This window comes from Candidatus Babeliales bacterium, from assembly GCA_019749895.1.
In the GTDB taxonomy this organism is placed as follows: domain Bacteria; phylum Babelota; class Babeliae; order Babelales; family RVW-14; genus AaIE-18.
Genome location: JAIEPG010000002.1, coordinates 346,029 through 387,128, shown reverse-complemented (window position 1 = coordinate 387,128; position 41,100 = coordinate 346,029). Strand labels below are relative to the sequence as shown.

General features: G+C 41.3%; 53 protein-coding genes and 1 tRNA gene. 35 read left to right on the top strand and 19 right to left on the bottom strand.

Annotated features, from left to right (window positions below; translation table 11 throughout):
- Window position 1: 1 nt before the first annotated feature.
- From K2W90_02805 to K2W90_02785, 5 genes are all read left to right on the top strand, one after another.
- A tRNA-Asn gene (locus K2W90_02805) sits at window positions 2-77 on the top strand.
- A 125-nt stretch (window positions 78-202) separates the two neighbouring features.
- Window positions 203-394, top strand: coding sequence for a GIY-YIG nuclease family protein (locus K2W90_02800; GenBank protein ID MBY0353272.1), 192 nt, complete (start codon window positions 203-205; stop codon window positions 392-394).
- A 108-nt stretch (window positions 395-502) separates the two neighbouring features.
- On the top strand, window positions 503-1,138 hold the full coding sequence (locus K2W90_02795) for a LysE family transporter (GenBank protein MBY0353271.1): 636 nt from the start codon (window positions 503-505) through the stop codon (window positions 1,136-1,138).
- A 19-nt stretch (window positions 1,139-1,157) separates the two neighbouring features.
- Window positions 1,158-1,577: an SRPBCC family protein gene (locus K2W90_02790; GenBank protein MBY0353270.1), complete on the top strand. Its 420-nt coding sequence runs from the start codon at window positions 1,158-1,160 to the stop codon at window positions 1,575-1,577.
- A gap of 134 nt (window positions 1,578-1,711) precedes the next feature.
- The gene (locus K2W90_02785; protein MBY0353269.1) at window positions 1,712-2,890 is read left to right on the top strand and encodes a hypothetical protein; all 1,179 of its coding nucleotides are present in this window, start codon (window positions 1,712-1,714) and stop codon (window positions 2,888-2,890) included.
- On the opposite strand, the gene K2W90_02780 is transcribed toward K2W90_02785, so the two are convergent.
- Window positions 2,859-3,380 (bottom strand): peroxiredoxin, encoded by a 522-nt coding sequence (locus K2W90_02780; GenBank protein ID MBY0353268.1) that lies wholly within the window; start codon window positions 3,378-3,380, stop codon window positions 2,859-2,861. The two genes, K2W90_02785 and K2W90_02780, sit on opposite strands and share 32 nt — an antisense overlap.
- A gap of 107 nt (window positions 3,381-3,487) precedes the next feature.
- Between K2W90_02780 and K2W90_02775 the strand changes: the two genes are divergently transcribed.
- Window positions 3,488-3,865, top strand: a complete 378-nt coding sequence (locus tag K2W90_02775) for a TfoX/Sxy family protein (GenBank protein ID MBY0353267.1) — start codon at window positions 3,488-3,490, stop codon at window positions 3,863-3,865.
- A gap of 73 nt (window positions 3,866-3,938) precedes the next feature.
- Complete coding sequence (locus K2W90_02770) at window positions 3,939-4,976, top strand: hypothetical protein (protein MBY0353266.1); 1,038 nt, start codon at window positions 3,939-3,941, stop codon at window positions 4,974-4,976.
- On the opposite strand, the gene K2W90_02765 is transcribed toward K2W90_02770, so the two are convergent.
- Window positions 4,969-5,943, bottom strand: coding sequence for a nucleotidyltransferase domain-containing protein (locus tag K2W90_02765; protein MBY0353265.1), 975 nt, complete (start codon window positions 5,941-5,943; stop codon window positions 4,969-4,971). The two genes, K2W90_02770 and K2W90_02765, sit on opposite strands and share 8 nt — an antisense overlap.
- Window positions 5,944-6,092: 149 nt before the next feature.
- Between K2W90_02765 and K2W90_02760 the strand changes: the two genes are divergently transcribed.
- Both K2W90_02760 and K2W90_02755 read left to right on the top strand, forming a co-directional pair.
- On the top strand, window positions 6,093-7,175 hold the full coding sequence (locus tag K2W90_02760; GenBank protein MBY0353264.1) for a hypothetical protein: 1,083 nt from the start codon (window positions 6,093-6,095) through the stop codon (window positions 7,173-7,175).
- Between the two features lie 10 nt (window positions 7,176-7,185).
- Window positions 7,186-7,737: a hypothetical protein gene (locus tag K2W90_02755; GenBank protein ID MBY0353263.1), complete on the top strand. Its 552-nt coding sequence runs from the start codon at window positions 7,186-7,188 to the stop codon at window positions 7,735-7,737.
- Here the strand turns inward: K2W90_02755 and K2W90_02750 are convergent.
- The 3 genes from K2W90_02750 to K2W90_02740 form a co-directional block, all read right to left on the bottom strand.
- Window positions 7,726-8,187 carry a hypothetical protein gene (locus K2W90_02750; GenBank protein MBY0353262.1) on the bottom strand — a complete coding sequence of 154 codons (462 nt, stop codon included), beginning with the start codon at window positions 8,185-8,187 and terminating at the stop codon, window positions 7,726-7,728. The two genes, K2W90_02755 and K2W90_02750, sit on opposite strands and share 12 nt — an antisense overlap.
- An 89-nt stretch (window positions 8,188-8,276) precedes the next feature.
- Window positions 8,277-8,618 carry a hypothetical protein gene (locus tag K2W90_02745; GenBank protein MBY0353261.1) on the bottom strand — a complete coding sequence of 114 codons (342 nt, stop codon included), beginning with the start codon at window positions 8,616-8,618 and terminating at the stop codon, window positions 8,277-8,279.
- 136 nt (window positions 8,619-8,754) lie between these two features.
- Window positions 8,755-9,228 (bottom strand): NUDIX hydrolase, encoded by a 474-nt coding sequence (locus K2W90_02740; protein ID MBY0353260.1) that lies wholly within the window; start codon window positions 9,226-9,228, stop codon window positions 8,755-8,757.
- Window positions 9,229-9,310: 82 nt separating this feature from the next.
- Here K2W90_02740 and K2W90_02735 point away from each other — a divergent pair, with 82 nt between their 5' ends.
- Window positions 9,311-9,850, top strand: a complete 540-nt coding sequence (locus K2W90_02735; protein MBY0353259.1) for an alpha/beta hydrolase — start codon at window positions 9,311-9,313, stop codon at window positions 9,848-9,850.
- A gap of 556 nt (window positions 9,851-10,406) precedes the next feature.
- On the opposite strand, the gene K2W90_02730 is transcribed toward K2W90_02735, so the two are convergent.
- Window positions 10,407-11,033, bottom strand: a complete 627-nt coding sequence (locus tag K2W90_02730) for a TetR/AcrR family transcriptional regulator (protein MBY0353258.1) — start codon at window positions 11,031-11,033, stop codon at window positions 10,407-10,409.
- 131 nt (window positions 11,034-11,164) lie between these two features.
- On the opposite strand from K2W90_02730, the gene K2W90_02725 reads away from it, so the two are divergent.
- From K2W90_02725 to K2W90_02695, 7 genes are all read left to right on the top strand, one after another.
- Window positions 11,165-11,515, top strand: a complete 351-nt coding sequence (locus tag K2W90_02725; GenBank protein ID MBY0353257.1) for a nuclear transport factor 2 family protein — start codon at window positions 11,165-11,167, stop codon at window positions 11,513-11,515.
- 132 nt (window positions 11,516-11,647) lie between these two features.
- Window positions 11,648-12,631: an alpha/beta hydrolase gene (locus K2W90_02720; protein ID MBY0353256.1), complete on the top strand. Its 984-nt coding sequence runs from the start codon at window positions 11,648-11,650 to the stop codon at window positions 12,629-12,631.
- 449 nt (window positions 12,632-13,080) lie between these two features.
- Entirely contained in the window at window positions 13,081-13,548 is a 468-nt protein-coding gene (locus K2W90_02715) for a hypothetical protein (GenBank protein ID MBY0353255.1), read from the top strand.
- A 32-nt stretch (window positions 13,549-13,580) separates the two neighbouring features.
- Window positions 13,581-13,835, top strand: coding sequence for a hypothetical protein (locus K2W90_02710; protein ID MBY0353254.1), 255 nt, complete (start codon window positions 13,581-13,583; stop codon window positions 13,833-13,835).
- A 33-nt stretch (window positions 13,836-13,868) separates the two neighbouring features.
- On the top strand, window positions 13,869-14,273 hold the full coding sequence (locus K2W90_02705) for an HNH endonuclease (GenBank protein MBY0353253.1): 405 nt from the start codon (window positions 13,869-13,871) through the stop codon (window positions 14,271-14,273).
- Window positions 14,274-14,511: 238 nt separating this feature from the next.
- Window positions 14,512-15,045 carry a hypothetical protein gene (locus K2W90_02700; GenBank protein ID MBY0353252.1) on the top strand — a complete coding sequence of 178 codons (534 nt, stop codon included), beginning with the start codon at window positions 14,512-14,514 and terminating at the stop codon, window positions 15,043-15,045.
- Window positions 15,046-15,089: 44 nt separating this feature from the next.
- Window positions 15,090-15,911: a hypothetical protein gene (locus tag K2W90_02695; GenBank protein MBY0353251.1), complete on the top strand. Its 822-nt coding sequence runs from the start codon at window positions 15,090-15,092 to the stop codon at window positions 15,909-15,911.
- Between the two features lie 14 nt (window positions 15,912-15,925).
- On the opposite strand, the gene K2W90_02690 is transcribed toward K2W90_02695, so the two are convergent.
- On the bottom strand, window positions 15,926-16,462 hold the full coding sequence (locus K2W90_02690; protein MBY0353250.1) for a flavin reductase family protein: 537 nt from the start codon (window positions 16,460-16,462) through the stop codon (window positions 15,926-15,928).
- A 411-nt stretch (window positions 16,463-16,873) separates the two neighbouring features.
- Here K2W90_02690 and K2W90_02685 point away from each other — a divergent pair, with 411 nt between their 5' ends.
- The 4 genes from K2W90_02685 (at window position 16,874) to K2W90_02670 (ending at window position 20,039) form a co-directional block, all read left to right on the top strand.
- Complete coding sequence (locus K2W90_02685; protein ID MBY0353249.1) at window positions 16,874-17,620, top strand: ABC transporter ATP-binding protein; 747 nt, start codon at window positions 16,874-16,876, stop codon at window positions 17,618-17,620.
- 8 nt (window positions 17,621-17,628) lie between these two features.
- A complete protein-coding gene (locus K2W90_02680; GenBank protein ID MBY0353248.1) occupies window positions 17,629-18,423 on the top strand; it encodes an ABC transporter permease in 795 nt (264 codons plus the stop codon).
- Window positions 18,424-18,602: 179 nt separating this feature from the next.
- Window positions 18,603-19,199 carry a DNA starvation/stationary phase protection protein gene (locus K2W90_02675; GenBank protein MBY0353247.1) on the top strand — a complete coding sequence of 199 codons (597 nt, stop codon included), beginning with the start codon at window positions 18,603-18,605 and terminating at the stop codon, window positions 19,197-19,199.
- A gap of 6 nt (window positions 19,200-19,205) precedes the next feature.
- On the top strand, window positions 19,206-20,039 hold the full coding sequence (locus tag K2W90_02670; protein ID MBY0353246.1) for a restriction endonuclease: 834 nt from the start codon (window positions 19,206-19,208) through the stop codon (window positions 20,037-20,039).
- Window position 20,040: 1 nt separating this feature from the next.
- On the opposite strand, the gene K2W90_02665 is transcribed toward K2W90_02670, so the two are convergent.
- Together K2W90_02665 and K2W90_02660 are read right to left on the bottom strand one after the other, a co-directional pair.
- Entirely contained in the window at window positions 20,041-20,478 is a 438-nt protein-coding gene (locus tag K2W90_02665; GenBank protein MBY0353245.1) for a hypothetical protein, read from the bottom strand.
- Window positions 20,468-20,731 (bottom strand): hypothetical protein, encoded by a 264-nt coding sequence (locus K2W90_02660; protein MBY0353244.1) that lies wholly within the window; start codon window positions 20,729-20,731, stop codon window positions 20,468-20,470. The genes K2W90_02665 and K2W90_02660 overlap by 11 nt, the downstream gene beginning before the upstream one ends.
- Before the next feature lie 168 nt (window positions 20,732-20,899).
- Between K2W90_02660 and K2W90_02655 the strand changes: the two genes are divergently transcribed.
- From K2W90_02655 to K2W90_02640, 4 genes are all read left to right on the top strand, one after another.
- Entirely contained in the window at window positions 20,900-21,634 is a 735-nt protein-coding gene (locus K2W90_02655; protein ID MBY0353243.1) for a deoxynucleoside kinase, read from the top strand.
- A gap of 120 nt (window positions 21,635-21,754) precedes the next feature.
- Window positions 21,755-22,345: a hypothetical protein gene (locus tag K2W90_02650; protein MBY0353242.1), complete on the top strand. Its 591-nt coding sequence runs from the start codon at window positions 21,755-21,757 to the stop codon at window positions 22,343-22,345.
- Window positions 22,342-23,043, top strand: a complete 702-nt coding sequence (locus K2W90_02645; protein ID MBY0353241.1) for a nucleotidyl transferase AbiEii/AbiGii toxin family protein — start codon at window positions 22,342-22,344, stop codon at window positions 23,041-23,043. Before K2W90_02650 ends, K2W90_02645 begins: the two co-directional genes overlap by 4 nt.
- A 15-nt stretch (window positions 23,044-23,058) precedes the next feature.
- Complete coding sequence (locus tag K2W90_02640; protein ID MBY0353240.1) at window positions 23,059-23,661, top strand: GNAT family N-acetyltransferase; 603 nt, start codon at window positions 23,059-23,061, stop codon at window positions 23,659-23,661.
- Between the two features lie 4 nt (window positions 23,662-23,665).
- Here K2W90_02640 and K2W90_02635 read toward each other — a convergent pair whose 3' ends face one another.
- From K2W90_02635 to K2W90_02625, 3 genes are all read right to left on the bottom strand, one after another.
- The gene (locus K2W90_02635; protein MBY0353239.1) at window positions 23,666-24,472 is read right to left on the bottom strand and encodes a GNAT family N-acetyltransferase; all 807 of its coding nucleotides are present in this window, start codon (window positions 24,470-24,472) and stop codon (window positions 23,666-23,668) included.
- Window positions 24,473-24,640: 168 nt separating this feature from the next.
- Window positions 24,641-25,537, bottom strand: coding sequence for a GNAT family N-acetyltransferase (locus K2W90_02630; GenBank protein MBY0353238.1), 897 nt, complete (start codon window positions 25,535-25,537; stop codon window positions 24,641-24,643).
- Window positions 25,538-25,558: 21 nt separating this feature from the next.
- On the bottom strand, window positions 25,559-26,332 hold the full coding sequence (locus K2W90_02625) for a GNAT family N-acetyltransferase (protein MBY0353237.1): 774 nt from the start codon (window positions 26,330-26,332) through the stop codon (window positions 25,559-25,561).
- Window positions 26,333-26,880: 548 nt separating this feature from the next.
- Between K2W90_02625 and K2W90_02620 the strand changes: the two genes are divergently transcribed.
- The 3 genes from K2W90_02620 (at window position 26,881) to K2W90_02610 (ending at window position 28,627) form a co-directional block, all read left to right on the top strand.
- Window positions 26,881-27,216 carry a type II toxin-antitoxin system RelE/ParE family toxin gene (locus tag K2W90_02620; GenBank protein ID MBY0353236.1) on the top strand — a complete coding sequence of 112 codons (336 nt, stop codon included), beginning with the start codon at window positions 26,881-26,883 and terminating at the stop codon, window positions 27,214-27,216.
- Entirely contained in the window at window positions 27,209-27,526 is a 318-nt protein-coding gene (locus K2W90_02615) for a hypothetical protein (protein MBY0353235.1), read from the top strand. Before K2W90_02620 ends, K2W90_02615 begins: the two co-directional genes overlap by 8 nt.
- A 261-nt stretch (window positions 27,527-27,787) precedes the next feature.
- Window positions 27,788-28,627 carry a hypothetical protein gene (locus K2W90_02610; GenBank protein ID MBY0353234.1) on the top strand — a complete coding sequence of 280 codons (840 nt, stop codon included), beginning with the start codon at window positions 27,788-27,790 and terminating at the stop codon, window positions 28,625-28,627.
- Window positions 28,628-28,650: 23 nt separating this feature from the next.
- Here K2W90_02610 and K2W90_02605 read toward each other — a convergent pair whose 3' ends face one another.
- From K2W90_02605 to K2W90_02590, 4 genes are read right to left on the bottom strand one after another with little or no spacing between them, the layout of a single operon-like run.
- Entirely contained in the window at window positions 28,651-29,013 is a 363-nt protein-coding gene (locus K2W90_02605; GenBank protein ID MBY0353233.1) for a hypothetical protein, read from the bottom strand.
- Between the two features lie 10 nt (window positions 29,014-29,023).
- Window positions 29,024-29,917: a homocysteine S-methyltransferase family protein gene (locus K2W90_02600; protein MBY0353232.1), complete on the bottom strand. Its 894-nt coding sequence runs from the start codon at window positions 29,915-29,917 to the stop codon at window positions 29,024-29,026.
- Window positions 29,918-29,946: 29 nt separating this feature from the next.
- A complete protein-coding gene (locus K2W90_02595) occupies window positions 29,947-30,588 on the bottom strand; it encodes an ankyrin repeat domain-containing protein (protein MBY0353231.1) in 642 nt (213 codons plus the stop codon).
- Between the two features lie 15 nt (window positions 30,589-30,603).
- Complete coding sequence (locus K2W90_02590) at window positions 30,604-31,884, bottom strand: AAA family ATPase (protein ID MBY0353230.1); 1,281 nt, start codon at window positions 31,882-31,884, stop codon at window positions 30,604-30,606.
- A 271-nt stretch (window positions 31,885-32,155) separates the two neighbouring features.
- Between K2W90_02590 and K2W90_02585 the strand changes: the two genes are divergently transcribed.
- Complete coding sequence (locus tag K2W90_02585) at window positions 32,156-32,656, top strand: hypothetical protein (GenBank protein ID MBY0353229.1); 501 nt, start codon at window positions 32,156-32,158, stop codon at window positions 32,654-32,656.
- 81 nt (window positions 32,657-32,737) lie between these two features.
- Here the strand turns inward: K2W90_02585 and K2W90_02580 are convergent, their stop codons facing one another.
- Window positions 32,738-33,286: a pentapeptide repeat-containing protein gene (locus tag K2W90_02580; protein ID MBY0353228.1), complete on the bottom strand. Its 549-nt coding sequence runs from the start codon at window positions 33,284-33,286 to the stop codon at window positions 32,738-32,740.
- 230 nt (window positions 33,287-33,516) lie between these two features.
- Window positions 33,517-34,692 (bottom strand): ATP-binding protein, encoded by a 1,176-nt coding sequence (locus tag K2W90_02575; GenBank protein ID MBY0353227.1) that lies wholly within the window; start codon window positions 34,690-34,692, stop codon window positions 33,517-33,519.
- A gap of 352 nt (window positions 34,693-35,044) precedes the next feature.
- Between K2W90_02575 and K2W90_02570 the strand changes: the two genes are divergently transcribed.
- A complete protein-coding gene (locus K2W90_02570) occupies window positions 35,045-36,508 on the top strand; it encodes a beta-lactamase family protein (protein MBY0353226.1) in 1,464 nt (487 codons plus the stop codon).
- 52 nt (window positions 36,509-36,560) lie between these two features.
- On the opposite strand, the gene K2W90_02565 is transcribed toward K2W90_02570, so the two are convergent.
- Window positions 36,561-37,868, bottom strand: a complete 1,308-nt coding sequence (locus K2W90_02565) for a hypothetical protein (GenBank protein ID MBY0353225.1) — start codon at window positions 37,866-37,868, stop codon at window positions 36,561-36,563.
- Window positions 37,869-38,252: 384 nt separating this feature from the next.
- Here K2W90_02565 and K2W90_02560 point away from each other — a divergent pair, with 384 nt between their 5' ends.
- The 5 genes from K2W90_02560 (at window position 38,253) to K2W90_02540 (ending at window position 41,074) form a co-directional block, all read left to right on the top strand.
- A complete protein-coding gene (locus K2W90_02560) occupies window positions 38,253-39,008 on the top strand; it encodes a hypothetical protein (protein MBY0353224.1) in 756 nt (251 codons plus the stop codon).
- Between the two features lie 10 nt (window positions 39,009-39,018).
- The gene (locus tag K2W90_02555; GenBank protein MBY0353223.1) at window positions 39,019-39,540 is read left to right on the top strand and encodes a methylated-DNA--[protein]-cysteine S-methyltransferase; all 522 of its coding nucleotides are present in this window, start codon (window positions 39,019-39,021) and stop codon (window positions 39,538-39,540) included.
- Complete coding sequence (locus K2W90_02550; protein MBY0353222.1) at window positions 39,524-40,102, top strand: DNA-3-methyladenine glycosylase I; 579 nt, start codon at window positions 39,524-39,526, stop codon at window positions 40,100-40,102. Before K2W90_02555 ends, K2W90_02550 begins: the two co-directional genes overlap by 17 nt.
- Before the next feature lie 16 nt (window positions 40,103-40,118).
- Window positions 40,119-40,361 carry a hypothetical protein gene (locus tag K2W90_02545; protein MBY0353221.1) on the top strand — a complete coding sequence of 81 codons (243 nt, stop codon included), beginning with the start codon at window positions 40,119-40,121 and terminating at the stop codon, window positions 40,359-40,361.
- A 95-nt stretch (window positions 40,362-40,456) separates the two neighbouring features.
- On the top strand, window positions 40,457-41,074 hold the full coding sequence (locus K2W90_02540; GenBank protein MBY0353220.1) for an ankyrin repeat domain-containing protein: 618 nt from the start codon (window positions 40,457-40,459) through the stop codon (window positions 41,072-41,074).
- Window positions 41,075-41,100 lie beyond the last annotated feature (26 nt).

The window sequence follows — 41,100 nt, the reverse complement described above, 5'->3', positions numbered from 1 at the left end:
TTCCCCGATAGCTCAGTTGGTAGAGCACACGACTGTTAATCGTTAGGTCGCAGGTTCGAGTCCTGCTCGGGGAGCCAGTCTTCGCTACTTCGTAGCTACGACTGGCAGGCCATCTTCTTAAATGAAAATAAGTTACAATAGAACCGTGAAGCGAAGACTGCCCGTCGTAGTCTTGACGTAGACGGGCTTTCATTATAAAAATATGTATTACGTTTATCTTCTACGTTCCGAGTTATACCCCGAAATGATTTACACGGGCTACACAACAAATCTTAAGCAACGCCTTGCTGAACACAACTACGGCAAGTCGATTCACACAGCAAAATATAAACCTTGGCAATTAGAATTGTGCCTAGCTTTTAGAATAGAAGCAAAAGCAATCGCTTTTGAATAGTATTTAAAATCTTCGTCAGGCAGAGCTTTCGCAAAAAAGCGTTTCTGGTAGGCTAGTTAATTGGTCAAGTTCGAACTCATAAAAATCTTCTTAACGGAAAATTAGAATATGAATCCATTAATTATCGCCCTCTTCAAAGGCCTTGTTTTTGGCATAACCATGGCCATCATCCCCGGTCCAATTTTTTTTCTTATCATTCAACGAACACTCAATGATGGCGTTCTTACCGGACTACTGTGCGGCCTTGGAGCTATGACGGCCGATGTTTTCTATGCGCTGATTGCAGCAGTTGGGCTCACCGTTGTTGCTCATTACCTCCTAGCCTACCAGCCAATTATTGTGTTGCTTGGCGGCCTATTTCTTCTTTATCTGGGTATTACTACGTACACCAACCACGTCAAGCCCTTTACTGAAAAAGTAATTGCTAAGGGAAATGGGTTTAATGCCTGGTTTTCAACATTCTTACTCACCCTCACCAACCCAGTAACGATTATTTCCTACACCATGATGTTTGCGGGGCTTGATGTCGCTTCACAGTCACTTACATCTTCCCTTACCCTCATCTTTGGCGTCATTGTGGGAGCACTGCTTGTAGTGCTTGTGTTGATAGGACTTTTGACATACTTTCACCAAAAGATTTCTTTACGTACCTTATCACTGATTAATAAAACTGCCGGCGTATTGCTTACCGGTTTTGGTATTGCGGCAGTAGGACGTGGACTAGTATCTTTGCTATCTCGATAGGTTTTTTTAAGGAAAATGCATGCTCATCATCAAAAATACTATAGAAACAACAGCAACCCCTTCTCAAATCTGGCACATCTGGCAAGATATTGCCACCTGGAATACCTGGGACCATGACCTCGAGTTCAGCACGCTCAACGGCCCCTTCACAACGGGCACAACTGGCACGCTTAAATTCAAAACTGGCCCACTCTTACAAACCAAACTCGCCAAGGTTGAGCCCATGCACTTATTTGTTCAAGAAGCTAACGTCCCCCTTGCACGCTTTGTTATGTCACACTTTGTAACTGAAAGAAACGGCAAATCAACCGTCACCTTTAAAACTGAAATACGTGGACCCTTGGCGCTTTTTTGGGCATTATTGATGGGTAAAGGTATCAAAAAAAAGATACCTATCGAAATGGCTGCGATGATAAAAAAAGCCGAAAAACAAAGCTAACAATATTTTATGAGCGATAAATCTATGGAAACGGAAAAAGCACAAGACAGCGTAATTTGACACATCAACATTATGCTGTAATCTCCCACTTAACTGTTCGCATTATGCAAAGCAATTGGTTAAAGGAGATTTTAATGAGTAAGTTTTTTTCACGCATTTTCTTGGTTGCAACAGCCCTGTTGGCAACACACCAACATTTCATGACTCTTCACTCACTGGCCAGAGCATTTGTTAATGGCAAGTTTTTGATCGAAGGAGAAGTACGTCCATCAACTATATCCTTTTTAAAAAAATATGAACCCTTCAGACAATTTTTAGAAGGCGGCAAGTTTACCGCCGTTCCTTCAATATTTGAAAGGGCATCTGAAATTGAGATACTTATCACTTCTCAGGAACAAGCAGATGGCTGCTTTGATGCCGTAAAAAAATTCATACATGAGAAAAATTATCAACCCGCTACTGACGGACTCAACATACTTATACTCAGCATCGCTCACGGCACACTTCCTTATTCAGAAGCCAGATTTGCAGCATATAAAGAAGCTTTTTTATCTCTTATTTCTCGCAGCCAAGATCCAAGAGTTCCTTGGAATATGGAGCCAGATTTGCACTTTTCTGCAGGTAAAATTATTGAATTTATGAGCGAAACTCAAAACAATCCTGAAGCAGCAGAAGCATATGCCATGCGTCTCATTGAAGAAGCATGTAAATTTAGTGACGCTCGTGACGTTTTATCTTCACTTCTGGGCATATGGTGCAAATTTCACAAAAAGAGAGGCTCTTTGGGCAGAGGCATTGCGTATGTCGAAAAAATAGCTCGTTCTCTTGCCATGAAGCCAAATATCGAACTATTACTCGTCCCTTCGGCAACAGCTGTTCTTGAGATATTTTTTGATCGTAAAAAAGAACTTGGAGTACCATTTGTCATTGCAAAAGGCCGCGAAATAATCAACCTCTTATTTTCTCATACTTTTAGCGCAATGTCAGAGTACGCCCTCTCCCACCAACAAGAAATTATTGAATATGTAGAAACTCTTGTACACTTGTCTTTAAAAGATTGGACGCTCGATGCCGACCAAAACAAAGAGACAGAAATCATGATGTACTACAACGCACTGAAAAATGGTATCCAAGGAATCGTTGAATTGTCTGAACAAAATCTTGCAAAAGAAATTGCGGAATTTACCTGCAAAATAGGTTCGCTTATGAACCCAGATCAAGTACATGAGTTTTTGCAAGAAGTACAAGAAAAGTTAAGTGAGCATAATTTTTTTGTAAATTTCAAATTCCAAACGCCTTCAGAACTTCCTTAGCGTGATTTGAAACATCAACATCTTTAATCACTGCCACAATCACCCCCTTTTCATCAATCAAAAAGGTAATGCGTGAAGGAATTGGCGCGGTAAAAAAGAAGAGCCACGTTGAAGCAGCGCCATACGCTTTGGCCACTTTTTTCTTGCTATCGCTCAACAGCGGGAACGGCAGGTTATGTTTTTCTTTAAATTTTCTGTGTGAAGAAACTGAGTCATAACTTACGCCCAACAGCACAATGTCATTCTTTTTAAAATCATCGTAACTGTTTCTCAACGAACAAGCTTCTTTGGTACAACCAGGCGTGCTATCTTTTGGATAAAAATACAAAACAACCTTTTTACCCACAAAATCGTGCAACGAGCAATCAACACCCGCATCGTTTTTTAAGGTAAAGTCGGGCGCTTTGGCGCCAACAGCCAACGGCTTGGCAAGGCACATGCCAGAAAAAAGCGAGCTGGTAACAGCAAATAAACAAGCATAAAACTTCATGGTCTATCCCTTCAAACGTGATTTTTATAAGCGTTCGTGTTAAAAGTAAAAGTATAGAGTTATAGTGCGTTGTAAAGAAAAATTAAATTAGTCAAAAGGTCCGCGGTATGAATAATAACGGTTTTGTCGATTATGTTTTAGATGCCCTGTCGCCACACGGCAACATTAAAGCACGCAAAATGTTTGGCGGCTATGGAATTTATAAAAACGACCTCTGCTTTGCCCTAATTATCAACGATGTTTTATTTTTTAAAGTGGACAAGGGCGACGAAAAACGTTTTGAAGAATATGGTTCCCAGCCCTTTTCGTATGAAAACAAGCAGGGCAAGAAGGTTATTATGAGCTACTGGCAACTGCCCGTAGACATTCTAGAAAACCCAGCCAAACTTGCCATGTGGATTGATAAATCTTTTTATGCAGCACAGCAGACCAAAAAACCAAAGCGCACAGCTCCCGCTAAAAAATTAAACCAAAAGAAAAAATAATGGAAACTGCTGACAAAAATTATATAAAGTTTTTATCAAGAACGTTATTTTGTTTTTAAGTCAGAGAAAAAGCGTGAATAAAAAAATTGTGCTGTTTGTTTTGTGTTTTACCGGCACTGGACACCAGCTTATAGGCATGCAGGCCCTGCACGACTCTCTTGTAGTTCTCAAAACAAAACTGAGCACCTTGGCAATACGCTTGGCAAAGATAGGAGCAAGACTACCCATTCGATTCGATGGCGAGGATTTACGAACCAACCAAACCGCGCTGTATTCAACAAATCACCCAGCACCAGAAAATCAGCTCGATCCAAACAATTGCCAAACAGTTGGCGGCCCATTTACGTACTATAATGCACGCCCGCTTGAAGATGATGTCTTTTTGAAAATCTGTAAAGCTGGTGATTTTCATGAAGACATGGGCTGGGGCTGCGCCTGGCGCGCCTCACTTAACGTGCTCAATAAAGTACGAGAGTGGTTAGAAAAAAAACACGGGATCGTTGCCATCAAAATTAAAACTGATGCTATAAGAAAACGACAAACCAACATGTGCGATATTAACAAATGGGGCAACTATCCGTACGGAAAATGGATCGAGCCTTCGGACAATGCCGAGCTTTTTTTGTCATTTATTGAAAAATGGTACAAACCAGAAGACCAGACAAAAATTAAAGGTCTCTTAAATTTTCGCGGACGGCTTTATTTAACAGATCCAACACAAAAAGATGCGTACGTTTCATCACTGGTCGGCAAACAAGAAGCACGATCCACACTGCCTAAACTTAAAGAATATTTGGGACTTGCGCCGGAAAATGGCGTTAAAGAAACACTTAACGCATTTTACTCAGCCGTGTACCCAGCACAAAATGTTCCGGTAGCAGAATTCCCGGCATTTAACGAAGAAACTAACCCCTTCCCGCTCAACGTCGACGATGGCACACTCGCTCGCAATATTTATGGTTCTCATCAACAGGCAGGAGTAATTTCTCATCTGTTTATTGGCGAAGTTCACGTTTGGCCTGGCCAAACACCATGGCAAAGATCTGGCTGGGAACCAATTGGCGACATTTTTAATACCAACATCATGATTTTTGAAGTTTATCTTAGATGAAATGCTCTTTTTTAATTTGTTCCAGATAAAGCTGCTCAATAAAATCATCGATTATTTTTTGATCGAAAGTTTCTGGCAAAGTCGAATTTTGTGCGGCTACTTCAACGTCAGCCACCAGCTGCTCAATCTCTTGAACTACCTGCTCAAACGGCACCTTGCCTTGCTTAATTGCAACAATGTGCTCAGCCCGTTTCAATGGAAAGGTAATGGTATGGTCACGCAAAAACTCAAGCGCCTGCAGGCCAACACGCACCGCGTGTGAAAGCGCCTTCCAATCAGCCCCATCGCAATGTTCAGCCATTGCTGCCCGCGCACCATATTCCTCAATAATATTTTCAACCATTTGCCGAGCCGACTTGATGGAAGCATTGAGCAATGCGCGCTTGTTGGTCACTTCAAAATATTCAAGGTCAGGTCTATCGCCACCCAGTGCCAAAAAATCATTGTCAGCAACCAGGCTTTGCAAAATATCGCGAATCAACCGCAACGGCGCAGAAGAACCAAGTTTTTTTTCTTCGCACACAAGTACCTCAAGCACGCGACGGGCAGCACCAAGACGCACTCCTTTAACACAGTACTTGTTTGCCTGCTGGCGACAATAGCCAACAAATGATGCTGATTTTTTTGTTAGAATGCGTGGCGCTAATTTTTTTATTTCTAGCCAGGCTGGCAGTGGCTCCTGCAATAACGCACTGTCTGGCGCAAAGAGCATTTCAAGCGCAACCGACTGGCCTTGCGCTAGCAATGCTAAATATTTTTGTGGGCTGTACAGCTCATAATCCACATCGCTGGGTAAATTTTTCTCTCCAACTTTTTTTGCCCGCTGTTCAAGTACCACGGGTTTTATCTGCTGCAACAAAATGTCACGCGCAGTAGGCAGGTAAATGCCTTTAATGTCAATGTCTGAAGTTGGGGTGGCAGTACCAAAAAGATGCGAACCCCACTTCATTTTTACAATTATTTCCATGATTTTTCCTCACCCTTCGACAAGCTTACGCCTGCGCCCAGGTGGCTACGGCGCACAGGCAGGGCAAACTGGCTAAAAACTAAGCTCGCTTTATTGTAACTAATTTATCGCCGTTTGTATCTGCTCCTGCCCTGTGCTAAGCTGGTTTTATGAAGATTATACGCTTAATTACCAGCGCTTACGCGCTGCTTGTGTTGCTTTTTTTCGCCAGCTGTTTAAACAAACGGCCAAAGATTGCCATTGAAGCACCAAAAGCTTCTGATCAAAAAACCACCAGCACCCACGCCATGGTCGTTTTTGTGCACGGCACCATGCTGCCACTGCCAAACGTTAGCGCATCGTTTTCATCACTCAAACAGTCTCTTTCACGCGGCAGGCACACCAACAAATCATGGTACCAGCTGTATCTTGACCAGCTCAAAACAAAGTCAGTCTACCACTACCAACCACTCGGCGCAGAGGGCTTGCACCAAATTGTAGATCAACCAGCAGCCTGCATTGCGGCCAGCATGTTTACCGAACTTTTGCCAAACTCATGCTCGTGCTACACCTTCGGCTGGAACGGGCGACTAGACCAAACCAATCGCCAACAAGCAGCAGAAAAGCTGTACCTGCAACTGTTGGCAGAAGTTGAAAACTTACAAAAGAAATTCGAAAACGTTGAGCTTCTGCTCATTGGCCACAGCCACGGCGGCAACGTACTGCTCAACCTTGCACAGGCAGAAGAAACGCACAAAAAAAATTTAAGCATCGACAAGCTGGTGTTGCTCGGTACGCCAATTCAAACGGAAACAGCACACTACGTTGCAGCTCCCTGCTTTAAAAAAGTATATAACTTTTATTCAACCGGCGACAAAATACAAAAGCTGGACAGGCTTTCGACCAGCAAAAAATCACACCGCAAACTTCAGCATCATAATAAATTGATACAAATCAAACTGCTGTGCGGCAAGAAAAAACCAGGGCATGCCGACTTGTTTATGTTTGGCGCCAGCGGCAACTGGCTTTACAGCAACCGGCTTGCTATTGAGCCATTTCCGGTTTTTGTTTTCTTACCAATAATACTTCCCGTACTTGATACGCAGTACGCAACCGCACCGTCAATTTTGCTGACTATTGAAAAAGATGGGCATGGCTTGCGCTTCTTATTTTCAAACCAAAAACATTCTTATGCCACAACTCTCAACGCTTCGCTGCTAAAAAAATATCGAAAACAGATTCGGAATTTATAAGGAAATAATAGTGCAAACAATTATGATCTATCTTATCGGGCTTGGTGGGGTTGGAAAATACACCATTGCTCAGCATATTGCTCGCCACGGGTATAAAGTTATTGATAATCATTTAATCAATAACCCAATTCTGTCGCTCATCGATCTTGACGGAATAACCCCAATTCCCTCAACAGCATGGTTTGCTATTAGCCGCATCAGAAGAGCAGTATTTGATTTTATTATGGTAGACTTCGAAAAAAACTATGTGCTTACCAACGAATTGCTTGAAACCGATAGCGGTCTTTACGAACGAGTAATGGAAATTGCAGATACACGAGAATCTTTATTTGTTCCAGTAAAATTAACTATCGCAAAGGCAGAGCATATAAAAAGAGTCACCTCGCCAAGACGCGCAGAGCGTTTCAAATCAACGTCTACCGAAGGCGCCAGACTTGACCAACAACTCATCAGCATCTCGCATCCACATTTACTGGAACTCGATGTAACCAATTTAACAGCGCAAGAAGCTGCAGAGAAAATTTTGGCACACACAGAGAAAGTACAAAAACTAAGAAAATAAATTGATTACCGGAGAAAGAAGCGCACGCTTTTTGCCCTCTCTTTTTTCTTTTTTACGAACAATTTTTTTCTCATCGGAAAATGGTAGCACTTCCCAAGCCACACCGCTGCACTGCGTGCAGGAAAATTTGGCATCATTTGCTACCTTAACAAGAAAATCTGCAATTTCAGCAATCGATCCTTCTTTCATCAAACGAATATGTTCGTCTAGGAGTTTTTCCATCCCATCAAAACTGCTTCCACCGTGAAGAGCTTCGCGCAACCTCCTGTCCAAATATTCACTCAGTGACTTTCCGCCCCCTTTACAAAAACCACAGTTTTTACATTTCATTTCTAGATCGTCAGCAAATTTTTCATTAACAGTTTTTTCTATTTGTGCACAAGAGCAAAGATATTTCATCATGATCAAATACACTGAGGCAGTCGCAAGCGATTCTTGAACTTTATCCAAATCTAGCGCTTGCATCGCAGATGACAAACATACAAAAAAGGCAATCGTTCTTACTGTCCTCATAACTACTCCCCCTATAGTACTTGAAGTTACACTTCAAGATTTGACTTTATCACCCTCGCTTTAACAGAAGTCTTCACTTTTTTAGCTACCTTCTTTTCCTCTTCAGGAGCCGGATCCCAATGACCTAAACTTTCACACTTCGGACATTTTACATCAAAGTAGTTGGCACAGGATGCCATACCGCCCTCCAACTCAAACAAACTTCTTTTTGAAGTCAGAAGCCATTCTTTAATTATCGTTCCAACCAAAAATTCTGCAATAAGCTTGCCATACTCTTTGAGAAATTTGATCGTTAGACAAGATAGAAGCTCTGAAAAACCCATTTTTCTGTCACACTTGTTGCACCTGATGTTGCATCCAATTTCCATACCATCCTTTCAAAAAGATTTATCTTAACGTTGCTGGACCCTAGCATGGCAAATAACTATAAGTCAATATAATAACTTTTTCCCAAACCAAACAAGTGTATTAATTTTAAAAAATAATTCTTAAAAACGAACACACTTATATTTCCAAACGCCCGCTCACCTTCAACGTTTCATAATCTCGCTTACTAAAATTCCTAAACGCTTGCAGCGCCTGCACATCAGCCGAAGTCATGTTATAAGCACTAAGCTGGCCAGGATTAACCCACACAAACTGATCATGCTCAGCACTCAAAACAACCTGCAAGCCAAGTGCTCTGCATGCAAAAAAGATTGCAACAATTTGTGTAGGAACGCCCTTGATCACCGGAAACCATTCACCAACAAACACCGGCGCGCCAACAACAACGTCTAGCCCGGTCTCCTCACGCACTTCCCGCTTTAAACCATCAAGATACGGCTCACCAACTTCTATGCGCCCGCCGGGCAGCATGTACTTGCCGGCATTAGTACCTTCATCATAACGCGCTTCGCGCACGAGCAGAATTTCGTTTTTTTCATTGGCAATGATTGCTTTGGTTGCAATGCGCTGTACAGAAATTTTATTGTCCATGGAGCTCCTTTTAAAGTTATGATTTTTTGGATACTCTACAATGAGACTTGCCAAAAATAAAGCTATGCGAAAGAATGCTCTCATGAAAAAAGTTGTTATCATTCACGGCAATGGCGGCTGCACCAACCAACATTTCTGGACGCCCTGGCTGAAAGCCGAACTTGAAAAAAATAATATCACGGTCGTTGCACCAACCATGCCCGACAATGTTGAAGCCAAGGCATCAGTCTGGCTGCCATACATGCGCAATGTTTTGCAGTGCGATGAAAATACGATTGTCATTGGCCACTCGTCAGGTGCTGTTGCGGCCATGCGCTATGCAGAAAAATATCCCTTGTGGGGCAGTGTGCTGGTTGGCGCGTGCTACACCGATCTTGGTTTTGCAAGCGAACGGCTTGCTGGTTATTACACAGCACCGTGGCAGTGGGAAGCTATAAAAAAGAATCAGCAGTGGATTGTTCAGTTGGCATCAAGTGATGATCCGTACATTCCTATTCAAGAAGCACAGCACATTCACGAGCAGCTTGATACTGATTATTATGAATATGCTAATCAAGGGCATTTTATGAATAAAACGCTTCCTGATCTGCTTGCAGTTTTGAAAAATAAAATTAAGAGCTAACGCTTTATTGTTTTTTTATTTATTTATTTTTATTTTCTTACAATCTCTGTTTTTTTCATTACTAAATTTATTCGTTTTGCAGGAGATGTTATGCAAACACCTCCTGCACCTCCGTGCATTTGGGCCGGCTGCCCAAAACCCGCTTACGCGCAAACAAGTCGAGACAGCGCTAATCGCGCTGCGTTCGACATTTCCGCTTATGGGGAGCCATTAATCAATTTTTAATTTGCAAAAGTTTGTATACTTTCTGAAAGTAAATGACGCCGAGACCAGTTAGAATCCTGAAAAGTGTAATTAATCGTACTGAATAAGCACCATCAAGCGAACAGAGCGCGTTAGCGCGGTTGTCGGGCGTTGGTGCGTCAGAGATTCCAAAGACACTTCTTTGGCCTGCCCGCCGAAGCTACAAGCCCAAATGGCGAAGAGCGTAGGAGGGTGCGCCCATTGCAAAGGGAGTCGCAATACCCCCTTTGCAAAAAACGAAATGCTTTAAAATTAGATAAGACAGAGATCGTAAGAAGATGAAAAAAGAATTAAATAAAAAACAAAAAAACTATTACTCACCAACCAAAACTTTTAATAAAACTTGCGCCAACCATTTCTCATACTCCCCAGACCCCCACCCCCGCTCAACAATCAACAAACGATACATATCCCGTCCGGTAAACGCCCACAAAATATCATGCGCTTTTTCGGCACTCAACCCCCGCATAATCGATTTCTCTTCTGTCATAATCTCAATCGTCTTTTCAAGCCGCTTGTACCGTCGTTTCTCTAACGCCGCCTCAAGCTTTTTAAGCTCAGGTGCTAGCGCTGCAGCACCACGAAAAAGAGCCATGTGCGCACGCTCAGCGTCATACATCTGCCGCGCAATTTTTGCCGCCAACGCCAAACGCTTATGCACCGATTTTTCTTGATAAATTTTTACCACAATCGCTTCATGCTGCTCGGCCGGCATTGCCTGCTCCATGAGCGCGTGCACAATGCCGCGCTTGGATTTAAAAAGCGCATAAATAGTAGGCATTGAAACATCGGCTTCTTGTGCCAACTTTTCAATAGTCACGCACTCAAAACCTTCGGCCTGAAATAACTTTTGTGCCATCTCAAGAATGCGTTGCCGCGTTTGCGCAGCTTGTGCATCGCGACTGGTTGAGTCATAAACTCTCTTTTTACGAATTGCCATAAATAAAAAGCTCACTGGTTACAAAAAAACTAATAAAAAAATAGGCCGTTTGACATATTAAATATAGTTTACTATAATTAAATTAGAACTTCAAATAATCGTTAAAATTCATTAAAAAAAGGGATAAAATAATGACTAACAAAGAAATAGCACGCGCTTATTACACCGCAATGGGAGAAAAAAACATTACCGCCATGGCCCAATATCTGGACAAAAACGTTCAGTTGGTTGGCCCGCTGGGCACTCGCAGCGGAAAAGATGCCGTGCTTCAAGCAATAGAAAAGCACTTGGCGTTTTTTTATATGCTGACTATTCACGTTGTTGTTGCTGAACATGAACATGTCATGATGACCATTGATATGAAATTTCCTGCACCAGTTGATACCTTGCAAACAGCAGTACATCTGACGCTGCATAATGAATTGATTACCCACATTGAACTATTTTTTGATGCCAGCAAGTTTGGTACACACACAGAATAAGAAGCTTAATACGATAGAGAAAGAGCGCTAAAAAGAGTATTTCCTAGGCAAGAAAATATTGAACTTGCTACACTACCCCCGTAATAGTAGAAAAATGCAGAATCTTTTTCTGCACAGACCGAGGGGGATATTGTGAACAAACAACTAATTTCTATGCTTGCAACACTCATACTCACCGCGAGCATGCAGGCGGCTGAAAATTTTTTCCTGGTGGCCGACCAGCTGGACCAACCACGCCAACTCGCCATCCCGGCCGACACGCCCTACCCACATTTTCGTGCCCAGCCACAGCATCACACACTCTGGTCACCATCTGACCCAAACCTGCGCATCCCCATTACTTTTTTTGATAACAACAGCGACACAATTGTGATACTAGGCCAAGGTCTTCCAGCACCAAAAGAATCTATGCTTGGCCACGCGTACCTTTTTGACTGCGACGTCATTATGTTCGATTACCGCTGGAATCAATCGTACAGAACATTTTTGCTTAAAGCACTTGCCTCTGGCTGCCCAACACAGCGCATTTTGCACGACGAAGAGCAAGAAGTACGCACCGTGCTCAACTTTATTCGCACGCGAAAAAAGTACAAACGCGTTGTTGGGCTGGGCGAATGCTACAGCACCTACCTCTTTGCCAAAGTGCAAGCAGACGAACGACGCGCAGGCCGCCCAGGCTTTACCCATCTCATTCTAGACAGCCCGTGGCACTCACTGCGCTCCTTTGCCGAAAGCATATGCAAAGACCCTCTGCTGCCACTTTCACCAGGAAAAGGAGGCGCGCCCAGAGCGCTCAAAGCGGTTACCAGCTGCCCACCTGTTAAGCGAATGATCTTGGCCACTACATTTGCTTTTTTGAACGATGTTTGCATCGAACAATATCTTACCCAGCTCACCATTCCCGTTTTGTTCATTTATGGCCGCAATGATCTGTTTGTGCCAAAAAAGCACTATGACAAAATTTGGATCGCAACACCACGCGCGCTTCGCGCCGCATTAATCACGCCGTACTGCCACAGCGGCAATTTGAGGCCAGAATCTGAAGAGTTGTACCGCCGGGTCTGCGAGCGGTTCATTGAGTCTGACTCAATAGCTCAGTTTCTTGAGCTGTGCTGAGCAGGGTCTACCAGCAAGACTAATTACTCTAACGACCTCAGAGATAGCATGAATTACCTGCTTGTTGCCTCGTTCAGGCATTTTGGGGATAACACGCAAAAGACTGTTTATACCTTGGTTGGTAATAATGATGGGAAGGTTAAAAAGCTGCGCAGAAACTGGTATTTAGCTTCTTGAAGCTGGTTTTTCCTCCTTTTCCCTACCACCGTTCACCCTGAGCCTGTCGAAGGGTAAAGCCACGATTTATGCCTTATTTATCACATAATCGTGACTTTTTGTTATTTACAGCTAAGGACATTTTCAATTTGTAAAAAATATACTGATTAACGCTGCCAATCAAAGCCTACCCGTTTGCGACAGTGAACTAATACTGGCATACTTAAGGAAGTAAAGAAGTATGGCTTGAAGGAACAAGCCAGTAGTTATAAATCTAAAATGGGGGAAATCTAATGAAAAAAATAACATTTCTATCAATCTTTGCATTAATCACAGTTGCCTTCAGCAACTTAAGTGCGACTACCCAAGGCCCTGTCTTGTACTTTAACAAATGCCCACTCTTGATACAATATGGAACACAAAACGCTTCTTGGGTAGAGGGACACCCCCTTTGCTCTTTGGAATCTGCTGACTTACGCAAGCGCTTAGAAAAAATACATCAAGATTATCCATCTTCACAATTCCAAGAAATCTGCCAAAAGATAGAAGAAGAAAACAAAGCTTTATGGCGTAAGACATATGCGATTGTCGCATCTATTGTCAAACGTCTAGGAGCCAGCGCCGTTGCTACCTATGAACATCAAAAAGATTATGATGGCAGCAACTGTGACGCTGTAAGTTTCTTTTACATTGACCCTGCATACGACATTACTAAAGAAGTTATAGCTACGCTCAATAAAGAATACCAAGCAAAAAAATAAAACGAAAAATCCTGTTCACTACGGAAAATTCTATGAATAAAATCAATGAGCAAATCAAACAGGACCAAATAGCAGATCAAAAACCTCAAGAAGAAACAGCAAAAAAAGAAGATTTCAGAGAGGTTGCTAACGTTATTGTTTTCCTCATCATCCTAGCCATTGTACCTATTGCATTAGCTGCAGTACCGTGCATTCTTGCTATTATGTTGGCAATGCTACCTCTTATAATCTTCATAACAGTTTTACGCGGCCTCTACTTATTTTTCAAGTACATATGGGGCCTGTAAACTTATTTACGATTCAAAAAATGGAGAATCACAATGCCACCTCGCGCTATCAAAACCATTGAAGACCTGATCTATTACCAATACGCCAAAATCATTGCTGCATCCGCAGGAATTAATACTTACGCATTTATCATGGACAGAAAAGCAAAACTTTCTTCAGGCGAGATAAAAATGAGTGACGTCTTGCGTGAAATAAAAATGCAAATGTCCGGTAAACCAAAAGCCTGTGAATATTGCCAGTCAACAGAAAACCTTTCATGGGACCATATTATCCCTCGCGCAAAAGGTGGCCTAGACACGGCTGAGAACGGCGCTTGGGCTTGCCGCTCATGCAATTCATCAAAAGGCAGCAAAGGTATTTACGGAGTGGTACGGGCTGAAACGAAAAGATGCTGTTCCGCGCTTGATTGCTGGCAAGTACCTAAAGTTGCTTTATGAAATTCATGAATCCAAGGGCACCTTGGATGCTACCGATCTCACTGGCGCTGGCAAACTTGATGTTTTTGATTTGGAAGTTTTCTAAAAAATACACTTCTTTTTTGTTCTAAAAAGATGCAATAATTCTTATAAAAAAATCCAATTTTGTTGTATACTACAATAGTTGAAAATGTCGACAGAGAGATGGTTTGCATGGTGTTAATTTATGACTAAACACACAAAGAATTCATGGAGCAATATGGTTCATTGGTTACAAAATAATTTACTGAAATGGTTATTGCCAGTCATTGCTTTATTAACACTGTTGGCAGTCGCATTAACGATAAAAGATGCTCTTTTAATAATAGTAACATTCTCAACTCCTATAATAAGCGGGCTTTTTTTCAAACTCATTGATAATTGTAATAAACAAGGTGAATTTGTTGCAACCATGAAAGCGTTAAAAAACGAGTGTCAATACAATAAAATATACAGAGGCGATAATAAAAATCCCTTCCAGCTCTACTGGCTAGAAAAGGCACTAAGTCATTTAAATTTTTATCAACAGTGCAATGAAATTGTCCAGCTTGCCTTACCCCTTTTTGAGCTAGCAAAAGATTGTAATATCGGCCAATTAGAACCGAGGAAAGATGAAGCAGGTCAAAAAATAGTGCCCAGAGACTTACAAAACCAAATGATTTATATTGCAACTAAAATTAATGAAGTCATTCCAGAACTAGAAAAGCGTACAACATGGTACGGTTACTTGAAATTCATTTATACATCAAAATAAAATCTTTCATAAAAAGCTCTACGCCAAACCACCAAGGAACGCTCATGACAGCAAAAGAACTAGCCCTTCTTGAAAAAGCAAAATCCGCAATAAGTGACTTTTGTTCTCCGCTTATTAATCCCGGAGAAGTTCCTACCAAGCCCATTGGATTAGGTAGTGGAACATTTGTAATTATGGGCAACCAAAAAGGCATACTAACAAATGCTCATGTAGTTAACTGTATGCTTCAGGAAAAACAAAATCGCTTCAGCGTTCCTGATTTGGATGAAAATTTACAAGAGTTGGCATATTCATTAATTATCAAATTTCCACCCGCGGCTAATCCAAATACAGAGGTCGGTCCAGATATAGCCTTTATTTTACTCGATGATCAATCTTACGGTGTAGTTACAAACAAGTTAAAAAAACAATTTTGGAATATCGATCAGAATACAACAATAAATTACGACAATGAAAACTGCCTTTGGATGATATGGGGAAATGTGTGGGAAGGGAAAGAATACAAGAAAATATCGCCTAGACCAATCTTATATTTAAAAAACGCTGGTCAATACTTTGTTGTACCTGATTTAGATAATATTGAATATAAAACATGGCCCCTTAAACATGTTAAAATAACTGTTGATAACATTATCTCCCCCATTAAAACCAAAGAAAAAACTCTTAATAATTTTCAAGGCATGAGCGGTGCAGCCCTTTGGAAAATAAAACTTGATGATAGTGGTAAAGTTGAAAAGGTATTTTTAATGGGCCTTGCAACTGAACAAAAAGATAGGACACTAATTTGTCGCGGTCCTGCTCTACTCTACCAGGGTTTTTATCCTTTTACCTGTGGAGCACTCCATCAATGGAGTCTTGAGCATTAAAGGCAGCAATCCGCCTACTTCTTCCCCGACCTCAACCTAATCACCTCCCCATCAACAACAAAAACTCCATTGCCTTGATGGTGAATGGTCCGCACGCGTTTCTTCCCCACACTCACCCAGCCCTTCACAACTTCCAAAATAAAAATATTATATTTCTCAGCCATCTTGGTATCAACAACTTTACATTCCAAATTTGCAAAGCACTCACCAACCATGGGCACGTCAACTAGGCTTGCCGGCACAGCAGTCAGTCCAAACTTTTCAAACTTATTAACTTTTGAGCCACAAGTATTCCCAATGCCCACCACCGTTTTGGCCAGCTCAACACTGGGTATGTTGATCACGCACTCTTTGCTCGTGCTCAAATTTTTAAACGAATAATTGCGGTTGCTCATGACTATTGCAACCAGCGGCGGTTCAAAGTCTACCATCATGTGCCACGACATGGTCATAATGTTGGGCACGCCCTTACGCACCGTAGAAACCAGCACCACAGGGCCTGGCTCAAGCAGCTGATAAACCTTAGATAATGGCAGTATTTTTTTCTTCATATTCTAAAAACCTTTCTCTTGGTATTTTAATAAAAAACAGCAATTTTTAACCGTTTTTTAACGGTTTTTAAGCCCCTCTTGCAAGCCGGCAAGCATTATGATATTCTTATAGAATATTATTTTTAGTATTGGCAAGAGCTATAAAACCATCCACTGAAAGGGATCATCATGACGATGATTAAGCAAAAAGTAACGGTGGCCATCCTAAGCGCCATTATCTAAATTTCCGCTTCTAAGCGGTTGAACGTTAAAGCAGGGTAGCTTTTCGCTAAGCTTATAACGTTTCTCTCTCTTAAACCCAATCAATTTTTTGTTGTTTATTTTGTACAGCAGAGAAGTACAATCTTTTTTTGCTGCACACTAAGAAAAAATACTGCGTAATCACGCTTGTGATTACAAAGGAGTTATTTTATGAAAAAAGTATTACTACGTTTAAAAAACGTAAAAAAACGTTATGGCACCAAGCAAGCTTTAAAGGGCGTAACGTTAGACATTTACGAAGGCGAAATTTTGGGCCTGTTGGGCGTAAATGGCGCAGGGAAAACAACCCTGTCTTCAATTATTGCAACATCGCACCCAGCAACCGAAGGTGATATCGAGTTTGAAGGTACGTCAATTTATAACGACATCATTTCATACCGCTTTCAACTTGGTTTTTGCCCACAAAAGCCTAACCTAAACCCGTCGCTCACCCTTGAACAAAACTTACGGTTGTCGGGAAGTTATTATCAACTTTCCAAGGAACAGATTGATCAACGGCTTAATGAGCTGGTTGAACAATTTGAACTAGCACCGTATTTGCATCAAAAGGCAACGGTCCTTTCAGGCGGTTACAAGCAACGGTTTATGATTGCGCGCAGTTTGATGCACAATCCAAAGCTGTTATTGCTTGACGAGCCAACGGTTGCACTTGACCCACACATCCGCCGACAACTGTGGGAAACCATTAAAAACCTTAAAAAGTTGGGCACCACCGTGATTTTGACCACACACTATTTGGATGAAGCGGAAGCGCTTTCCGACCGTGTGTGCGTTTTGGATCAGGGACAAATCAAGCTGATTGAAACGCCCGATAAACTTAAGGCCGATTTTAATATGAATAATCTTGAAGATGTTTTTATTGCGCTCATGCAACAAAACACTGACGAAAACAAATAAGGTGATTTATGAATAATAAAACTAGAGCACACTCTGCTACTATTTTTTTTAAACTGCTGGGCACACGCTTACAGATAGCGAGCCATCAATTACGTGCAAAGTTGGTCAATATCCAAATTTGGTCAATTTGTACGCTGGTAATTTTTGGACACGTGATGCAAACGTTTGGTCTTGCAGGCGATTTTGGTTTGTTTCAACTTGCGGGCATCATTGCAACAGCCGGCTTATTTGAAAACTACAGCAACATTGCAACCATTATCATGGACTTTGCTGGCGAGCGCAGCATTGGGTACTATCTGACTCTGCCGGTACAACCATCAGTCGTGCTTTTTAGCTCGGCATGTGCGTACGCAACCATTGGAACACTGTTGAGTCTTTCAATGCTGGTAGTAGGAAAGATACTCTTTTTTGCAAGTTTTAACTTGGCAGCTGTTGCCTGGTGCAAGCTGATTGCCATCACGGTGCTTTCAAACCTATTTTACGGAATGTTGGCACTTGCTATTGCCGCACATGTTGGCAAAGTTGCAAAGATTGGCAACGTCTGGTCACGCTTCATTTTCCCGCTGTGGTTTTTGGGCGGGTTCCAGTTTTCGTGGGCAGCTATGCACAAGGCATGGCCACCGCTTGCCTACGGGCTGTTGGCAAACCCCATTACCTACATTATGGAAGGAACACGTGCCGCATTGCTTGGCCAACAAGATTTCTTTTCTTGGTGGACCTGCATGGGAATGCTGACGCTGTTTACGCTTGCATGCTGGTGTGCGGTTTATAATCGCATGAAAAAGCAGCTTGATTTTGTCTAATTAAAAAAGGGCCTCTGGAAACAGGGGCCCTTTTTTTAATCATGTTATTTACTTTTTTGCATGGTACTTAAAAAATCCTCAATTGAATCTCTAAATTCCCTAAATCATTGCAAACAAAACCAACTATTTGGTAACGTCCAAAAATAGTAATAATCAATAAATCAAAAAGGGTTGCGTTCATGAAAAAATATAAAAAAAGTTTTTTGTTTATCGTATTTGGTATCACAAGCTATTTTGCAACACAAGCAATGCTTAATAATGAAAAAGAAAGGGAACCTGTGTTGAAAGAACAACGCGACATGAAAGAACTTGAGCCAAATATCGGGATTGAAAAAGAAGATCGAACACGTTCTATCAGCATACTCAATGAAGTGCTTTCTAATACTTCTGTTTTATTATTCCAAACACTAAATTACCACTGGAATTTAGTCGGCCCACAATTTAACGATTATCATAAACTTCTGGATGGCCAATACCACGAACTCTTTTCTCGCCTCGACGATATTGCAGAACGTATCCGTGCCATTGGCGGTATTGCAGTTGCTTCAATGTCAGAAATGGCAAAAAATGCTAGCTTAAAAGAAGATACCGACAACATTCCACAACCAACAGATATGATTAAAAATTTATTACAACAACACGAAAGTTTGATACGAATGATACGTTCCGGCATTGAAAAAACAACCAAAGATGTTGGTACCAACAATTTTCTCACAGACTTAATTGAGAAACACGAAAAGACAGCATGGATGCTGCGATCATTAATTGCGCGCTAAAAAATTATGGAAAAAACTGTTTATATAACAAAAGCATCCGGCGAGCGCGAACCATTTTCGCAAGAAAAATATTGTCAATCGCTGCAACGTGCAGGCGCAGACCCCGAACTGATTCAAAAAGTATGTGCAGACGTTAAGCCATTAATGCACGAGGGCATGACCACGCACGAACTCTATCAACTCACGCATCAATTGTTGGGCAAAAAGCAACAACGCGCTGTGGCAGGGCGCTACCACTTTAGACAAGCAATTATGGCACTGGGGCCCAGCGGATTCCCGTTTGAACACTATGTTGCCGAACTGTTGAAACGGCAAGGTTACCAAGTTGTCGTTGGCCAAGTCGTTATGGGCAAATGCGTTTCGCACGAGGTTGATATTATTGCAATCAAAGATCATGATCGTTTTATTATGGAATGCAAATTTCATCATGCTGTGGGCGCACGTTGCTCAATTCAGACGGCGCTGTATGTTAAAGCGCGTTATGAAGATATTTTGGCGCGCAACCACAACAATGATTTTTCTGGCACGTGGCTGGTGACCAATGCAAAAATTAGCACGGTTGCAATTCAGTACGGCCTGTGCGTGGGCATGAAGTTGCTCGCGTGGGATTACCCACAAAATAATGGGCTTGAACGGATTGTTGACCAGTTGGGGCTGCACCCCATCACCTGCCTTTCTTCACTGCCCAAAAGCGCTATTGAAGAACTTTTGCGTGAAGGGATTGTGTTATGCCTTGATGTGCATAATCATAAAGATTTATTGCGCAGGCTACATTTGAGTGATGAGCGGGTGAGTGATATTTTGCGTGAGTGTGACGAAATTTCCCGAACACAAAAGTAATTTAAATCAATTCCCATTGAGAAAATTTTTGACACAAAGAACAAACTATTTCTTTTTCTTGTGTACAAGCCAGCATAAAGCTAACAATGTCCTGATAATTTTTTTTAGACAAATGTTCTTTTAATTCATCCAATTTTTTTTGGTCGTTAGCAGAACACAAGTTTCCTGCCAATTCGCAGCAGGTAAGAAAGTTTTGTTTGCAACCAGAACAGCAAATTTTGAGTTTTTCTTGCATACCTTGGTCCATGTTTTCAACCAAATCAATAATGGTAAGCCCTTCAGTAAGAACGTATGCAATAAATTCATGAGAAATATCGTCTTTCTTTCTTAGCTCAGCATCAGAAGGCATCTGACTCTTCTGCTCTGCAGAAACGACTACAGATACGCAAGACACAAATGCAAAAAGAGCCAGAAGAAAACTTCGAGCTCTAGACTTCATTCTGAATCCCTTGATTCTTAATCTTCTGAATAAAAGCTTCGTATGTTGCTTCTGCTATCCAGCCAACATGTTTCTCGCATATCGGACATGCAATTTTTTTATCATTGGAAAAACCAGCCATAAACTGATCCCAATTGTCCGAGACACCTCGTGTTAATCTGCCTTTTAAAACCTCAAATAATTCGGCCGTCAAACATCCAAGAAATTCAAATGTCGACATTTCATAAGTACAAGATTTGCATTTTATACTCATTGGAAGCTCCTTATATTTTTAGTGCTGGACTCATATGGCGCCACTGTACCACCGCTTTTTGATAAACACAATCTATTCTCAATTTCTTTTTTTGCTCGTTGGCAACCTCGCCTGTTTATTGCTAAACTTACTTTTTATTCAACACCATCAAACACGCAAAAAAACAACATGAACAAAAAAATATTCTTTTTCACCACCACCTACCTCTTCTTCATATCACTAACGGCCACCACACCACCCTGCTTTTTCATTGAAGGTGCAACCGGTGTTGGCAAAACAACCTTTGTTCAATTGCTTGAAAAAAACCTGCCCAACGTTACCGCCGTTTACGAACCAGTTGAAACATTTTTTGATGTTAATGGCGCTGGGAATATGCTTGAACTTTTTTGGAGCAACCCACAACGCTGGACATTTACCACCAATGCGTACATCAGCCTCATGCACCTGCAAGCAGCTGAAAACAGGATAAAAGATACAACAGCATCGGTAGCATTCGTTGATCGTTCGTTGTATGCCGATTGTTATGTTTATGGAAAAATGGCCCACCTGCAAGGCACCATGAATGATCTTGAATGGGAAATTTTACAACAACTTACCAACTGGCTTGGTACCAACGGTATCACCCGGCCACGCGGCTTTATTTATTTACAAACAAGCCCACAAACGGCACTTGACCGCGTTCGAGCGCGCAGCAGAACAGGCGAAGAGGTACTTTCACTGCAGTACGAAGAACTGCTCGACACCTTTTACCGCGAATGGTTTGTTGAACAAAAAGATATACCAAGCTCGCTTGCGCAGGTGCCCGTGTTGATTATTGACGCCACACAAAATTTTAAAGATGATCCAATTGTTCAGCAACAGTGCATTGATCAAGTTAAAGCGTTTATAGAAAAACTTTTGTAGCTTTCCAAAAACAAATCTCTTGCTTTTCCCTAGTCCAAACCTTTATGATATGAGCCAAAGGTAACGCTACATGTAACCTTTGGCTCATATCATAGGAAATATAGCACTTGGGGGAAGAATATGGAAAAAACCGATATTTTAAACATTTTACGTTCCAAAGGCACCGTTTTTTCATTCAAAGAGATTCTTTTAGCTTCGGGCGAAAAGAAACCAGCACTTCTAAAACGGCGCTTAAACTATTACATTCAAAAAGGTGAACTTTACTCAATTCGCCGAGGACTTTATGCCAAAGACAAGAACTACGACAGGCTTGAACTAGCAACAAAGATTTTTACGCCGTCATATGTAAGCTTTGAAACAATTCTTGTTGAGGCAGGAATTGTGTTCCAACACTATGCTACAATCTTTGTTGCAAGCTACCAAAGCAAAGACATTATGTGCGACGGCAAAGAATATTCATTCAAAAAAATTAAAGACACTATTCTTACCAATAATGCCGGCATTGAAAATAAGGGAAACTACTGTACAGCATCAAAAGAGCGGGCATTTTTAGATGTACTTTATCTCAACAAAGATTATCACTTCGACAATCTTGCCCCGCTTGATTTTGAAAAAGTTTTCGCACTGCTACCACTCTACAACAACAAGCGCATGACAAAAAAGGTACATGATTATTTCAAAGCTTTTAAAGAAGATAGGACTGAATTATGACGTTAGAAACCGCTACGCACAGAAATATCCTTATTCATATTTTAAAAGACATTTATACTGACACAACAATCGGCCCATTCTTGGGCTTTAAAGGTGGAACCGCCGCTTATTTGTTTTATGATCTTTCCCGATTTTCAGTCGATTTAGATTTTGATTTACTCGACCCAACAAAAGAAAGCCAGGTTTTTGAGCACATAAAAACCATTCTTAAAGAATACGGCACCGTCAAAGAAGCCCGAGAAAAACGCTACAGTCTCTTTTTTCTCCTTTCGTATCACGACAAACTCCACAATGCTTACAACATAAAAGTTGAAATTAATCGTAGAAATTTTGGATCACGATACGAAATAAAGTCTTACCTTGGCATTTCTATGAAAGTTATGATCAGAGAAGATATGGTTGCTCATAAAATGGTTGCAATGATCGAACGCATTGGAAAAACAAATCGGGATATTTTTGATACTTGGTTCTTTTTAAAAAATAATTGGCCAGTCAACGAAGAGATTATTAAAAAAAGAACCGATCTTTCAATGAAACAGTTTTTGCAGAAATGTATGACAGAACTTGAATCAATGAGTGACCGCAGCATACTTTCTGGAATTGGTGAATTGCTAGATGAAAAACAAAAAGCTTGGGCAAAGACAAAATTGCGTAGCGAGACAATTTTTTTGCTTAAAGTAAAACTGGAATCGTTGTAAAAAAAGGAACTTGCCATGTCTCAATCACTTCGTCACTTCCCCTTTCCCATCACCACACCACGGCTTTTATTACGAAAGCCTTGTATTGAAGACAGTGCAGCAGTAAACGCTGGCGTTGAAGAATCATTTAACGAACTCAACCAATTTATGCCGTGGGCGCGGCAGCGCCAAACGCTTGCAGAAACCAAACTTTTTATAGAGCAAGCAATAACAAATTGGATTGTACAAAAAAGCGAAGAGCCATGGTTTCCTATTTTTATGTTTGATCGCACCTCACAAGAATTTATTGGCACCACTGGCTATCATCATATTGAATGGGAAAGCATGTGTCTCCAGATTGGTTACTGGATCCGCACGTCAAAAAGTGGCCAAGGCTTTATGACTGAAGCAGTCAATGCGCTCACCCGCTATGCGTTTGAAGAACTTGGCATGCGCCGCGTTGCTATTACCTGCGACATAAAAAATATTCGTAGCCAAAAAGTTGCCGAGCGGCTCGGCTTTACGCATGAAGCAACCTTAGAACAAAACCGTGTAACTGTTGATGGGCAGATGAGCGATACGCTTGTTTTTGCGCGCTACTCACCAGCAGGCCTGCCCACACTTGAAGTACGTTGGTAACATTTCAATCATCATCTTGAACTCGCTTCTCTTGATAGTCACGATAATCTGAAATAATTCTCCCCACCAACAGCCCCGTTACCACAACCGCACTAGCAATACCGGCCATGGTATCCAAATCCAGCTTATGATCATCCGGGTTATCATCATCTTGGCAAATCACACGTTTACTTAATTGAAGCTCTTCTTTCACTGGCGACGTCAGTGGTTTACTCCACACATATCCTGGCCCATGTTCTCGCTTAGAGGCTGTAAAACCACATGTATCGCCGTACAAGCGCTTCACGTGCGGTGGCACATGATCATCAAGCGTGATCAACACAATCTCATCAATAGTTGGATGCACTAAACATTCTTCAAGAACTGCCCGAACAAGCGCACTGGCAATCCCTTGCCCACGATAACGATGATCAACCGCCAAATGATGAAGCACCGCCGCTCTTTCAACAGGAAGAATACCCAACGTAGCAAAACCAAGCGGAGTGCCACGCTCATCACGATACACTTTACTCACTACGCCATACCGATCATCCAAACTGTCATCAAGCGCACCAAGAATATCTTCTTGCAAGGCTCTTTCCACCGAATAGCCATAGAGATCTAGACTGACTAACGAAGGTAATTCTTTACGTGCAATTGCCAACACTGCTTCTTGGTCAGCTTGCCGGTAAACATCAACGCCAGCCATTGGCCTAACCACCATTGAAAAAGATCGCAGCGCCGATCCAAACCGTGCAGCAGGAAGTGCGCTTGTCGCATACAAAAGCATACCAATCAAAAATAATAAACAGCGTTGAATAAAAAATTTCATATGCAATCCTTCACCACAAGAGAGCCTTGTCAGTCGTAACCATAATCATTTTCTTACCAATCTTGAGCACAGTCTACACAAACACGATAAAGATTGTAAAACATAGCAATAAAAAAAGGGCGGCACCATTATTTAACTGGTGCCGCCCTTTTTTTGCGATTATATCAATCAATCAGCTTGCGAATCATGAGCAACATAATCATCATCTGCACAATCAACACGTACATGAGCATCATGAGACTTTTCGTCAATACTAGATTTTTCACCGGTAAGCCATTTTATCGATACCAAAATAATAGCCGTTGTAGTGCACATCCAAATAATGAGACGGGCACCATCAACGCAATCATCAACAAGACCAACCAAGTTTGGTCGTATTTTTTTTTGCCACTTGGTATCACTACACGTGCTATATTTGCCAGGCTCTTTTACTACACGAAAACCAGCGTTGCGGTAAAATTTTACCAAATCTTTGGAAGGGTATCCCGTTGTGCCAAGTTCAATGCAACACACACCATGCTCTTCACAAACACGCATTGCCTCTTCGAGCAATTCACCTCCAATACCGCACCCTTGGTGCTCATCAGCAACCGCCATGTGACGGATGTGTCCCGTTGATCCACTCAATTTCTCTGGCAACCATTTTGCAAAAGAACTTGGTTCTTGCACTTCGTAGTTGATGAAAGCAACCGGTATACCATCGTGATTACGATATACTTTGCTCGTGATAGCAGGAGAACTAAGCGCTACGGCAATTTCCTGCTCCCACGCCTTGTGCGCATCGTCCTGATATACAGAACTGTTGGTCAATTTGAACATATGCTTAATCGCAATAGGAGCAATATATGCTTCATCTTCTGGATGATAATCGTCAATAAAACCAGCATGCCCGTATGTCCTGAGCTTGTCGAAGGACGATGCATACGTTCGCACATGCTGAGTACTTTTCATACAGCCACTCCGTATCGCCAACCTCAAAAGGCTGCCAGCAGCAGCGTGAGCTGCCTGCTCACTAAAAATAATTATCGTTACAAAAATGATAAAAAATACGTTTTTACTATTCATTGTTTTTCCTAAAAATTTAAATTACTCTACCGTGCCTGAATCATCATCGGCACAATCAACACGTGAATGGCCAGAAGCCCTACCATTCACTACTTCGTCATAAACAACAAAAAGAACCACTACTCCTAGAACAGCACAACGCACTAAAAACTGTCCCCAAAATGCATTAGAACCATGCGGAGCCATAAAATAACCAAACGAAACCCCCACGTCTTTTTTCCACAGAACATTGCTTTGCTCATCTGAATCTAAGCGAAAGCCTTCCTGCACGAAGAGGTTTTCCAGTTCTTCAGTTGTCCACCCATGCGTTCTAAGCTCTACCACTTTTACTGCATGTTTTTTGCAATCTTGAACAGCAGCTTGAAGCAACTCGCGCTCGATACCACGCCCCCCAAAATCATCATGCACAGCTAAGTGATAAACTTCTGCATTAAAATCTGGATACCACGGCAATTTATCCAAAGAACCTCTGTTATAGTTGACAAAAGCAACAGGAACACCATCAACTCGATATACTTTGCTCACGGCATTGCTAGTTTTAAACAAAGGCAGAGCAAGTTCTTTCTTGGTAGCAAGAGCTACAACATGCTGTTCATCTTTAGATTGATAGTCATCAACAAAACCGATTCGGTCGTCATGCAACGACGATGTATACATCCGCGCGTAAAGTGGAGTTACGGCCCGCCTTTGCTGGGCTACCGCCCGCACAAAGCTGCTAGCAGCAGCTGACAGATTACTCTGAGAGCAAAAAACTCCCACGACAAAAAAACTAAACAATACGTTTTTTACGTTCATTTTTTTCCTAAAACATTAAAATGCTAACGCAAACAAGACAACCTTGTACGCGCGCAAAAAAGTAAGATCTACAAAACAATCACCATTAACAAAAAATGGCGCTGCCTAAAAACAAAAAATACAAATAAGTGAAATTATAGAATAGGTAGGAGTGCTCGTCGCTCACTAATGAGAACAAGACCCAGAATAAGCCGTAGGCTTAGAATAGATAGAATAGAAAGGACAGGTGTCACGAAAGCGGACGTAAAATCAGGAGCAATGACAGCGTTACACCCTGCAGGCATCTGCTGGTGCATTCTGTCATTACATGGCATGCCGTTGGGCATACGCTGCATACAGAAAGTCATAATAGACTCCTTTTATAAGAATTGGACATTAAACTAGCAACACTATTTTAAATACTAACAGAAAATTACACAATGTCAAACAGCTCAAAAATTGGCTAAAAGTGGCAGTTTTTCGATGCTTCGTAGAAAACTCTCCTCAATCGCGTTGATTTCATTTTTTAATTGCTTGCAAAATTGTATCTTATAAGATACGTTGTATTTATGAACACTATAACAGTAGTTTTTTATAAAACAAAAACCGGAAAGCAGCCCTATGCTGAATGGGAAAGCCAACTCGACAAGCAAACCCAAACAATAGTTTTAAATAGACTTGCTCGGGTAAGACTTGCCAATTTTGGCGATTGCAAACCAATCAGGGGAGCTCGAGGCGTATACGAGCTCCGCGTGGACTATGGACCAGGATATCGCATTTATTATGCAAAAAAACGAGAAACTATTGTTATACTTTTAGTTGGTGGAGACAAAAAAAGCCAAGGTCGAGACATTGAAAAAGCAAAACAATATTGGCTTGATTATAAGGAGTCAAAAAATGATTAAGAAAGTAAAGAAGAAGAAAGTATACAAAGATTACCAAGAACTACTTTTCGAACGACTTCAAGATCCTGAAATTGCACTTGGTTACCTTAATCAAGCACTGCTTGACGATGACCAACGTGTATTTTTACTCGCACTCAAAGACGTTCTTCAAGCACGCGGCGAAGATATAACTGCTTTGGCAAAGGCAATAGATATGTCTCGACCAAGCATTTATCGCATGCTTTCAAAAAGTGGCAACCCACGATGGGACAGCTTAGCCCCCATTTTTAATGCTCTGGGCTACCACATGCAACTTATTCCTGCAAAATAAAAACAGTAAAGCGTCAAAAACTTTGTACAATTCCACGTTGCACTAACAACGTTTTAAGCCCGTACATATACGGCCAAGCCAGCGTCATTGCTCTTTTGAGCAACTTCTATCTCTTTTTTAAGAGCATGAAACGCTGCCAACGTTACTGACATAGCAATAATAGTAGCCAAGCTTCACAATTTAAATTCTTGCGCTAGACTCAACTGTCCAAAAAATATACAGCACTTACTAAAAGTATTCAAAAGCTATGGCGGAAACATCATGACGTTCAAAACTATTTTCTTAGCAACAACTCTTTTAATGAGCTCTGGATGTAATGCATTTACTGAATCACCAAGCATCCAAGAAACAAGCCCTCAAGTCATACTGAAAGAAGTAACTATCAACACGGCGCAACTTGCTGCACTCTGGCTGCCGCTTTGCACCGCATCTGCAACTGCTCACGAATTGGGACATGCTCTTGCAGGTTTAGCTCTTTTTGAATCTTTACATGATCTAGAAATACATATTGGCGGTATTAGTCAGCTCAAAGAAAATACAAAAACTGAAGAGCTTTTTTCGGTAGGAACTATGTATTTTCATACAGATGCCTGGCAGGGACACGGCTATACAATCTTTAACGGTAATCTAAACGAGACCAACTTTGACCTCAAACTAAATGCCATGATTGCGGCCGGACCGCTTGCCGGTATTCTTTTCAACTACGCAGCATTAGTTGCGGCAAGCACGTACTGCTCATATGCCGATGACAAAAAACTAAGTTCAGCAATGACCAGCAGCCTGCGCACAGCTCTATGCCCTTTCAATGCTATTTTAAAAACAGAAAACATATCTCCTGCTTGCAAGAGAGTTCTGCTCAACGCTAGCTTTTTGCATTGCTTGTATCTTACGTATAATGTTTTTTATGGTCTTACACCATTTTTGGGCGACAAAAATGGCGATGGAGTAAGGCTATGGAAAGCTATGGGCGTTGAAGGTAAAGCGCTTACCGCGGCTAGTGCACTTTCAGTTGCTGGATACCTGACAAGCATTGCATTCATTGTCAAAAACTTCTGCCAAGCGCACAAAGAGCTTTTTGCTCAGCACAAAGAAGCCATTTAAGTATTTACACGCACAATAAAAACCTAAACGCCGTTTGCTTTAAAAGAATAGCCGCCGTTAGAAAAATCTACATGAAGTCCGAGTAGCCCTGGATCAACAGAAAACTTGAACGTATCAGGCTGCGTAAAAAGATCGGCTATCACATCAAATTGGTACACTGTGCCATGAAAAGTTACTGAAACCATTACTCCCTGCGCTTGTACCTGGGCAAAAGAAAGATTGGTGTGAAAGTTTGGCTCCAAAGCAATAACCTGTTCGCCAAAAATAATATCAAGAACTATGTCGTCGTTATCATTTAAAAGCGTAACAAAACTCTGTTCATGTGACGCTTGTACCGAACAAAAGATCATATTCGCGAGAAAAAGAACTTTTACAAAATTTTTCATAATAAATATCCTAATTTTTTGATGCAACAAATTCAACAAGAAGCTTAACGTCAGGATAACCAAAACCACAACAGCCACCCACAAAATTCAAGTTGTAAGCACTGGCAATATCAGCAATTACTTTTAACGAATCCCGTTTATGTGGTTCAAACAATGCGACTTCAGATTCATACGTCGTTGGATCAGCGTCATACGAATTTGGATAAAAACCTACAATTCGCTTAACACGTTCTTTGTTGGTAAATGTTGCCATTGCACGCTCAAACGCATGCAATGAACAGCAGTTAAGCGCAAAGCCTTCAACAAAACCTGCCACTTGATCATCAAGATTGGTAATCACTGTTTCAAGTTTCTCGCCACCAAGCAAGTAACCATCCGGCCTGACCACAAAGCTGACAAGAAGCGGAATTTCAAGCTCTTGTGCCGCTTGTGCAAGACCAAGTGCTTCACGCTCGGTGCCAATGGTTTCATGCAAAAACACTACATCGTCACGCCCAAGCCCAAGACGACTCAACACCTCCAAGCACAATTCGTACTGCTGGTGATGAAACAAATACGCCTGCTTGGTGTCGGGCGCTACTTGCGGGGTATAACAATCGTTAACCGGCCCAAGGCAGATGGCAATGCGTTGATGTTCTTTGTTGGCAAGCGCGCTCAGCAGTGCGCGAATGTTTAACAACAGCATATCTTTGAAAAGTTCGGCAAACCCAGCATGCAAAACCGGTCGCAAGAAAAAAGCATTGACGGTAGGCATGGTGGCGCCGGCATTTACGTAGCCGCGGGCAATCATTTCAACAGCCAACCGATACCAATCTTGCTGACCATGCCGAGCAACTTTTAAGACATCGGCAGAAAGGCCCAATGCGGGGAAAACGCTACCATACGGACCAAATAATACATTCATGAATTTCCTGATTTTTTAAAAAAATTGTATCACTTAATCGACTCAACAACATCTTTATGCTTAAAAAGCTCTTCTGTCATTTTCCAGTTTTCACGGGAAGCAGCAATCGCAAGCGCAGTAAAACCATCATACTCGCCATCATTTTTTATGCGAGCAGAAACGGCAATATCTTTGTGCTCCAGAAGTTTAATCACCGCAAAGCGATACCCCTTTACCACCGCTAAATGCAGCGGCATAAACCCTTTATATTTTCCATCACATTCAATAACAGCATTAACATCCGTTTCTGGGTGCTTTAAAAGTGCCTCAACCGACGACGCATAGCCTCTGATTGAAGCTAAATGGAGCGGCGTGTAATGTTTATACTTTCCACAACTTTGCACGGGGGCATTAACATCAATACCTTCAGCTTTACACAACTCATCAACTGCTTGCCATTCGTCCAAAAATGCCGCCAAATGAAGTGGCGTAAAACCTTTTTCCCAACCATTTTCTTGCACTACTGTGTTAACATCGGCACCAGCATCAAGAGCACTGATAACTTTTTCAAGGTCCCCATTTGCGCTAGCTTCAAGTAATAACTTATTGGCTTGAAAAGAATTTATCGGTTCTGAAATGAGTGGTCTTATTACTAACATTATTGCCACAACTATAAAACTTAAGCTCTTCATTTTTTCTTCTTTTTTTTAAACGTTATTGTGCCTGAAAAAAAGTTCTCTTGATTCAGTGCTCTTCGTCCTCATGTCGCTTTTTAGCAATTCAAAAATGACAAGTTTATAAAAAGCCCTGACCTCAAGATTGGGAATGCGCAACGAACAAAAAATCAGCCCATTCCTCGAACAAATTCTGTTAAAAGATAAGTAGCCAGCGAAAAGCAAGAAACTCCAAACGACATCTGTTTGAGAAAATACATTATCCAAGAAAATATTGTCATTCACATATTTTTCAATAGCATTACCGGCAAGCAACTGCTCCACATCCAATTTAAGATCAGTTGATCCCTTTTCTATTAATTCTTTGATCAGGACATTTTCGCTCGTATTAATCCAATACGGCGCAAACTTTCCATCATTGTCGACATAATTCAGCACCGACCAGGGATTGTAAACCGTGTGATCATCACCCGAAGCGTAACCGTTATACCATGCTTTAATGTCATCAAGATTGTGCACAAGCCCAACGTGATCCATCAAATCTCGCACTTCATCTTCAAGTAACCCAAATTTGTCTGAATAAGCGTTGTTTATTAATGAACAAATCTTAAGATTATTTAAACCGCTAAAAATACTTTCTTTGGCTACACGCAAAATTCCGGTCATAACGGCAAAGTGTAGGTTCTGGTTATCTTTAAGTCCTTCACTCAACATTTCTCGCATAAAATTAATAATCTCTTTGTAGTAACCGTTCATAAAACCAGCTTGAATTGGCGCGTCGTATTCATCAATCAATATGATCGGTCTTTTACCGTGATACGCATGCAAATAAGTTGTTAAATCTTTAAGTGAATTTTCAATAACACCCTGACTTGCACTGCAATCAATAATAGCTTGAAAACTGTTTTTTTGTTGCGCATCAAGCTCGCTCGATTCGAGAAGATATTTATGGCGCCTGAACTCACCACTTAAAACGTTTTTTATTTTTTCAAGACACCCGTCCCACGTTAATTTTTTAGCATCTTTAAAAGTCAGAAAAATAACCGGATACTGTCCTTGATGAATCATACTTTCAGAATGTTGTGAGATTTTTAAATGGCTAAACAGGTTGCGATTTGATTCTGGCGCTTTTTCAAAAAAGTACTGCAACATGGACATGTTTAATGTTTTGCCAAACCGACGCGGACGAGGAACAAGTAGAGCCTTAGCTCCCTCTTCAAGAAGGTCTTTGATCAGCAAACTTTTATCGACAAAATAATAGTTCTCTTGAATAAGCTCTTTAAAATCACTAAGCCCAATTGGTAATTTTTTCATTTTTTATCCTAGTTTTCATAGAAATCTCAGCCTAATCTTTTCAAAGAAAGTATCATCTATTTAGCCGACATTGCAAGAAAACAGCGCACAAAAAGCACTTGATCATCTCTTTGCTAACCAATATTCAATAATTATTTCAAATATAATATAATTTATAAGTATTCGCGCAACAATAGGCATCAACCCATTTGATAAAACCTGCCATAAATGCCAAGCTGATAGTTAATGAAAGGTATTCGATTGCCATAAAACTTATAAAAGGGGCCATTTTATGAAGACTATCAAATTGTTTTCTTTTAGTTTTTTATGTTTATTTTCTTGCTTAAACCCAAGTTTTAGAGAAAAAAATACAGAAAATAAGATCGCTCAGGCACCACGTATTGCCAGCATCAAATGGGGTGAAATCAACGTTAAAAATGCCAACGGCAGGGAATCAACCTTTAAAGATTGTATTTGCACCCCAGGAGGTGCCAAAGATTGGGACTGGGGGATTACAAGCATGCGCCACAACCCAGGCATTGGCATTGCACAAGTTAAAGATTTACTGGACCTGGCAGACGTTTTTGTGCTTTCTCGAGGCGTTGATTGGGTTTTGCAAGTTCAGGATGAAGTTGTTGAATATCTTGAAAAAAATGGCAAGCAAGTTTTTGTACAACGAACTATTGAAAAGCCAGGATATGATATTTCTAAGCCGGGAACGGCAGTTCATACGTACAATGAGCTAGTCAAAGAAGGCAAGCGCGTTGTGGGCCTTTTCCACTCCACCTGCTAATGTTTTATTAATGTTAGATAAAAAAAGCGGGTTAAGAAATCTTTGAAATTTCTTAACCCGCTTAATTATTGATTTAGCTAGTTACTTTGTTGGCACATAACCGATTACCGTATCCAAATAACGTGCATCTGTCATGTTTGCACCTGTTACGGTTGCATCCGTCATGTCTACCTGGTACATCGTTGCACCCGTTAAGTTTGCGTTAGTTAAGTTTGCACCAGTTAATTTTGCACGAGATAAATCTGCATAACTCAAATCTGCACCAGACAAATCAGCACCAGTTAAGTTTGCACCCCGCATGACTGCATTAATTAACTTTGCGCCAGTTAATTTTGCACCAGTTAAGTTTGTATCTCTCATTTCTGCACAGCTCAAATCAACACCAGACAAATCAGCACCAGATAGATTTGCATCAAGGAAATCCGTAGAGATGCACATACGACGATACTCACGGTTGACCGTCTTCATTGTCTCACGTAAATCTTGGTTACTCAAATCGCAATCTCTGGCTTGACCATTTCTAATCAGACAGCTAACGGCTTCCTCTCCTGAAAATTGATACTGTGGCGCAGCAGCTCCTAAAACTCCTGATAGGGCAAAAAAACTAATTACTAATACTGTATTTTTCATACTGAATCCTTTTTATATGTTTAATACTTCTTACAAATTAATAATATCAGGTTAGAAAATTTAAGCAAAAAGATGTCCGTGTCGAAGCCTTTCAGAAGGTGTGGCCCAAATCGCTTATGAAGATAATAATTGTGGAAGGCACCTCGTTGAAGTTTTGCTGTTTTTCATGAATACCCAAGCAGCGCAAGGCGCTTTAGAAATTGATAGTCGAGGTAGTAATTAGCACAAAACTAGGTTGCTTTAAAAACCTCTGCCACATTCTGCCAGCCAAGCACCGTACCAGAAGAACGCTTTTGACCCTCTTTGCCAGCATAGACAACAAATGCTCGTGCCGTATCCATACCGGCCAACGTGCACCAGTATTTGAGATTATCAAAATAATCGGTTGAAACGGTTTTTCCCGCTTTAACTTCAATGGGAATCAGTTCGGTTCCGCGCTCAAGAACAAAGTCAACTTCACGCTCAGTTTTATCGCGCCAAAAATAAACACGCGGCATGCGGTCGTTGTTGTAGTACTGCTTCAAAATTTCGGTTAACACAAAGTTCTCAGTCAAACCACCACGCATGTAGTGTTTATAAATCTCTTCTGCCGATTCAATACCAAGAATTGCACATGCGATGCCCGTGTCATAAAAATAGATCTTTGGCGACTTAACAAGTCGCTTGCTAAAACTTTTATGATGCGGCTGCAATAAAAATACCAGGTAACTTGCTTGCAACAAGGTAAGCCACGAATTAGCGGTAGCCTGCGTAATACCGCAGTCATTGGCAAGTGAAGAAACATTGAGTATCTGCCCAATGCGGCCAGCACAAAGCCCAATAAAGGTTTGAAACAGCGACAAGTCGGTTATGTTTTTTAGCGATCGCACGTCACGCTCAAGATACGTTCTAATGTAATTTTGATACCACGTTGCCGAAAAATTTTGGGCATAAATACGCGGATACATACCTTGGTGAATGACTGTTTCTACGGTTTCCGGCAGCAAAGAGGCCTCAGTAAGTTCTTGCACAGAAAAAGGCAGGAGTGTAAAAAGAGCTATCCGCCCTGCAAGCGTTTGAGAAATTGCTTCGTTCATAAGAAAGTTTTGCGAACCCGTCAAAATAAAATAGCCAGGCTTGTATTCTTTATCTACCGCCAATTGAATGTAAGAAAGAATAAGTGGAGCATTCTGAAACTCATCAAGAATAAGCCCATGAGGGTTGGCATGTTCTTCAAGAAATCCCTTTGGGTCGCGATTTACATATTCCTGAATATCAATAATATCTTCAAAATTAAGATATTTGTGATTTGGAAAAACCTGCTGAGCAACAGTAGTCTTGCCAGACTGCCGTGGACCTAAAATAGCCAGAACAGGATATTTTTCAGCTGCGGTACGTAAACTTGTTTCTATACTTCTTTTTATCATAAAAGTCTCATTTATTACGGTCCAGTCATTACAATCAACCATTATGGACAAATATTACACCGGACTATATGATTTGTCCAGCACGCATTAAAGCATCGATTGGCAAGGCCTAAATATAGAGTTTGTGCTAAATTGGCAGTCAAGGTAGTAATTAGCACAATATAGCCCTTGCTGGCCCTCCCTGGCCACCCCAAAACCCCTCCCAGAAAACATGAAACTGTACAACCTCTTCAATTTACCGGCTATTTACCGGCTGTTTACCGGCTATTTACCAGCAAAATTTGCCATTATTGCCAAAGTGAGATAAAATTAACAGATAAATTACTGCGCTAATAATTCAAATGGAGGCCTTATGATTTTTCCAAAAAAAAGATCGTTTATTTTTGCGAGTCTATTTTTTACGGTTTTGTGCTCTGTTGCCAACTTTTATAGCCCCTTGGCAGGAGCTGCCAAAGAAACAGTAAGCGATACCTCTGAAACAGCAATCCAACTTATTGATACCGCCCTGCAACAACTTGCCGCTCAACAAGAGTTTGCCGGCAGCGTGCTGATTACCCGCAACGGTACCGCACTCTTGCGCAAAGCTTACGGCTTGGCCGATGATGCGCAGGGTATTCCAAACACGCCAGATACCGCTTTTGGTATTGGTTCAATTACCAAATCGTTTACAGCTGTTCTTATTTTGCAGCTTGCTCAAGAAGGTAAGTTATCAGTCGACGATTGTGTTTCTACCGTTATTCCAGACTATCCGCACAAAACAATTACCATCTACCAGCTGCTTACGCACACTACTGGCTGCCCAAATGATTTATCGTGGGAAGTAATTAATGCAATGCTACAAGAACCGAAACCCATTGATGAAATTTTACAACGAGATAAAAAAATATTTTTAGGATACGAAACAACGCTACGCTTTGAACCTGGAACCGACTACGAATACAGCAATATTGGTTATCGATTGTTGGGCGAGATTATTGAAAAAGTTGATGGATGTTCCTACGAACAAAGCCTACAAAGCCGCATTTTTGACAAGCTTGGCATGCATAATACTTTTGCATCATACGAAACTTATTACCAAGCTGCCGCACACAGAACCGTCCCGTTGATTGCACAAAAACCAGCTTATCCAATGTTTGCCATAAGCGCTACGTACGACGATTTTATGCAAAAGGCTTGTGCTGACGGATCAATTAAATCAACAGTTGATGATGTGTATCTTTGGGCCCAGGCAGTAAAACAGGGAACCCTGCTTTCGCCAGAATATGCTGCGCTTTTAAAAAAGCCTTTCTTGAATAATTATGCCTGCGGACTTGAAGTTGAACAGAATGAAACAAAAAGTTCTATCAGTCACAATGGGTTGATTTCTCATTTTACCTCAGCACTAAACATCATAAATCTAACTGCTTCTGGCAATGAAATTGTTATGATTCTTTTGTTGAATAATGGCATGGCACCCATTACATTAAATCTTATCAGTGAAATTTTATTGGAAAACAAAACACCCCAACTACAAATTTTTGATAGCAATTCAAGCCAGGAATTCTGCTCAAAGTATGCCGGCCTGTACGAAGTTTCTGATGAAAAGATAGAAAGTGAACAGATAGAACCAGAAGATAATAATTCGTTGCTCTTCACACGAACAGGCAAAGACCATTGGAAGCAATATATTCGCTTTTTGTATAGCACCGAGCACGATGCTTGGGGCTCCAATGTTTTTAACATGCTCTACAAATTTGTCGTTGATACCAATGGCAATGTTGTTGGTATTCAAAATTTAGAAGACCAAGATGGCACAATCAGCAAGAAAATTAGTTAGTTAAATTTTTAGTAGTGAGGGGGCAGGAAGTAACTTCCCGCCCCCTCTTGTTTTATTCGATCGTCTGACCACTCTGAATCAACTTGTTATTCGTTCTTCCAACAAACAACGCAATTGGAATCCACACGGCAATAATTGCCAGTGAAATCATTGAACCGTAGGTCAGTAGCGCAGGAATTGCAGGGAACATGGCCGCAATAGTTGCGCCACTTGCTTTTGCTGAACGGCTGCCTTGCACATCAATCCAGCTCTTCGCTTTAAACTTAATGTCTTTACTGGTTGGAATGTACATCATTTCTTTGCATGGGTTATTGAGCGCATAGCTAAACCCTTTTGCTGCAACTGTCGCAACTAAAAATACCCACATACCAGGGAACGACCAGGAGTAGCACACAAATAATGCTAACATTGTTGGGTAGGCAACCAAGCAGAAGGTAATACCAAAACGACGTATGAAAAAGCTGGTACCAAGCAACGCAAACAACAGCGAAACCATGTTGGTAGCAACGCCATAAATTCCTAAAAATGATGTTACTTTTTCGATACTACCAAACGTTGCATGTGCCGATGAATTCATGTGAAATTCAAACAACCAGGTAACTGTTTCGTACACGGTTGAAACAACCAAGATACCCATCAAATAAGGCTTTGTGCAAATAAGCTTAAGCCCTTCAACAACACCTGTTGGTTTCTTTTTTTCTTTGTCGCCAGCAGCTACAAAAGCCTTGGCATGATGCACGGTAAAGAGCTTGATCATGAGCGGAATCATGAGCACTGAAATGGCGGCAATGCAGGTGAGCAAGGGCACACCAAGTGCTGTTGATTGTGTTGCCATTAAAAAAGCACCAAGTAACGAACCACACTGCGCACCAGAAACAATCACGGGGTAACCGCGCTTACCTGATGCTGGGTCCATGGCACTGGCCACAAACGACCAAAAGAGCGCTATGACCAGCGAGCCATAACTTTCAGTAGCAACATAAAAAATCCAACCAAGTGCTTCGTTTGCCCACAATGGCAATGTTGAACTGCCCACTGAAGACAGCGTCAGTAAATAAGAAAAGGATAAAAAGAGGGTGCCATAAAACAACGTTATCAAATAAATCAGATTGGTTTTTTCAAACCAGTCGACCAGCTTGTTGTAAAAAAGCACCAAGACCAACAACGAAACTAATGAAACCATTTTTGCGTACGGCAAATTCTGCGGCCCAACCAAATGCATAAATGATGCATTTTTAATTAAGCGCACCATCCAGTACGCGCCAATCATGAAGAAAAAAACACCAGAAAGAAGTCCAAACTTCTTGAACTCTTCACGAGAAATATCGCCCCACAGGACGCTACAGATTTTGGAAAACATAAGAAACTCCTTGAGACAACAACATTGTTATCTCATAAAAACACCTGCGACAGTTTTGTACAAAAGAGCGCCACCTATCGCCATTGCAGCGCGGCGGGAAACTCCCGTGTTTTAACGTCGTTCGCACATGTTAAGGAGAAGAAAGCCAAACTCGCAACATTGCCCAGCAATGCCCATTGGCCCCACGGAATTTTCCCGTGTAAAACCATTATTCGATGGTATTACGTTTTATTGTACATCTTTTGTACAGCAAGCGCAAATTTGTTTCAAATATCTGCTCTTTTTTAAAAAATTGATTTTTACTCAATGCATTGAGTAATTTTACTCAGTCCATTGAGTAAAATTGTAAAACTTCAAAAAAGTCGCAAAAAAGGGAATAATTCGATGTTTTTTAGATTACGCTTCGCCACGCTCATGCTCAGCACCTGCCTGCATCTTAGTGCTCAACCACCAACACTCTACAAAAAAACAGATCACTTTGAAATCTTGTGCGCACCACAAGATCAGACAATTGCCGAAGAAATACTTGTGCAAAATGAAGCTTTTTTTGCCAGGCTTTCACAAGATTTTAACCACACACCCAGCACACCATTTATTGTCACCATCCACCCAACTCTTGTAAGCCTGCACGAAGCTCTTGGCTGGCCCGATGCACCAAACTGGGTCATTGCACGCACCAAAGAAGGCACCGACACACGGGTTTGCCCCAACGCACCAGACACAACCTTCACGCGTGAACGCTTGATGCACTCTTACAAAATGGGCCTAACAACATTATTTTTATATAGCAAGTTCAGCACAGCAACTGAACTACCCCGCTGGTTGCAGCAGGGAATAGCACTGTACAAAGCCAATTGGTTTACCGCACAACAATGCAACAAAGAGCTTGGCAAAGACATGGCAAAACTGCCAGATATTGAACAACTTGAAACAAATGGTGCAATAGATTTTGCATGTAAAAACGGCTTTAAGGTTTCTTTTTCTCTTGTTGATTTTTTAGTTACACGATGGGGTTGGGATAGTGCTTTGACGCTTTTAGGCAACTATAACAATTTTGAAAAAATCGTTAAACTTGGCAAGCAAGAATTTAAGACCGAGTGGATTAAATACATCTCACAAAGTAACAGCCTAAAAAATTAAAGAAACTTTTATGATATTAAAAAAAGCTTTTATACAAACACCACTCGGCCCCATGCTGGCAATTGCAAGCGAGCAAGCGCTGCATCTGTTAGATTTTGTGGGCTCAAAAGACCTTGAACACAAAGTTGCACGCGTTACCAAACAAGCCAAAGCAACGCTAACGCCCGGCACCACGCCTGCTCTTGAAAATGTTGAACGCGAGCTGAATGCCTACTTTGCTGGAACACTTAAAAAATTTACCACGCCGCTAGTCTTTGCCGGTTCTCCATTTCAACAACGTGTGTGGCAGGCGCTGCAAAAAATTACGTTTGGCACCACCTGCGCATATGTAGACCTTGCGCGCGCCATTGGCAAGCCCACTGCGTTTCGCGCTGTTGCTCTGGCTAATGCTGCCAACCACTTTGCGGTTGTAGCTCCATGCCATCGCGTTATCAAAAAAAATAATGATTTATGTGGCTACAACAGCGGTGTTGAGCGCAAGGCGTGGTTACTTGAACACGAAAAGGGTATGTGCCATGACACCAAAAAGTGATACCAAACAACGCTGTTTTGGCTCTGGGCCGGGAAAAGAGTTTTATGCTACGTACCACGACAACGAGTGGGGCATACCGGTACACAACGACCAACATCTTTTTGAAATGCTTATTTTGGAAGGCGCGCAAGCTGGGCTGAGTTGGGAAACAGTATTAAAAAAGCGAGCAGCATATCGCGCTGCGTTTCATAACTTTAATCCGGCAAAAGTTGCTGCCATGAGCGATGTTGAGCTGACAGAGCAATGTCAAAATACAGGTATCATTCGTAATCGCTTAAAAATTTTTGGCGCACGACAAAACGCCCGTGCCTTTCTTGCCATTCAACAAGAGTTTGGCAGCTTTGATGAGTATGTTTGGCGCTTTGTTAATAACCAGCCCATCAAGCACACACGCACCAGTTTGCAAGACGTTCCTGCCACTTCGCCAGAAAGCGATGCACTCGCGCGCGATCTTAAAAAACGCGGCATGACCTTTGTGGGCTCAACAATTATGTACGCTTTTATGCAGGCAGTTGGCATGGTCAACGACCATGTGGTTGATTGTTGGCGGTACAGCAAATAAAACATAAGGAAACACAATGCCAAATAAAAAATTCTACATCACTTTAGAGCCTAACGAGCAAGAGTTTCTCTCAATACTTGCCAAAGAAAAAGATAAACCTATTTCTTTGCTAATTAAAGAATTTATCGAAGAAGCTCTAGAAAATCACGAAGACATGGCCCTTGCGGCCATTGCCAATAAACGCTTAAAAAAACCACAAAAAACTGTTCTACATGAAGATGTTTGGCAAAAGCTATTAAAACAGACAGCACAAAAATAAGCAAAACAAATGTTTTTCTTCCGCTTGAACAAAACTTGTTCTAACCTTCATAAAAAGAACCGAAACCCTTCCTTCAATTTTAAGGAGTTACGTTCATGAAATTATTAACAATGTCACTTACAGCCACAAGTTTTGTTATTATTGTTTCTGCCACTTCCTGCTTTGGCGCGGCAAAACCAACACTAACACCTGAAGAACTTTTCGCTGCAGAAGCTGCCGCTATGCAATATTTTCAAACTATGTTTGGTGGTCTTGGACTAACACCTGAAACTACTCCAAAAACTATTGATATTTTTGATGCAATCGAAGCTGGCAAAATTGAACGCGTGAACGAGGCGTTAAAAAACCCTGACTGCCTTGAAGCAAAAAACGAAATCGGCCAAACGCCTCTGCACGTAGCTGTTCATTTGGGAAAAACAGAAATTGCTGAAAAACTGCTGCAAGCGGGCGCAGACATTGAAGCTATCAATGGTACCGGGTGGACGGTACTTTTTGTAGCAACGCAAGCTTACAACAAAGAAATGATCGAACTTCTAAAACAATACAAAGCCAATCCCCGCGCAGAAATCATATATCCTTTTGACCAACAATATTGTGTAACACCACGCGAATTACTGGTCAATTTAAAAAACTTTGCACTTTTTGCCAGACAGCCAGTTAATCCAGGCACTGATGAAATGATCGCATTTCTTGAAGTGTGGGAAAAAGAATAATAAACTTAACACCGTTTTATTCAGGA

Bases quoted from the DNA above. Each gene is read 5' to 3' on its own strand.
- K2W90_02800 (MBY0353272.1), top strand. From the start codon at position 203: ATGTATTACGTTTATCTTCTACGTTCCGAGTTATACCCCGAAATGATT.
- K2W90_02795 (MBY0353271.1), top strand. From the start codon at position 503: ATGAATCCATTAATTATCGCCCTCTTCAAAGGCCTTGTTTTTGGCATA.
- K2W90_02790 (MBY0353270.1), top strand. From the start codon at position 1,158: ATGCTCATCATCAAAAATACTATAGAAACAACAGCAACCCCTTCTCAA.
- K2W90_02785 (MBY0353269.1), top strand. From the start codon at position 1,712: ATGAGTAAGTTTTTTTCACGCATTTTCTTGGTTGCAACAGCCCTGTTG.
- K2W90_02780 (MBY0353268.1), bottom strand. From the start codon at position 3,380: ATGAAGTTTTATGCTTGTTTATTTGCTGTTACCAGCTCGCTTTTTTCT.
- K2W90_02775 (MBY0353267.1), top strand. From the start codon at position 3,488: ATGAATAATAACGGTTTTGTCGATTATGTTTTAGATGCCCTGTCGCCA.
- K2W90_02765 (MBY0353265.1), bottom strand. From the start codon at position 5,943: ATGGAAATAATTGTAAAAATGAAGTGGGGTTCGCATCTTTTTGGTACT.
- K2W90_02760 (MBY0353264.1), top strand. From the start codon at position 6,093: ATGAAGATTATACGCTTAATTACCAGCGCTTACGCGCTGCTTGTGTTG.
- K2W90_02745 (MBY0353261.1), bottom strand. From the start codon at position 8,618: ATGGAAATTGGATGCAACATCAGGTGCAACAAGTGTGACAGAAAAATG.
- K2W90_02740 (MBY0353260.1), bottom strand. From the start codon at position 9,228: ATGGACAATAAAATTTCTGTACAGCGCATTGCAACCAAAGCAATCATT.
- K2W90_02735 (MBY0353259.1), top strand. From the start codon at position 9,311: ATGAAAAAAGTTGTTATCATTCACGGCAATGGCGGCTGCACCAACCAA.
- K2W90_02730 (MBY0353258.1), bottom strand. From the start codon at position 11,033: ATGGCAATTCGTAAAAAGAGAGTTTATGACTCAACCAGTCGCGATGCA.
- K2W90_02725 (MBY0353257.1), top strand. From the start codon at position 11,165: ATGACTAACAAAGAAATAGCACGCGCTTATTACACCGCAATGGGAGAA.
- K2W90_02715 (MBY0353255.1), top strand. From the start codon at position 13,081: ATGAAAAAAATAACATTTCTATCAATCTTTGCATTAATCACAGTTGCC.
- K2W90_02710 (MBY0353254.1), top strand. From the start codon at position 13,581: ATGAATAAAATCAATGAGCAAATCAAACAGGACCAAATAGCAGATCAA.
- K2W90_02705 (MBY0353253.1), top strand. From the start codon at position 13,869: ATGCCACCTCGCGCTATCAAAACCATTGAAGACCTGATCTATTACCAA.
- K2W90_02700 (MBY0353252.1), top strand. From the start codon at position 14,512: ATGGTTCATTGGTTACAAAATAATTTACTGAAATGGTTATTGCCAGTC.
- K2W90_02695 (MBY0353251.1), top strand. From the start codon at position 15,090: ATGACAGCAAAAGAACTAGCCCTTCTTGAAAAAGCAAAATCCGCAATA.
- K2W90_02690 (MBY0353250.1), bottom strand. From the start codon at position 16,462: ATGAAGAAAAAAATACTGCCATTATCTAAGGTTTATCAGCTGCTTGAG.
- K2W90_02685 (MBY0353249.1), top strand. From the start codon at position 16,874: ATGAAAAAAGTATTACTACGTTTAAAAAACGTAAAAAAACGTTATGGC.
- K2W90_02680 (MBY0353248.1), top strand. From the start codon at position 17,629: ATGAATAATAAAACTAGAGCACACTCTGCTACTATTTTTTTTAAACTG.
- K2W90_02675 (MBY0353247.1), top strand. From the start codon at position 18,603: ATGAAAAAATATAAAAAAAGTTTTTTGTTTATCGTATTTGGTATCACA.
- K2W90_02670 (MBY0353246.1), top strand. From the start codon at position 19,206: ATGGAAAAAACTGTTTATATAACAAAAGCATCCGGCGAGCGCGAACCA.
- K2W90_02665 (MBY0353245.1), bottom strand. From the start codon at position 20,478: ATGAAGTCTAGAGCTCGAAGTTTTCTTCTGGCTCTTTTTGCATTTGTG.
- K2W90_02660 (MBY0353244.1), bottom strand. From the start codon at position 20,731: ATGAGTATAAAATGCAAATCTTGTACTTATGAAATGTCGACATTTGAA.
- K2W90_02655 (MBY0353243.1), top strand. From the start codon at position 20,900: ATGAACAAAAAAATATTCTTTTTCACCACCACCTACCTCTTCTTCATA.
- K2W90_02650 (MBY0353242.1), top strand. From the start codon at position 21,755: ATGGAAAAAACCGATATTTTAAACATTTTACGTTCCAAAGGCACCGTT.
- K2W90_02645 (MBY0353241.1), top strand. From the start codon at position 22,342: ATGACGTTAGAAACCGCTACGCACAGAAATATCCTTATTCATATTTTA.
- K2W90_02640 (MBY0353240.1), top strand. From the start codon at position 23,059: ATGTCTCAATCACTTCGTCACTTCCCCTTTCCCATCACCACACCACGG.
- K2W90_02635 (MBY0353239.1), bottom strand. From the start codon at position 24,472: ATGAAATTTTTTATTCAACGCTGTTTATTATTTTTGATTGGTATGCTT.
- K2W90_02630 (MBY0353238.1), bottom strand. From the start codon at position 25,537: ATGAATAGTAAAAACGTATTTTTTATCATTTTTGTAACGATAATTATT.
- K2W90_02625 (MBY0353237.1), bottom strand. From the start codon at position 26,332: ATGAACGTAAAAAACGTATTGTTTAGTTTTTTTGTCGTGGGAGTTTTT.
- K2W90_02620 (MBY0353236.1), top strand. From the start codon at position 26,881: ATGAACACTATAACAGTAGTTTTTTATAAAACAAAAACCGGAAAGCAG.
- K2W90_02615 (MBY0353235.1), top strand. From the start codon at position 27,209: ATGATTAAGAAAGTAAAGAAGAAGAAAGTATACAAAGATTACCAAGAA.
- K2W90_02610 (MBY0353234.1), top strand. From the start codon at position 27,788: ATGACGTTCAAAACTATTTTCTTAGCAACAACTCTTTTAATGAGCTCT.
- K2W90_02605 (MBY0353233.1), bottom strand. From the start codon at position 29,013: ATGAAAAATTTTGTAAAAGTTCTTTTTCTCGCGAATATGATCTTTTGT.
- K2W90_02600 (MBY0353232.1), bottom strand. From the start codon at position 29,917: ATGAATGTATTATTTGGTCCGTATGGTAGCGTTTTCCCCGCATTGGGC.
- K2W90_02595 (MBY0353231.1), bottom strand. From the start codon at position 30,588: ATGAAGAGCTTAAGTTTTATAGTTGTGGCAATAATGTTAGTAATAAGA.
- K2W90_02590 (MBY0353230.1), bottom strand. From the start codon at position 31,884: ATGAAAAAATTACCAATTGGGCTTAGTGATTTTAAAGAGCTTATTCAA.
- K2W90_02585 (MBY0353229.1), top strand. From the start codon at position 32,156: ATGAAGACTATCAAATTGTTTTCTTTTAGTTTTTTATGTTTATTTTCT.
- K2W90_02580 (MBY0353228.1), bottom strand. From the start codon at position 33,286: ATGAAAAATACAGTATTAGTAATTAGTTTTTTTGCCCTATCAGGAGTT.
- K2W90_02575 (MBY0353227.1), bottom strand. From the start codon at position 34,692: ATGATAAAAAGAAGTATAGAAACAAGTTTACGTACCGCAGCTGAAAAA.
- K2W90_02570 (MBY0353226.1), top strand. From the start codon at position 35,045: ATGATTTTTCCAAAAAAAAGATCGTTTATTTTTGCGAGTCTATTTTTT.
- K2W90_02565 (MBY0353225.1), bottom strand. From the start codon at position 37,868: ATGTTTTCCAAAATCTGTAGCGTCCTGTGGGGCGATATTTCTCGTGAA.
- K2W90_02560 (MBY0353224.1), top strand. From the start codon at position 38,253: ATGTTTTTTAGATTACGCTTCGCCACGCTCATGCTCAGCACCTGCCTG.
- K2W90_02555 (MBY0353223.1), top strand. From the start codon at position 39,019: ATGATATTAAAAAAAGCTTTTATACAAACACCACTCGGCCCCATGCTG.
- K2W90_02550 (MBY0353222.1), top strand. From the start codon at position 39,524: ATGACACCAAAAAGTGATACCAAACAACGCTGTTTTGGCTCTGGGCCG.
- K2W90_02545 (MBY0353221.1), top strand. From the start codon at position 40,119: ATGCCAAATAAAAAATTCTACATCACTTTAGAGCCTAACGAGCAAGAG.
- K2W90_02540 (MBY0353220.1), top strand. From the start codon at position 40,457: ATGAAATTATTAACAATGTCACTTACAGCCACAAGTTTTGTTATTATT.